General features: G+C 70.7%; 37 protein-coding genes and 8 pseudogenes (1 of these 45 running past the window's edge). 27 read left to right on the forward strand and 18 right to left on the reverse strand.

What is annotated here, in order from left to right:
- Nucleotides 1-93: the 5' portion of an alkaline phosphatase D family protein gene (locus tag ACIA79_RS19380; RefSeq protein ID WP_399429526.1), read on the reverse strand. Its footprint begins 1,524 nt before the window's first position; the window shows 93 of its 1,617 coding nt (coding positions 1-93); the start codon lies at nucleotides 91-93; the stop codon falls past the left edge of the window.
- Between the two features lie 149 nt (nucleotides 94-242).
- On the opposite strand from ACIA79_RS19380, the gene ACIA79_RS19385 reads away from it, so the two are divergent.
- From ACIA79_RS19385 to ACIA79_RS19410, 6 genes and pseudogenes are all read left to right on the forward strand, one after another.
- A complete protein-coding gene (locus tag ACIA79_RS19385) occupies nucleotides 243-1,208 on the forward strand; it encodes a pirin family protein (RefSeq protein WP_399429527.1) in 966 nt (321 codons plus the stop codon).
- 641 nt (nucleotides 1,209-1,849) lie between these two features.
- Complete coding sequence (locus tag ACIA79_RS19390) at nucleotides 1,850-2,608, forward strand: alpha/beta fold hydrolase (protein WP_399429528.1); 759 nt, start codon at nucleotides 1,850-1,852, stop codon at nucleotides 2,606-2,608.
- 152 nt (nucleotides 2,609-2,760) lie between these two features.
- On the forward strand, nucleotides 2,761-3,591 hold the full coding sequence (locus ACIA79_RS19395; RefSeq protein WP_399429529.1) for a hypothetical protein: 831 nt from the start codon (nucleotides 2,761-2,763) through the stop codon (nucleotides 3,589-3,591).
- Nucleotides 3,592-3,772: 181 nt separating this feature from the next.
- Nucleotides 3,773-3,958: pseudogene (locus tag ACIA79_RS19400) on the forward strand (sodium:proton antiporter); the annotation flags it as partial.
- A gap of 417 nt (nucleotides 3,959-4,375) precedes the next feature.
- Entirely contained in the window at nucleotides 4,376-4,756 is a 381-nt protein-coding gene (locus tag ACIA79_RS19405) for a hypothetical protein (RefSeq protein ID WP_399429530.1), read from the forward strand.
- 331 nt (nucleotides 4,757-5,087) lie between these two features.
- Complete coding sequence (locus ACIA79_RS19410; protein WP_399429531.1) at nucleotides 5,088-5,558, forward strand: hypothetical protein; 471 nt, start codon at nucleotides 5,088-5,090, stop codon at nucleotides 5,556-5,558.
- 88 nt (nucleotides 5,559-5,646) lie between these two features.
- Here the strand turns inward: ACIA79_RS19410 and nhaA (ACIA79_RS19415) are convergent, their stop codons facing one another.
- Both nhaA (ACIA79_RS19415) and ACIA79_RS19420 read right to left on the reverse strand, forming a co-directional pair.
- Nucleotides 5,647-6,945 (reverse strand): Na+/H+ antiporter NhaA, encoded by a 1,299-nt coding sequence (gene nhaA, locus ACIA79_RS19415; protein WP_399429532.1) that lies wholly within the window; start codon nucleotides 6,943-6,945, stop codon nucleotides 5,647-5,649.
- Nucleotides 6,946-7,203: 258 nt separating this feature from the next.
- Nucleotides 7,204-8,295: pseudogene (locus tag ACIA79_RS19420) on the reverse strand (alanine/glycine:cation symporter family protein); the annotation flags it as partial.
- On the opposite strand from ACIA79_RS19420, the pseudogene ACIA79_RS19425 reads away from it, so the two are divergent.
- The 4 genes and pseudogenes from ACIA79_RS19425 to ACIA79_RS19440 all read left to right on the forward strand — a co-directional run.
- Nucleotides 8,292-9,626 (forward strand): annotated as a pseudogene (locus ACIA79_RS19425) (potassium channel family protein); the annotation flags it as partial. The pseudogenes ACIA79_RS19420 and ACIA79_RS19425 sit on opposite strands and share 4 nt — an antisense overlap.
- A 149-nt stretch (nucleotides 9,627-9,775) precedes the next feature.
- Nucleotides 9,776-10,285, forward strand: coding sequence for a hypothetical protein (locus ACIA79_RS19430; protein WP_399429533.1), 510 nt, complete (start codon nucleotides 9,776-9,778; stop codon nucleotides 10,283-10,285).
- 72 nt (nucleotides 10,286-10,357) lie between these two features.
- A complete protein-coding gene (locus ACIA79_RS19435; protein ID WP_399429534.1) occupies nucleotides 10,358-11,791 on the forward strand; it encodes a flotillin family protein in 1,434 nt (477 codons plus the stop codon).
- A gap of 445 nt (nucleotides 11,792-12,236) precedes the next feature.
- The gene (locus ACIA79_RS19440; RefSeq protein ID WP_399429535.1) at nucleotides 12,237-12,779 is read left to right on the forward strand and encodes an alpha/beta fold hydrolase; all 543 of its coding nucleotides are present in this window, start codon (nucleotides 12,237-12,239) and stop codon (nucleotides 12,777-12,779) included.
- A gap of 233 nt (nucleotides 12,780-13,012) precedes the next feature.
- On the opposite strand, the gene ACIA79_RS19445 is transcribed toward ACIA79_RS19440, so the two are convergent.
- Nucleotides 13,013-14,074 carry a PucR family transcriptional regulator gene (locus ACIA79_RS19445; protein WP_399429647.1) on the reverse strand — a complete coding sequence of 354 codons (1,062 nt, stop codon included), beginning with the start codon at nucleotides 14,072-14,074 and terminating at the stop codon, nucleotides 13,013-13,015.
- Between the two features lie 244 nt (nucleotides 14,075-14,318).
- Between ACIA79_RS19445 and ACIA79_RS19450 the strand changes: the two genes are divergently transcribed.
- Nucleotides 14,319-14,924 carry a hypothetical protein gene (locus ACIA79_RS19450; protein ID WP_399429536.1) on the forward strand — a complete coding sequence of 202 codons (606 nt, stop codon included), beginning with the start codon at nucleotides 14,319-14,321 and terminating at the stop codon, nucleotides 14,922-14,924.
- A gap of 171 nt (nucleotides 14,925-15,095) precedes the next feature.
- Here the strand turns inward: ACIA79_RS19450 and ACIA79_RS19455 are convergent.
- Nucleotides 15,096-15,176, reverse strand: a pseudogene (locus ACIA79_RS19455) (DNA repair ATPase); the annotation flags it as partial.
- Between the two features lie 687 nt (nucleotides 15,177-15,863).
- Here ACIA79_RS19455 and ACIA79_RS19460 point away from each other — a divergent pair.
- The 6 genes and pseudogenes from ACIA79_RS19460 to ACIA79_RS19485 all read left to right on the forward strand — a co-directional run bounded on the left by ACIA79_RS19460 (nucleotide 15,864) and on the right by ACIA79_RS19485 (nucleotide 21,473).
- Entirely contained in the window at nucleotides 15,864-16,679 is an 816-nt protein-coding gene (locus tag ACIA79_RS19460) for a helix-turn-helix domain-containing protein (protein ID WP_399429537.1), read from the forward strand.
- An 850-nt stretch (nucleotides 16,680-17,529) separates the two neighbouring features.
- Complete coding sequence (locus tag ACIA79_RS19465; RefSeq protein ID WP_399429538.1) at nucleotides 17,530-17,967, forward strand: NfeD family protein; 438 nt, start codon at nucleotides 17,530-17,532, stop codon at nucleotides 17,965-17,967.
- 29 nt (nucleotides 17,968-17,996) lie between these two features.
- Nucleotides 17,997-19,109: an SPFH domain-containing protein gene (locus tag ACIA79_RS19470; protein ID WP_399429539.1), complete on the forward strand. Its 1,113-nt coding sequence runs from the start codon at nucleotides 17,997-17,999 to the stop codon at nucleotides 19,107-19,109.
- Between the two features lie 337 nt (nucleotides 19,110-19,446).
- Nucleotides 19,447-20,632, forward strand: a pseudogene (locus tag ACIA79_RS19475) (cation:proton antiporter).
- A 29-nt stretch (nucleotides 20,633-20,661) separates the two neighbouring features.
- Nucleotides 20,662-21,036, forward strand: a complete 375-nt coding sequence (locus ACIA79_RS19480; RefSeq protein WP_399429540.1) for a hypothetical protein — start codon at nucleotides 20,662-20,664, stop codon at nucleotides 21,034-21,036.
- Entirely contained in the window at nucleotides 21,033-21,473 is a 441-nt protein-coding gene (locus ACIA79_RS19485) for a hypothetical protein (protein WP_399429541.1), read from the forward strand. Before ACIA79_RS19480 ends, ACIA79_RS19485 begins: the two co-directional genes overlap by 4 nt.
- An 862-nt stretch (nucleotides 21,474-22,335) precedes the next feature.
- Here ACIA79_RS19485 and nhaA (ACIA79_RS19490) read toward each other — a convergent pair.
- The 5 genes from nhaA (ACIA79_RS19490) to ACIA79_RS19510 all read right to left on the reverse strand — a co-directional run bounded on the left by nhaA (ACIA79_RS19490) (nucleotide 22,336) and on the right by ACIA79_RS19510 (nucleotide 25,196).
- Entirely contained in the window at nucleotides 22,336-23,646 is a 1,311-nt protein-coding gene (gene nhaA, locus ACIA79_RS19490; RefSeq protein WP_399429542.1) for a Na+/H+ antiporter NhaA, read from the reverse strand.
- A gap of 95 nt (nucleotides 23,647-23,741) precedes the next feature.
- On the reverse strand, nucleotides 23,742-23,894 hold the full coding sequence (locus ACIA79_RS19495; protein ID WP_399429656.1) for a hypothetical protein: 153 nt from the start codon (nucleotides 23,892-23,894) through the stop codon (nucleotides 23,742-23,744).
- Nucleotides 23,855-24,061, reverse strand: a complete 207-nt coding sequence (locus ACIA79_RS19500) for a DUF3040 domain-containing protein (protein ID WP_399429543.1) — start codon at nucleotides 24,059-24,061, stop codon at nucleotides 23,855-23,857. The genes ACIA79_RS19495 and ACIA79_RS19500 overlap by 40 nt, the downstream gene beginning before the upstream one ends.
- Before the next feature lie 24 nt (nucleotides 24,062-24,085).
- Entirely contained in the window at nucleotides 24,086-24,265 is a 180-nt protein-coding gene (locus ACIA79_RS19505) for a hypothetical protein (protein WP_399429544.1), read from the reverse strand.
- A gap of 247 nt (nucleotides 24,266-24,512) precedes the next feature.
- The gene (locus ACIA79_RS19510) at nucleotides 24,513-25,196 is read right to left on the reverse strand and encodes a hypothetical protein (protein ID WP_399429545.1); all 684 of its coding nucleotides are present in this window, start codon (nucleotides 25,194-25,196) and stop codon (nucleotides 24,513-24,515) included.
- Nucleotides 25,197-25,463: 267 nt separating this feature from the next.
- Between ACIA79_RS19510 and ACIA79_RS19515 the strand changes: the two genes are divergently transcribed.
- The 3 genes from ACIA79_RS19515 (at nucleotide 25,464) to ACIA79_RS19525 (ending at nucleotide 29,091) form a co-directional block, all read left to right on the forward strand.
- Nucleotides 25,464-26,585, forward strand: a complete 1,122-nt coding sequence (locus ACIA79_RS19515) for a PucR family transcriptional regulator (RefSeq protein ID WP_399429546.1) — start codon at nucleotides 25,464-25,466, stop codon at nucleotides 26,583-26,585.
- Nucleotides 26,586-26,927: 342 nt separating this feature from the next.
- Entirely contained in the window at nucleotides 26,928-27,620 is a 693-nt protein-coding gene (locus tag ACIA79_RS19520; RefSeq protein WP_399429547.1) for a universal stress protein, read from the forward strand.
- A gap of 145 nt (nucleotides 27,621-27,765) precedes the next feature.
- Nucleotides 27,766-29,091: a cytochrome P450 gene (locus tag ACIA79_RS19525; protein WP_399429548.1), complete on the forward strand. Its 1,326-nt coding sequence runs from the start codon at nucleotides 27,766-27,768 to the stop codon at nucleotides 29,089-29,091.
- 282 nt (nucleotides 29,092-29,373) lie between these two features.
- Here the strand turns inward: ACIA79_RS19525 and ACIA79_RS19530 are convergent, their stop codons facing one another.
- Both ACIA79_RS19530 and ACIA79_RS19535 read right to left on the reverse strand, forming a co-directional pair.
- Entirely contained in the window at nucleotides 29,374-30,075 is a 702-nt protein-coding gene (locus ACIA79_RS19530; protein ID WP_399429549.1) for a response regulator, read from the reverse strand.
- On the reverse strand, nucleotides 30,072-31,367 hold the full coding sequence (locus ACIA79_RS19535) for a sensor histidine kinase (protein WP_399429550.1): 1,296 nt from the start codon (nucleotides 31,365-31,367) through the stop codon (nucleotides 30,072-30,074). The genes ACIA79_RS19530 and ACIA79_RS19535 overlap by 4 nt, the downstream gene beginning before the upstream one ends.
- A 220-nt stretch (nucleotides 31,368-31,587) precedes the next feature.
- On the opposite strand from ACIA79_RS19535, the gene ACIA79_RS19540 reads away from it, so the two are divergent.
- From ACIA79_RS19540 to ACIA79_RS19550, 3 genes and pseudogenes are all read left to right on the forward strand, one after another.
- On the forward strand, nucleotides 31,588-32,280 hold the full coding sequence (locus tag ACIA79_RS19540) for an ABC transporter ATP-binding protein (protein ID WP_399429551.1): 693 nt from the start codon (nucleotides 31,588-31,590) through the stop codon (nucleotides 32,278-32,280).
- On the forward strand, nucleotides 32,277-34,694 hold the full coding sequence (locus ACIA79_RS19545) for an FtsX-like permease family protein (protein WP_399429552.1): 2,418 nt from the start codon (nucleotides 32,277-32,279) through the stop codon (nucleotides 34,692-34,694). The genes ACIA79_RS19540 and ACIA79_RS19545 overlap by 4 nt, the downstream gene beginning before the upstream one ends.
- A 362-nt stretch (nucleotides 34,695-35,056) precedes the next feature.
- Nucleotides 35,057-35,362: pseudogene (locus tag ACIA79_RS19550) on the forward strand (MBL fold metallo-hydrolase); the annotation flags it as partial.
- 1 nt (nucleotide 35,363) lies between these two features.
- Here the strand turns inward: ACIA79_RS19550 and ACIA79_RS19555 are convergent.
- Nucleotides 35,364-35,790 (reverse strand): annotated as a pseudogene (locus tag ACIA79_RS19555) (MerR family transcriptional regulator); the annotation flags it as partial.
- 34 nt (nucleotides 35,791-35,824) lie between these two features.
- A complete protein-coding gene (locus ACIA79_RS19560; RefSeq protein ID WP_399429553.1) occupies nucleotides 35,825-36,502 on the reverse strand; it encodes an alpha/beta fold hydrolase in 678 nt (225 codons plus the stop codon).
- Between the two features lie 247 nt (nucleotides 36,503-36,749).
- On the opposite strand from ACIA79_RS19560, the gene ACIA79_RS19565 reads away from it, so the two are divergent.
- The 3 genes and pseudogenes from ACIA79_RS19565 to ACIA79_RS19575 form a co-directional block, all read left to right on the forward strand.
- The gene (locus ACIA79_RS19565; RefSeq protein WP_399429554.1) at nucleotides 36,750-36,989 is read left to right on the forward strand and encodes a hypothetical protein; all 240 of its coding nucleotides are present in this window, start codon (nucleotides 36,750-36,752) and stop codon (nucleotides 36,987-36,989) included.
- Nucleotides 36,989-37,363: a toxin Doc gene (locus tag ACIA79_RS19570; RefSeq protein WP_399429555.1), complete on the forward strand. Its 375-nt coding sequence runs from the start codon at nucleotides 36,989-36,991 to the stop codon at nucleotides 37,361-37,363. Before ACIA79_RS19565 ends, ACIA79_RS19570 begins: the two co-directional genes overlap by 1 nt.
- Before the next feature lie 65 nt (nucleotides 37,364-37,428).
- Nucleotides 37,429-38,286 (forward strand): annotated as a pseudogene (locus ACIA79_RS19575) (GNAT family N-acetyltransferase); the annotation flags it as partial.
- Nucleotides 38,287-38,387: 101 nt separating this feature from the next.
- Here the strand turns inward: ACIA79_RS19575 and ACIA79_RS19580 are convergent.
- Entirely contained in the window at nucleotides 38,388-38,987 is a 600-nt protein-coding gene (locus ACIA79_RS19580; RefSeq protein WP_399429648.1) for a CBS domain-containing protein, read from the reverse strand.
- 349 nt (nucleotides 38,988-39,336) lie between these two features.
- Here ACIA79_RS19580 and ACIA79_RS19585 point away from each other — a divergent pair, with 349 nt between their 5' ends.
- Nucleotides 39,337-40,065 (forward strand): class I SAM-dependent methyltransferase, encoded by a 729-nt coding sequence (locus tag ACIA79_RS19585; RefSeq protein WP_399429649.1) that lies wholly within the window; start codon nucleotides 39,337-39,339, stop codon nucleotides 40,063-40,065.
- A 37-nt stretch (nucleotides 40,066-40,102) separates the two neighbouring features.
- Here the strand turns inward: ACIA79_RS19585 and ACIA79_RS19590 are convergent, their stop codons facing one another.
- The 3 genes from ACIA79_RS19590 to ACIA79_RS19600 all read right to left on the reverse strand — a co-directional run.
- On the reverse strand, nucleotides 40,103-41,293 hold the full coding sequence (locus ACIA79_RS19590; protein ID WP_399429556.1) for a polyprenyl synthetase family protein: 1,191 nt from the start codon (nucleotides 41,291-41,293) through the stop codon (nucleotides 40,103-40,105).
- Between the two features lie 140 nt (nucleotides 41,294-41,433).
- Nucleotides 41,434-42,057 (reverse strand): class F sortase, encoded by a 624-nt coding sequence (locus ACIA79_RS19595; protein ID WP_399429557.1) that lies wholly within the window; start codon nucleotides 42,055-42,057, stop codon nucleotides 41,434-41,436.
- Nucleotides 42,058-42,250: 193 nt separating this feature from the next.
- Nucleotides 42,251-42,748, reverse strand: a 498-nt coding sequence (locus ACIA79_RS19600) for a hypothetical protein (RefSeq protein WP_399429559.1), incomplete at its 5' end; no start/stop codon positions are given.

A 42,748-nucleotide genomic window follows, 5' to 3' on the forward strand; every position in this document is an offset into this window, starting at 1 on the left:
GGCCAGTGCTGCTGCGGCGCCCGCGACGGTGAGGAACCGGCGGCGGCCGATGCGCTGGGCGGCGGCCCGGAGCTCGGGCAGGTGAGTTCTCATATGGGGCGTCATATGCCCGCTCCAGAGGTGTTCTTGGCCGCCCCATCCGGGTGGTGTCGGGGGACAGTGCCCCGGCCGCCCGACGCCCGGTCGTACCATCGCACCGGCGGCACCCTGTGCGGGTGGCGAAGTTCGCTAGGTTGGGCGCCATGAGCAATCTTGATCGTCAGGCCGTCCCCTCGGTCTGCGGTGGCCGCGGGTTCGTCGTCGCCGAGCCGGTACGGGAACTGCTGAGCCCCCGCCACGTCCGGCTCGGCGAGTCCACGGAGGTGCGCCGGCTGCTCCCGAACCTCGGACGCCGCATGGTGGGCGCGTGGGCCTTCGTCGACCACTACGGCCCCGACGACATCGCCGACGAGCCCGGCATGCAGGTGCCGCCGCACCCGCACATGGGGCTGCAGACGGTCAGCTGGCTGCACGACGGCGAGGTGCTGCACCGCGACAGCACCGGCAGCCTGCAGACGATCCGCCCCCGCGAGCTGGGCCTGATGACCTCCGGCCGGGCCATCTCCCATTCGGAGGAGAGCCCGCGTCCCCACGCCCGCTACCTGCACGGCGCCCAGCTGTGGGTGGCCCTGCCCGGCGCCCACCGCCACGTCGAACCGCACTTCCAGCACCACGCCGCACTGCCCTCGGTCACGGGGCCCGGCCTCACGGCCACGGTGATCCTCGGCGAACTCGACGGCGCCCGCTCGCCGGGCACCACGTACAGCCCCCTGATCGGGGCGGACCTGGCCCTGACACGCGGCGCGGAAACGCGCCTGCCGCTCGAACCCGACTTCGAGTACGCGGTCCTCTCCATGTCGGGCGAGGCCCACGTCGACGGCGTCCCCGTCCTCCCCGGCTCGATGCTCTACCTCGGCTGCGGCCGCACCGGACTCCCGCTGCGCGCGGAGTCCGACGCGGGGCTGATGCTGCTGGGCGGTGAGCCGTTCGAGGAGGAGATCGTCATGTGGTGGAACTTCGTGGGGCGGAGCCACGAGGAGATCGAGCAGGCGCGTGACGACTGGATGAACAGCACTCGCTTCGGTCAAGTGGAGGGGTATGCCGGAGGCCGGCTGCCCGCACCCGAACTCCCGCCGGTGGCGCTGAAACCGCGAGGAAGAATCCGTTGACCTGTGCTGGTAGGACGCAGTCGGGTGCCCTTTCGTGGAGGCGATGCGATCCCGCTGGCCGTGAAGCGGAAGCATGCGTCTCATGTCGCTAGCGGCCCCTGTCAGGGGCGGCCCCGCGGTCCAAGGTGTGGTCATGTGAGAGCGGCTTCGGTAGACCGAATGCTGACCCGATGCCGACTTTGCTGAAGGGGCGTCAGATTGGCTGCCGGACGTGTTCCGGGCGCAGGCCCCTGCGGTCAAGAGTCGGCAGTCCTTGGTGTCTCGCCGTCATCGCTGGCTGATGGCCCCGATGCCCGGTGGCCCGGTGATGAGGCGTCTGCCGGATTCAGTGCACCGGTGTGACGAGGGCAGCCCAACTGTGTGACCCCGACAGGATCGATTGCCGTCGGAGTAGCCACGAGAACGCACGATGACGACTCCTGTCGCCACGCTCAGCCCTCGGTGAAGGGCTCCCCTCGGGGCTCCCCTCGGGGCGACCAGGGCAGGCGGCTGCGGGGTTGGTCGGGGACGGCCTGTCCCTTCTGGTCCGGCACTGCTGTACCCGCCTTCTCGGAGGGCTCACGAGTCACCAGGTCCGACGAGTCACCCGCATTCCGACACGGCCCAGTGCCGTGTTTCACGTGCGCGGCTATGCTCGACTCGTGGGCAAGGCCGTGGTGGTGCGCGATGGTGCTGGGCCGGAGATCCTGCTTGTGCATGGCGGTGCCGGGCCGCGGACGACGTGGGGTGCACTGTCTCCGCTGGCCGATCGGTGGACGCTTGCCCACGTCCATCGGCGTGGTTATCCGCCGAGTCCACCACCACGGGAGGGCCAGGACTTCGAGGTGGACGCCTTGGACCTCGCGCCACTGCTCGTCGGTCGTCCGCACGTCGTCGCCCACTCGTACGGCGTCCTGGGAACGTTGATCGCGGCCGCTGCCGCGCCGGGCAGCGTGCGCTCGCTCACCCTGATCGAACCGCCGCTCACCTACCTGGTCCCTCACGATCCCGAGGTGGCGCGGCTCGAGCGCATCGGCGATGCGGTCCTCACCCACGGAATGGACACGGACCCGAGCGAGCTGCGCGAGTTCCTCCGTCTCGCGGGTGCGCCCGTCGGCGACGGCCCGCTCCCCGAGGACGTGGCCGCCGGCGTCCGGCGTGCGCACGGTGGCCGACTGCCCAGCCAGTCACGCCCACGGCTCGACGCGATCCGTGACGCCGGCGTCCCCGTGCTCGTTACGTCCGGAGGCCACGCGGCCGCGCTCGAGCGGATCTGCGACGCTCTCGCGGCTGCGCTCAGCGGCGAGCGCAGCGTACATCCGGGCGCCGGTCACTTCGTCGCCGCGGCACCGGGCTTCGCCGAACACCTTGAGACCTTCTTGCGCAAGAGCGCCATGTGGCGAGCTTCCTGCAACAGGTGAGCGCGGCGGCGACTGGCAGCCGTCGTGTCCGGCGCGAGCCGGCCTGCGACGCGGCATCTGTAGTGCGTCGTGATTCTGAAGCCGGTGGCGTAGCGCTGATGACCTGCGGTCGTGGGGCGTTACGGGCAATATTCTTCGCTGAAATGGTGCCTGTGACGCTCGTTCTGATGGAGCGCCAGGCACCCTTCGGCGGCGCCGAGCCGGAATTCGGTGGTCACACCGCGGAGTGGGTGGACCAAGAGACCGAATACTGTGCGGCATGGGCCCATGGCGAGGGGGCCGTGCAGCTCAAGCCGAACATCCGTCCGGCAGCGGCCCACCGTGCCAGCGGCGCGGCGGAGAATACCTCGGCGACACCGATGGGCTTAGGCTGGAACGGCTCCTTCGCCGTCACGGACCGGCCCGAAGCGGGAGTGCTCGTCGACGGTGCCTCCCTGCCCGGCAACGGCCTCCTCGTCCTGGCCGAAGCGCGCCAGGACATCGACGAACTCTCCGACGCCCAGGTGCTCCAAGTGGCCCGGTTCGCCACCGAGTCGGCCCGGCGCGCGGCCGAGCGACTCGGGTGCGAGGGGCCTTTGGGGCAGCGACCCGCGACCGTCGACCGCAGCAGGTGGCAGAGGCGTCCTGCGGCCCAGGCGGAGGGAACCTGTCGTGGCGTCCTCGGCCCGCAGGACGCCGCCCGGCTGCGGATAGCGACGGTGTCGGAGATGCCGGTCGGAGGCGCGCTCACCGAGGAGTGCTCCGTGAAGCTGCCGGCCAAGGGCCACCACGTCCGACTGACCGCCTACTCCGGGCCATCCGCGCAGCAGGAGACGTACCTCGACTACCGCTGTCCCGGCAGCGTGAAGGGTGCGTTCATGCGGTCGCACCCCAGCAGGGGCGCCCTGGGGACGGCGTACTTCAAGTTTGAGGAAATTCCAGGCCGGACACCGAAAAGGGGGTTCGAAGCAGTGTCGGCCGTGAGGACCCGCAACGGTTGCTGACGGCCTTCGCCACTGCTTCGGCGGCTCGCCACGGGTGTTCCGTGGCCTGACCACTCCACCCCCGACTACCGGCTCCCCGGGGGTGCGCTCACTGCGGTCATCCGCCCACGTCGTCAAGACGGGTGTGAGGTACAAGTGCCGCGTTTCGTAAGCCGCGCTCGTCGGACGGGTCGGTGCCGCACTGCTCATCGCGGTTCCGCTCTCCGGGCTCGCGGCCCGGACTGTGCTGTCCAGGTCCTTCCTGTTCCTGGTCGGTGGTGCGCTCGTCAGTGACGGGTTTCTCGAGGCTGATCCACATCACGCCGGAGAGCGAGATCGTGTGGCGGTCACCGCCGACTTGGCGTTGTCCGCTGTGCTGTTCACGGACCCGAGCGGCGCACACGCCGAGGCGTCCTTGGAGGGCCCGAACCAAGGCGCGACCAGCTTCTCGCGTCGGTCGAAAGAGCAGCACCGACGTACCTATTGCCCGACTGTTCGACGTCGGTGACCTCGCAGGGATTCCGGAGAGCCGGGACGGATCGCCGGCCGACCGCGCGGGCCAGGACCACGACGGTGCATCCGCTGCGCCGGGCCCGCGGTGATGACACCGTGCGAACGGTCGAGCCCCGAAGCGCAGGTACCAGCCTGTGCCGGGGTCTGGTGCGGCCCGGCAGGCGACGGCGGACAGGACTGCCGTGCACAGGCAATGACCTGTGACGGAATCGGTGTCACCATCGCCGCATCGCGTAGGCGCCGGCAGAGGCTCCCGCAGCCCCTTGGTTCCGCGCGCCCTCAAGGAGAGTGAATGTTCCATTGGCTGTGGATGGCCTTCTGGTCGGCCATCATGCTGCCTCTCGCCGCGGCCTTCCTGGCGGGGCGTGTGCCGGGGTGGATCCGGCGGCAGTCCACGTTCGGCGGGCTCAAGGTGCGAGGGATCGCAGCACTCGTTCTGTACCTCGGTCTGCTGGTTCCGCCCCTCACGGCTCTGTCCGGAATGCCGGCCGAGAGCACGAACCTCATGCGCATGGCCCTGGTACCCATGACCGTCGTCACGGCACAAGGGCTCATCGTGGGGGCGAACCTCTGCGAGCGTTTCAACCGCCGTGAGGCGGAGCGGGCGGCCTCAGCCGCTGTTCCCACGCCCTGGTCGGCCGTCACGTCCGGCCGCCAGGGGGGTGCGTCGTGACAGGGCGCCCGGGGCGCGCGGCCGGTCGGTGGTTGGCCATGACCGGCGCGATTCTCCTTGTTGCCGGGAGCGTGATGTACGTGCTTCCGGGGCCGGGCTCGCCCCTGCTGGGTGCTGGAGCGGTACTTCTGCTCATCGCCGCGGTTCTGCGCATGTGCGGCGAGAAACGGTGACGGCCGTGGACCGGCGCGGCGCACGGCGTCGATAGCGGCGGGAGCGGCGACTGCGCATCGAGGAACTGGCGGCCGGCATGGAAGCACCGTCCGGGCCGCTCGTCTGGCGCGCGGGAGGGACCGGCGGGGTCGCAGCCGCGGGGTGGTGTGCTGTGCTCGTGGCGTTCGCCGATCGTCCGGCCGGTGGGTTCCTGGCCGATCCGCAGCCCGGCCCGTTGTTCTTCGCGGTATGGACCTCGGTGGTCGCCGCGTGGGTGTGCTGCCGTTTGGGCATGTGGCGCGTCACCGCCGACCTGGACGGAGTGCACATCCGCAGGTTCTGGGCGGTGAGATGCGTGCCGTGGTCCGTGATGGATCGCGTCGAGCTTCGCCACGACGGATTCCTCGAGTTCTTCGGCCCCGGTACGGCGCCCATGGCCGGCCTCTTCCTGCCGCTGTGGGCAAGCCGTCCGCTCCGCCGCTCCAGCGCCGGCACGCAGGCGGCGGACACACTGACGGTGCTGTCCAGACGCCCCGACCTGCGCCCCAAGGGCCAAGCCGGCCGGGCTGTGACAGGCGGGGCGTTCGCCTGGTGGGCGGTGCCGCTGGCCGCCGCGCTCTTCACCGCGGCAGAACTTCTCCATCGGTGACGTCTTCGGCCTGCAGGAGGGCCGAGTCAGTCGGCAGGCTGCAGCGGGCGATCGTCAGCACGGACGGGCCCATGGGGCCCAATGCGTGTCAGTGTTCGGCGGCACTGCTGCGCTGGTAGATGTCGGGGATGCCGTCGTGGTCGTCGTCGCGCTCCTCCTCCTCGTACAGGCGCCGGTAGACGCCGTTGCGGCGCCTGATGAGGAGGGCCGCCAGGGCGGCGGCGATGAGGGAGCCGACGAGAACCGCGGCCTTGATGTGTTCGGCGGCTGCCGGGTCGGGGAAGGCCAGTTCGCCGATCAGTAGGGCCACGGTGAAGCCGATGCCGGCCAGTACGGCGAGGGCGAAGACGTCCGCCCAGGCCAGGTCCGGGTTGAGTCGGGCGCGGGTGAAGCGCGCGGCCAGGTACGTACCGGCGAAGATGCCCAGCGTCTTGCCCACGACGAGGCCGACGACCACCCCGAGGGGCTCGGGCCGGGTGAACACCTCGCCGAGGGACGCGGCCGAGACGCCGACGCCGGCGGCGAAGAGGGCGAACAGCGGCACCGCCACGCCCGCGGAGAAGGGGTGCAGCAGGTGGGAGGTGCGTTCGGCGGGGGACGCGGTCTCGCCCTCGTCGCGGGTGGTTCGGAGGATCAGGCCCATGGCGACGCCGGCGACGGTGGCGTGGACGCCGCCGTTGTACATCAGCGCCCAGGTGACCACGCCGAGGGGCACGTACCACCACCAGCCGCGCACGCGGAACCGCTGGAGGGCGTAGAAGACGGCCAGGCAGGCGAGGGCCCCGCCGAGCGCGGCGAAGTTCAGGTCACTGGGGAAGAAGACCGCGATGATCAGGATGGCGCCGAGGTCGTCGACGACGGCGAGGGTGAGGAGGAAGGCCCGGAGCGCGGCGGGCAGGTGGGTGCTGAGGACCGCCAGGACCGCGAGGGCGAAGGCGATGTCGGTGGCCATCGGTACGGCCCAGCCCTCCATGCTGCCTCCACCGGCCATGACCGTGGCGGAGTAGAGGGCGGCGGGCACGATCATGCCGCAGAGCGCGGCGACGACCGGCAGGGCCGCCGTGGCGGGTGTGCGCAGCTCGCCGACCACCAGTTCGCGCTTGAGCTCGATGCCGGCGACCAGGAAGAAGACGGCCAGCAATCCGTCGGCGGTCCAGTGCTCCACGGAGAGGTCGAGCCCGAGCGCCGGTATGCCGAAGTGGAAGTCGCGTATCCGCTCGTAGACGCCGCTCCACGGGGTGTTCGCCCACACGAGCGCGACCACGGCTGCCGAGAGCAGCACCAGCCCGCCGACCGTCTCGGTCCGCAGTGCCTGCACCACGGCGTTGCGTTCCGGCAGGGGCAGCAGGCCGAGGAAGGGCGAGCGCTCGCGCGGGTCAGCCGCCATTGGTGAACCTCCGGGGGGTCGGATCGAGGGCATACGAGCCCCTGGGACGCCGACCAGACTTCCCGGCACACCGCGCGTCTCGTGCTGCCGCCAACCGGCGGTTCTTGACGCGTTCTTCACACCCTAACTGCCTGTACGCGATCCCACCAGATGGCATTTCACCTGCTGAAACCGCCCGCAGGGCATGACGAGCGGGCCCGTCCACACCAAGGCGCGAGGTGTGTACGGGCCCGCTCAAGGAGCCGGGCCGCCGGGGGGTCAGACGGTGGTCTTCACCGACTCCTGGTCCTCGTCGTCCTCGGTGATCTCACCGGCATTGCGGGCGCGGACGTACTCCAGGAAGGAGTTCAGCTCGCGCTTGACGACCGGGGCGAGGATGTACAGGCCGATGATGTTGATGACGGCGAGCATGAAGAGCACCGCGTCGGCCATGTCGATCAGCGTCTGGAGCGTCAGCAGGGAGCCCGCGACCGCGAAGAGGGTGTAGAAGACCTTGAAGATCAGCTCACTGGTCCGGCTGCGGCCGAAGAGGTGCGTCCAGGCCTTCATGCAGTAGTAGCCCCAGGTCAGCACCGTGGAGATGGCGAACAGCATCACCGCGAGGGTGAGGATGTACGGGAACCAGGGCAGCACGGTGGCGAAGGCGTCCGAGGTGATGGTGACACCACCGATGGACTCACCGCCCTGACGGAGCTCGACATAGCTGGCCGGGTTGGCGATGACGATGGTCAGCGCGGTCATCGTGCAGATGACGACGGTGTCGATGAACGGCTCCAGCAGGGCGACCAGGCCCTCGCTGGCGGGGTGCTTGGTCTTGACCGCGGAGTGGGCGATCGGGGCGGAGCCGAGACCGGCCTCGTTGGAGAACGCGGCCCGCTTGAAGCCGATGATCAGCGCGCCGAGGACACCGCCGGCGACGCCCTGGGGGTTGAAGGCGCCCTCGATGATGGTGGCGACGGCGGCCGGGACGGCGCTGACGTGGACCAGGATGACGACCAGGCAGGCGGCGATGTAGATGCCGGCCATGGCGGGGACGAGCTTGCTGGTCACGTTGGCGATCGAGCGGATGCCGCCGAGCAGCACGATGCCGACGAGCGCGGCGATCAGGATGCCGAAGAACAGGGCGCCGGCGGAGGAGCCCATCAGGCCGTCCTCGCCGCCGGTGACGGAGACGAGCTGGGCGTAGGACTGGTTGACCTGGAACAGGTTGCCGCCGAAGAGGCCGAAGAACAGCACGAAGAAGGAGGCCAGGACGGCGAGGACCTTGCCGAAGGTCTTGCCGTTCTTGCCGAAGCGGTCGGCCAGGCCCTTGGGCAGGTAGTGCATCGGGCCGCCGGAGACGGTGCCGTCCCCCGCCCCGCCTCGGTGAGCTCGCCGATCCAAGTCTGTGCACTCTCGCCCTGCTCTCCGCCACCACGACCGACCCGGCGGGCGAAGAGGGCTCGGACAGCAGCGGTGCCGACGGGCCGCAGCTGCTGCCCGACCCGTGCATGGTGGCCTCCGCCACCGGGCGGGGCACCGTCGTCCTCGAAGCCGTCACCCACACAGGCCCCCCTGTCCCGGCCAGACGGCTGGCCCGCCGGGGCATCCGCTTCTCCGAGCTGTTCTCCCGCCGCCTGCGCTGGGCCGTCGCGGGCCTCGGCCTCGCGGTGGTCGCTCTGGCTGTGGCCTCCTGGCTGACGACCGGGGACCACCCACTCCATGCCGCCTACGTCACACTGCTGGACCTGTTCTCCATCAACGACCCGGCGGTCGACGAACCCCTCTCACGCCAGGTGCTCCAACTCCTGGCGGGTCTCGTGGGGCTCGCCCTGCTGCCCCTCCTCGTTGCCGGTGCACTGGAGGCGCTGGGCGCCTTCCGCAGCGCCTCCGCTCTGCGCCGACCGCCCCGCGGCCTGTCCGGACACCTCGTTCTGCTGGGCCTCGGTAAGGTCGGCACCCGCGTCCTGGCCCAGCTCCGTGACCTCGACATCCCGGTCGTCTGCGTCGAGGAGGACCCCGAAGCCCGGGGCGTCGCGCTGGCTCGCCGGCTCCGTGTGCCGATCGTGATCGGCGACGTCACACAGGAAGGGGTACTGGAGGCGGCCAAGATCCACCGGGCGCACGCCCTGCTCGCCCTGACCAGCTCCGACACCACGAACCTGGAGGCCGCGCTCTACGCCCGTACGGTCATGCCGGACCTGCGCGTGTCCCTGCGGCTGTACGACGACGACTTCGCCACCGCCGTCTACCGCACCCTGCGCGCCGCGCACCCGGACGCGGTCACCCGCAGTCGCAGCGTGTCCCACCTCGCGGCACCCGCCTTTGCCGGAGCGATGATGGGCCGCCAGATTCTCGGTGCCATACCGGTCGAGCGCAGGGTGCTCGTCTTCGCCGCGCTCGTGGTCGCCGGTCACCCGCAATTGGAGGGCCACACGATCGAGGAGGCGTTCCGGCCCGGTGCCTGGCGCGTCCTCGCCCTCGACACCACCGCACCTGCCGACCGGCGCCCCGACCTGGCGAGCCCGCACCCGGCGGATGGCGGACACCACGCCACCGGCCTCGTCTGGAACGTCCACCCCGGGTACGTCCTCAAGCCCGACGACCGCGTTGTACTTGCCGCCACCCGCCAGGGCCTGGCCGAACTGCTGGGCAGGCACCACGAGCCGGAAACCCGAGCGGTGAGTGACGGTGAACGCTGAGCCCGACCGCACAGCGACAAGCGGCCACGGCGCACGAGGTCGGCATCAAGGAGGCGTAAAGACTGCCGGTGGATGGCAATGAACGCGGGCGTGTGCGGGTGGGACCATCCGGTCACCTCGGGGATCACCCGCGGTAGGGAGGTGCGCGCATGGGCTTGTTTCTCGGTCTCGGCATAGCGGGGATCGTGCTGCTCGCTGCCTCGCTCGTCCTGGACGGGGTGCTGGAGGGTTTCTTCGGCGGGGCCTTGGACGGGCTCTTCGACGGCTGGCTGTCGCTGCCGGTCATCGCCGGGTTCGTCTCGATGCTCGGCTTCACGGGCGCGATCGTGCTCGGCAGCACCGGTCTGGGGGCGGGCCCGGCCACGGCGGCCGGAGCGCTCACCGGCATCGGCGCCGGATGGCTGACCTGGAGGCTGAGCCGCGCCCTCATGAGCGATCAGAGCGCGGACGCCCCGCGTGGTGACGACCTCATCGGCATCGCCGGGTCCGTGGTCACGGCCATCCCGGTGGACGGCTACGGCGAGGTGCTGCTCAGGGTGGCCGGTCAGCCGGTGAAGTTCGCCGCCAGGTCGGACGATCCCGTTCAGCGGGGCGCCGAGGTCTGGGTCGAGGAAGCGATGTCGCCCAGTTCGGTTCGCGTACGTCTCGTCGAGCGCTGACGGGCCTGTTCGCCCTTCCCATAGACCACCCCACTCGATCTGCCCTCCTCGGGAAGGCAGGAGGGATACGCCATGAGTCCAGTCGTCGTCGCAGTGGTGGGAGTCGTCGTACTCCTCGTACTGCTCGCCCTCGTCGTGATCACGCGGTACAAGGTCGCCGGTCCGAGCGAGGCGTTCATCATCACGGGCCGCCGGGGGAAGAAGTCCACCGACCCCGAGACGGGACGCGTCTTCACCGACAACAGCGGCCAGAAGGTCGTGGTCGGCGGCGGGGTCTTCGTCGTGCCGTTCGTCCAGCAGAAGTTCACCCTCGACCTCTCCTCCCGTCACATACCCGTCGCCGTCCGCGGCGCGGTCACTCTGCGCGGCGTGAAGGCCAACCTCGAAGGTGTCGCCATCGTCAAGGTCGGTGGTGGTGAGGACTCGATCCGGGCGGCCGCCCAGCGGTTCCTGATGCAGCAGGACGGCATCGTCGGCTTCACGCAGGAGGTGCTGTCCGGCGCCCTGCGGTCCATCGTCGGGCGGATGTCCGTCGAGGACATCATCCGGGACCGGGCCGCGTTCGCCGGGCAGGTCGCCGAGGAGGCCGAGGCCAGCCTCTCCGGCCAGGGCCTGGTCCTGGACGCCTTCCAGATCCAGGACATCACGACCGAGGGCTCCTACCTGGAGGACCTCGGCCGCCCTGAAGCGGCCCGCGCGAAGCAGGAGGCGGACATCGCGGAGGCGGTGGCCCGGCGGGCGTCGGAGCAGGCCCGGCTGAAGGCCGAGGAGGAGATCGCGATCGCCCAGCGGACGTTCGCGCTCAAGCAGGCCGAGATCAAGGCCGAGACCGATGAAGCCGCTGCGAAGGCCGCTGCCGCCGGCCCGCTCGCCGAGGCGGACCGGCAGCAGGAGATCCTGAGCCAGCAGGAGAAGGTCGCCGAGCGGCAGGCCGCGCTGACCGACCGCGAGCTCGACACCCGGGTCCGCAAGCCGGCCGACGCGGCCCGCTACCAGGCCGAGCAGGAGGCCGAGGCGCGTCGTATCGCTCAGGTCAAGGAGGCCGAGGCGGAAGCGCAGCGTGCTCGGCTGACCGGTGAGGGCGAGAAGGCCCACCGGGCCGCGCTCGCCGACGCCGTACGCATCGAGGGCGAGGCACAGGCCGCCGCGATCGCCGCCAAGGGGTCGGCGGAGGCCGAGGCCATGCGCAAGAAGGCCGACGCCTTCGCCCAGTACGGTGACGCGGCGGTGCTCCAGATGCTGGTCGAGGTCCTGCCGCAGGTCGTCGGCAAGGCAGCCGAACCACTGGCTGCGATCGACAGGATGACGGTCATCTCCACCGACGGCGCGAGCAAGCTGACGCGCACGGTCACCGACAACGTCGCCCAGGGGATGGAGCTGCTCGGCTCCGCCACGGGCGTAGACCTGGCCGAACTCCTCAAGGGCATCACCACGCGCACCGGCGGGGCGGCGCCTGCAGCCGAGCAGCACGCGAAGTCCGACGGGAAGATCGACATATCCGACTGACCCGACCGGGGTGTGGGCGGATGGCGGAGGGGAGCATGTACTCGGTGCCGCCGTCCGCCCCTGGCTCGCCCCTGCCGACGAAGCGGAAGGCTTGAAGGGTGGACTCGAAAGGGACTACCGATGCGGAGCGCGACAGCAGCGTCGATCTACAGGAGCGTCGAGGCCCGGGATCTGGTACGCAGGTGGTGCGTTGGTCAGCTCGACGCCTGGCCCGTCGAGCATGCACGCCAGGAGCTGACGACGTCAGCGGGCATCACCGGCGTGGTCACAGCCGGCCCTGCTCCCACCGGCATCTCGCCGAGCATCGTGTTGTTGCCCGGCACCAACATGAACGCGGCGGTGTCCCTCGCGACGATCGCCGCACTGTCCGGCGAGTGGCACACGGTCGTCCTGGATCTGCCGGGCCAGCCAGGGCTGAGCGGGGAGTTGAGGCCGCGCCAGACGCATGACCTGGTACAGGAACTGGCTGAGCGAGGCCCTGGAGTCTGCCGTGCCGGGTCCCGCCGTAGTCGTCGGTCACTCCCTCGGTGGGGCAATCGCCCTGGCCTGTTCGTCGTCGAGAATCACCGGCCGCATCCTGGTGTCGCCTGCCGGGCTGACTCGCCTCAGGGTCTCCCCATCGGTGATGAGGGCCACGGTCCCCTGGCTCGTACGCCCGTCCGTTCGGAGCGCGAGACGGTTGCTGGCCCACATGGTGGCTCCCAGTAGCCCTGTTCCCGAGAATCTCGCCACCTGGATGAGCATGGTCGCCGCCTCGTGCCGCAGCAGCCTGGTCCCCGCACCGCTGCCTGCGACGTTGCTGAGTGACAGGCGCTCGGCACCGTGCATGGTCAAGACCGGCCGCCATGACGTGTTCCTCCCTCCGGAGGCGCTGGGGCCGGCAACGCGCCACGGCCTCGGCGTCGATGTACAGGTCGTGGAAAGTGCGGGTCACCTGCTCATGGACGAGCGGCCGGACGCGGTAGCGGCTGCTGTACGAGCGTTCTGACCGCTGCCGTTTCGCCCGGGTGGCGCGTCATCGGAGGGGGCGCGCCAGCCACCGGGCGCGGCGCCTGCCCAAGCACCGGGAAGCGTCGCCGGCAGGAGGACCCGAGCGGGAGTCGGTCCGGCAGCGGCGTGACCGACGCCGCTCGCTTCCGCACCGGCACCGTCGATCAGCCGCACCGGTTGCTGCTGGGCCCAGCGCCGGGCCGCGGCCTTCGGTGCGTGAGCGGATGGTGGTCAGAGCTCTTGGTCGGGCCAGTCCAGCAGGCGGGCGCCGATGACGGCGGTCTGGAGTGTGTAGCGGTGGACGGGGTCGCCGGGGTCGGCGCCGGTCAGCTTGCGTATGCGCTCCAGCCGGTACGTCATGGCGCGCACACTCAGGGAGAGGCGCCGGGCGGCCTCGGCGGACACACAGCCGGTGTCGAAATACGCGGTGAGGGTGTCGATGAGCGGGCGTGCCCCACCGCGCGCCTGCTGCAACGGGCCGAGCACCGTGCGTACGAGGTCGGCCATGGCCTGCCGGTCGCGGGTGAGGACCGGATAGACGAGCAGGTCGGCGGCGTGCAGCACGGGCTCGTCGAGGTTCATCCGCTCGGCCAGGTCCAGGGCGTTGAGCGCCTCCTCGTAGGAGTGGACGACTCCGCCGACGCCCGGGTGGGCTCGGCCGATGGCCACTCGGCCGCCGTCGGTCGCGGCGTACGCCTGCTTGGCGAAGAAGGCCAGGAGGTCGGCCTGGTCGCCCGGCGCGATGCAGATGAGCTTCCCGTTCTTCGTGGTCAGCAGGATCCGGCGGTCGCCGAAGCGGGCCGCGAGAGACGACTCGATGCCACGCGTGACTGAATAGCCGTCGTCGTACGGCTCCGGGCCCTGCGCCACGGCGACCGCATGGGCGTGGGACAGCAACAGCCCGAAACGCTCAGCCCGTTCGGCGAGACGGCCGACATCGCTGCGGCCGTGCAACAGGTCGTCGATGAACTCCCGCCGGGCGGCCTCCTGCTGGCGGATCGCGAGCTGCTGTGCCCGCTCGTGGCCTTCGGCGAAGGCGTCCACGGCTTGCTCCACCGCCGCGAGCAGATGGTCAGCGGCAGTCCCACGCAGCTGTGTCCTCACGTCCTGAGCGGCAGACAGGTGGGCCCGCACCAGCAAACGGAGTCCGACGCCGGCCTCCGCCGCCCGCTCACCCTGGGCGCGTAGCGCTTCCAGCTCGTCGCGGCTCAACCGCCTACCCGTGGCACAGGCATCGGTAAGGATCCGGGCGTACCCCTCCACATACTTCTCGGTGGTGCCCCGCTCCGCCATGACCACTCCCCGTTCCTGACGCACGCGCCGATGACGCCTTCCTGACGCGTAAACGTCAAGAGTGCCATGCGTCGGGGGTGGGACGGCCACCGGCATCATGGAAGCGTGAAGGTTGCCGGTGAACGGCAATGCGAACACCTGCGCCACGCTGCCAAGATAAGCCCGCCGGGGTCGGGCGGTCGGGAATCGATGCCGGAGCCAGGAAGGCAGCACGTCACAGCACCGGATCGAGGGGGGAGAAGTCATGGCCGAATTTCTGCATGCCGTCGCCACCTTCCCCGCCGTGCTCTTCACCGCCGCTCTCGTGGTCGTCATGGGTTTCTGGCTGCTGGTGCTGCTCGGCGTCGCCAACCACGACAGCTTCGACGCGGACGTGGACACCAACGCCCTGAGCCTCGGCGGGGTGCCCGTCTCGGTGTCGGCCTCGTCGCTGGTGATCCTGTGCTGGTTCTTCAGCGTCTCCGGGTCGGTGCTGCTGGCCCGTACGGGCTGGTCCGACGCACTGGTCCACCTGCTCGACACCGTCCTGCTGATCGCCTCCGTGATCAGTTCCTGGTGTCTGACCCGTGCGCTCGTCCGCCTGCTGGCCAAGCTCTTCCCCGATGAACCCGGGCCGTCCCTGCACGACTTCGTCGGCTCCACCTGCACCATCCGCACCGGGCGGGTGGACGCGGACTTCGGCCAGGCGGAGGTCGCGGCGCGGGACGGCTCCACCGCCGTCGTGCAGGTCCGCCGGAACGATGGCAGTCCGCTGGCGCTCGGCAGCACGGGGCTGCTGTACGCGTACGACGACGCCGGCGCGTTCTTCTGGGTCGCGCCCTTCGACAAGGCGCTGGACCCCCGCGGCTGACCGCCGCCCTCTACTGCTTCAGCTCACACCCTTCGATCCGGGGATTCCTCATGGACGCCATCTCTTGGGGCATCGGCGTGCTCGTGGCCGTTGTCCTGCTCATCGCCATCGCCATGCTGTTCGTGATCAGCCGGCTGTTCCGCAAGGTGGAACAGGGCAAGGCGCTGATCAGCCACCGGGGAGGACGATGCCCTGGTCGTCCGGGAGGCGACGGCAGGACTGCCCGATGCCGTCCAGCCCCGGACACGTACGGCGTCCGCCACACTTGAACCGGGTGCACCCGCGCCGGCTCGCCGGTTGCCGCGGCGGGTGAGGCCACAGCCTTCGTGGGCAGCGTGACTCCTGCCAGGCCCGCGCCGACCGCCGTGGCGGCACCGGTGAGAAGCGTCTGTCGTCTCTTCAGAGGGGACAAGCGATTCCTCCCTGAAGGAACGTGAGTGTGACGCCAGGAGGCCCAGGCGTCCCGGCGTCCGGATGCCCCGAGCAACCCGGACGGTGAAAGCGCGCACGGCGTAGTTCGGGCTCCCGCAGCTCCATGCCCGCCCTGCAGCCCCTCCGCATTGACTGTCGGCGTGCAGTGAGGTCCCGCACGCGGGAGATCTGCTCCTACCGGTGGAAGTGGTTGGCGAGGTCGGTCTAGCCGTTGTGTCGTCGCCGCATCGTGGTCAGGGGCCGGGGGCCGGTCGCGACACAGCCGCACTCGGGACGCGTAGGTGAGCGGCCCACGTCGGGTGGCTCTCACGCGCAGGCCAACGAAGACCGGGGCACGATCCGCGGGCCGACCACCTGACGTAGGCTCCGGAGACATGCGCACCGTCGCGGTTCTGGCGCTTGAAGGCGTCTCGGCCCTGGATCTGGACATACCGTGCCAGGTGTTCGCGCTCGCCGTGGGTACGGACGGGACACCGCTGTACGAGGTGGGTCTGCGTCGACCGGGAGATGACGGCGACCGCCGGGCCGACGGAACCGTTCCGGCTCACCTCCTCGTGGTCCTGGGACGACGCGTTGGACGCGGACACCGTGGTCGTGCCCGGCATCCCCGCCCACCGGTCGCCGGACGAGCGGGGGGTTCGGATCCTGCGTACGGCAGCGGCTCGAGGAGCCCGGATCGCGTCCATCTGCACAGGAGCCTTCGCTCTCGCGCACGCCGGCCTGCTCGAAGGACGACGGGCGACGACGCACTGGCGCTTCGCCGACGCGCTCGCCGAGCGGTTCCCGGGGACGGACGTCGGCCCCTCCGTCCTCTACATCGACGAGGGACAAGTGCTCACATCGGCGGGCATCGCCGCGGGCCTGGACCTGTGCCTCCACCTGATGCGCCGCGACCACGGAGCGGCCGTGGAGGCGGCCGCCGCAGGTGTCCTCGTCACGCCCCCGCAACGCAGCGGCGGCCAGGCCCAGTTCATCGAGTACCCGACACCCGGCATCGACTCGGGTGACCACGGCGAGACCCTGCGCTGGATGCGCGGCAAGCTCGCCGAGCCGCTCCCCCTCGCCGACATCGCCACGCACGCGATGATGAGCCGGCGCAGCCTGGCACGGCACTTCCGCGCCCAGACGGGCACGACGCCTCTGCGCTGGCTGCTGGCCCAGCGGGTGCAACGCGCCCGCGAGTTGCTGGAGGCGACGGACCTTCCCCTGGGGAGAGTGGCCGAGGCGACCGGACTCGGATCGGTCGAGACGCTCCGGCACCACTTCGCCCGGCAGGTGGGTACGACGCCGTCGGCCTACCGGACCGCGTTCCGCCGCCGCTGACACACGCGCCCGTGGCCTCTGCGGCCCGGGTCAGCGGCAGAGCGGTTGTCCCAGCAGATCTGCGGTCCGCTGGATGCGCCGTGCGAGAAGCCCTGGCCTGTTGTCAGCGACGTACCGCGCCAAGAGCTTGTCATCACCCACAATCTCGACGTCGGCCGGCTCATTCGAGTCGCCCTCGACGCGCTGAAGTGGCGATGGTCGGGGAGCAACCATGCCAACGGAGTCATCGCAGTCATCCGCTGCACACTCGACGGTCTCCTGGTAGTCCGGCCGCCTGTGATCTTGTGTGCTTGAAGACCTGCGGGAACGTATCGCTCCATCGCTGCCGTCCCGGCCTCCACGACGCCATGGCCTCTCCGAGGAGGGAACGTGCCTGGTCGGCGGGGAGCACGTCGTCACACGCGTTCGTGCGCAGCGGGCTGGTGGACCACCGGTTGTAGCCGCCCGCGCGCAAAGCGCGAGCAGGATGAGGAGGAGGAGCTCCGGCTGAGGCGGAGCGGCACGAGCTGTGCGTGCTGCTACGCGAGTACGTAGCTGCGTTTGTGAAGAGCCAAGTCAGGACGAACACTGCTCCGGTTCGGAGCTGCACGCGAGTCCGTGAGGCGCCTTCTCGCACTCCCCGGTCATGCGCCGCGTCACGGTGGCCGGCCTTCGGCGGAGGAGTGATGAGCATGTGCACCCCTACGGAGGGTGAGCCTGGGCAGGCGTGACTGCCGCACCGGCACCGCCAACGCGGGTGGACCTCCTGCCCCATCCGGACGTCCTGACTTCAGACCGGCTGGGACGGGTCGGTTGTGTCCTGATTTCAATGGGTATGTGGTGAATAGGTCCCCTAAGGGAGGCTGATTCGATGCCGTGGTTCGCATGGCTGCTCGCCGCCGCAGCGCTCGGTGTCGCGGAGTTTCTCACCCTGACGCTGGTTTTCGGGTTGCTGGCGGGCGCTGCCCTGGTCGCTGCCGTGGTCGCCGGTATAGGCATCGGTCTCCTTGGCCAGCTTGTGGCGTTCGCAGCGGCAGCGGCAGCGGGTCTCGTCGTGGTCCGTCCTTTCGCGCTGCGGCAAATGGCGAGCGCACCCCTCATCCGCGAGGGGAGCGATGCGTTGGTCGGCAAGCGGGCCGAGGTCATGCAGGAGGTCACCGCGACTCATGGGCTGATCAAGATCTCTGGCGAGGCGTGGTCGGCTCGCGCTCTCGACGAAAGTCTGGTGATCCCTGTGGGGGCGCTGGTGGACGTCATGGAGATCGAAGGCGCCACCGCTGTCGTCTACCCCCGCGAACTGCTTCCGTGAACGGCTGAAAACACCCCAGCGGAGGAACTGTGGATCCGGTGGTCATCCTGATTCTCGTGGCGGCGATTGTTGTCGTCTTCCTCGTGGCTGCCACGGTGCGGATAGTCCCGCAGGCGCGCCGCTACAACATCGAGCGGTTCGGCCGGTACCGCCGGACGTTGCAACCCGGCTTGAACTTCGTCGTGCCGGTGGCGGACCGTGTCAACACCAAACTCGATGTGCGTGAGCAGGTGTATTCGTCCGACCCCAAGCCGGTGATCACCGAGGACAACCTCGTGGTGAACATCGACACGGTGCTCTACTACCAGATCACTGACCCGCGGGCGGCGGCCTACGAGGTCGCTGACTATCTGCAGGCGATCGATCAGCTCACCGTGACCACGCTGCGGAACGTCATCGGCTCCATGGACCTGGAGGAGACGCTCACCTCGCGGGAGGAGATCAACGCCCGACTCCGCGCCGTCCTTGACGATGCCACCGGCAAATGGGGGATCCGGGTCAACCGAGTCGAGATCAAGGCCATCGATCCACCGGCCACCATCAAGGAGGCGATGGAGAAACAGATGCGGGCCGAACGCGACAAGCGCGCGGCCATCCTGCACGCCGAAGGCGAGCGGCAGGCCAAGATCCTTACCGCAGAGGGGACGAAGCAGAAGGACATCCTGGAAGCGCAGGGCACGCAGCAGGCCATGATCTTGCGGTCGGACGGAGAGGCGAAGGCGGTGGAGCGCGTCTTCCAGGCCGTCCATCGCAATAATGCCGACCCAAAGATCTTGGCCTACAAGTACCTTGAGACGCTCCCGCATCTGGCGAAGAGCGACAACAACACGTTCTGGGTGATCCCGGGGGAGCTGACCGAGGCAGTTCGCGCTGTCACCAGTGCCTTCGGTGATCGGTCGACGATGGGTCCTCCCGGATCCGCGCAACCGGAGCAGGAAGCGACCACTACCGGTGCCGACGGCACGGCGGACGAAGGCGGGGCGCCGGAACTCGACGCAGGATCGTCGCTTTCGCTCGACGCTGCCGCGGCTGCTGATGAGGTCGCGAAGAGGGCCGCCGCCGTAGTGAGTGACGCGAAGGCCGAAGCCAAGGCGGCGGGGGCGCCCCAGGTGCCGGACCCAGGACAGAGGTCCGGCGATTGAGCGACGCCACCGAGGGCCGGGGGCGTTCGTGTGGTCGAGATCATGTCGGGCGCAGCAGCATGAGCGGTGATCTGTGGGATCGCGGCGACAGGACGGGCGCCTTCGCCTTCATGATCACTGCGCTGTCGTTCGCGAAACGAAGGACCGTGGTCTGCCCCCAGCGCTCTGGACTGCCTGGTTCTGGGGGTTGCGCAGCTGACCGCGGTGGTGTCGACCCCTGTGTGAGAGTTCAGGCCGTTCTCGGGGCCGGCCGTGGGCACGTGCGTCTCGTCGACCAGCACGGACGGGTCCACGTCGATGCCCGGTAACCGTTCGGCCAGCGCGTCGGTGAACCGCCGTGCGTCGTCGCCCTGCCGGCCTCGCGGCCCGGACAGTGCTGTCCACGTCCTTCCTCTTCCTCGTCGGTGGCGCGCTCGTCAGCGACGGCTTCCTTTGGGCTGATCCACATCACGCCGGACAGCGAGATCGTCGCCGTCACCGCCGACTTGGCGCTGTTCGCCGTGCTGTTCACCGACGGCATGCACGTGTCGTTCCCCAAGCTGCGTGCCAACTGGAAGAACCCGGCCCGGGCCCTGGGCCTCGGTATGCCGCTTGCTTTCATCGGCATGGCCCTGGTCACCCACTACCTCGTCGGCCTGGACTGGACGACATCCTTCCTGGTCGGCGCCGTCCTCGCGCCGACCGACCCGGTGTTCGCCTCCGCCATCGTCAGCCGCAAGGAAGTACCGGCGAAGCTACGGCAGTTGCTGAACGTGGAGAGCGGCATCAACGACGGGCTCGCCCTCCCAGTCGTACTGATCCTCATCGCCGCCGCCGGCCCCACCAGTGGCCACGCCGACGCGTCCCTGGGCACAATCGGCCTTGAGCTGGGGCTCGGCTTGGCCTTCGGCGTGCTGCTGCCACTGCTCGTCAACGGACTCGTACGCTTCCGGCTGCTGGGCGCCGAGCCGAAGCTGCAACCGCTGCTGCCGCTGGCCACCGGCATCATCCTGTACGCCGCGTGCCACCTCACCCACGCCAACCCCTACCTGGCGGCCTTTTCGGCCGGCGCTGTCATCGTCGCCGTATCACCAGAGGCCAAGACGGCGTTCGAGCCGCTCGGTGAGGCACTGGCGGAGCTGGCCAAGTTCGCTGCCCTGCTCGTCTTCGGCGCGCTGTTGACGCCGCAGCTCTTCGGGGACCTCTCGATCGGCGGGTACGTCGCGGTGTTCCTGGCGATCGTGCTCATCCGCCCGGCATCGCTCCTGCTCTCGTTCATCGGCACGCGGTTCGACCGCCGCGAGAAGCTGGTCGCCGCATGGTTCGGACCCAAGGGCTTCGCGTCGGTCGTCTACGGGCTCCTCGTCCTCCAGGCCGGCATCCCACAGGGTGAGCAGGCGTACACCCTGATCGCCGTATGCATCGCCTTCTCGATCATCGCCCACAGCAGTACTGACGTACCCATCGCCAGACTGTTCGATTTCGATGACCTCGCCGGGATCCCGGACAAGGACGACGACGCCAATGTGGCCCGGCAGCGCTGAGCGCAGTGCCGCAAGGAGGAGGTCTGCTCATGTTTCAGTGGCTGTGGATCGTCGGCTGGTCGGCTGTGATGCTGCCTCTCGGCGGGGTGCTGCTGGCCGGGCGGGCGCCACGGTGGCTACGGCGGGATTCCACGCTCGGCGTGCTCAGGGTGAAGGGGATTGCGGCGTTCGTTCTGTACCTCGGGCTGATGGTTCCGCCCACGACCGCTCTGGCCGGGATACAGCCTGAGGCTGCGGAGCTCCTGCGCATGGCGCTGGTCCCCACGGCCCTCTTCGCCGGACATGGACTCATCCTCGGGGCGACGCTTTGTGAGCGCTTCAACCGCCGTGAGGCAGAGCGTGCGCCGACCGTACCCGCGATCGGGTCGGCCGTCATGTCCGACGCTCGGGGAGGTGCGTCGTGAAGGCGGGTCCGCAGCCCGGTTCGTTGTTCTTCGCGGCGTGGACCTCGGTGGTCGCCGCCTGGGTGGGCTGCCGGCTGGGCATGTGGCGCGTCGCCGCGGACCGGCAGGGAGTGCACGTCAGCAGGTTCTGGGCGGTGCGCTGTGTGCCGTGGTCGGCGATGGGTCACGTCGAACTCCGCCGCGACGGGCTGCTCGAGTTCGCCGGGCCCTGCCTCGAACATCCTGGCCGGCTGTTTGCTGCCGCAATGGGCAAGCCGTCGGCTCGGTCGATTCAGCCACGCACCCGCATGGCGGATACCTTGACCGTGTTCTCCCTCTACCCCGGCCTGCGGTCTCAGAGCCGGGCCGACCGGGCTGCCAAGGGGACGGCGTTCGCCTGGTGGGGGTTGCCGCTGGCCGTCGTACTCTTTGCTGCGGCGGAGATTCGGCATCGGTGACTTTTCCCGGTGGTCGAGGTGGAGGGGGCGGCAGGCGGGCCGGGGGGACTGGAGTGCCAGCCGAGGGGGGACGGGCGCCCGAGTGCGACGATCTGGAGGACGAATCGCTGCTCGGGATCCGTGGGGCCGCGGCCGGTCAACTGACGCGGCCGAGTCGATAGCCGACGGCTGGGACTGCGAGGCCATGAGGTCGGCAGGGGACGGGGACGAGGACGGTGTCGGAGCCGTCTGCGCGGGCTTGGTGTCGTCGTCCTCACACCGGGCGGCCGGCCACGGACCTCCTGTCCGGGTATAGCGCCAAGGGCTGCGGCGCCTTTGGTGCAGGTAGAGCCGTAGATCATGCGCTCATGCCCCGCCAACCGCCCGCAATGCTCCCGGCTCCTCTGGAGAGCGGCGATGCCGGCGTGCGCCTGCTCACCGGCCCCGGGTGATCCGCCGCTTCTCGTGTTGGGCGAGCGCCTGGTGGATGCTCGACAGGCTCGGGTTCTGCCTGCGTTTGCCGCGGGGATGCTCAGATTTGATGGACCTGCTAGGCGGTCGTGCTGGCCGTGCGGCGCCGCAGCACGATGGGGAGCATGTCACCGGTGATGACTGAGCCGACCGCCGTGCTTGCCCTTGATGGCCGCAACGTCGAGTCTCTTTGGCGTGGCTCCCGGATGCTCTCCCGCTCGGTTGCAGTGGGCGCTCTGTACAGAATCCGGAGTCGGGGCGCGTGACGGGGCCTCTCCCGGGGGCGCCGGTTGCCGTCGGCGGCACAGGTGTCGGGTGGCGGAATCATCCATGTTCGGGTCCGGGCGGACCAATCTGCGGATTTGCCCGGACCTGCAGCACTTACCAAGGCCATGGCATCGGCTTGCGGTGCCTATGGAAACCTGTGCCGAGAGCTCCGCGGGGTCTGTTGGTAGATGTCGGGTACGGAATCCTCGTCATCATCCCGGTTTTCCTCTTCGTAGATGCGCCGGTAGATGGTGTTGCGGCGTTTGATGAGCATCGCGGCGAGGGCCGCGGCTATCAGCGAGCCGGTGACAACGGCGGCTTTGATGTGCTCGGCGTCGACCGGGTTGGTGAAGGCCAGTTCGCCGATGAGGAGGGCGACGGTGAAGCCGACGCCTGATACGGCGGCGAGTGCGAGCACGTCTGCCCAGGCCAGGTCGGGGTTGAGCTGGGCTCTGGTGAAGCGTGCGGCAAGGTACGTGCCGATGAAGATGCCTATGGTTTTACCGACCACGAGTCCCAGAACCACGCCCAGTGGTTCGGGCTCGCGGAAGACGGTGCCGAGTGCGCTGGGCGAGATGCTCACGCCTGCGGCGAAGAGGGCGAACAGGGGTACGGCGATTCCTGCGGAGATCGGGCGCAGGTGATGTTCGGTACGTTCGCCGCATGAGACGTGCTCGTCCGGGTCTCGTCTGGTCCGCAGGAGGAGCCCCATGGCGACGCCGGCAGCGGTGGCGTGGACGCCGCTGTTGTAGGTGAGGGCCCAGATAGTCAGGCCGAGTGGTACGTACCACCACCAGCCGCGCAGACGTTTGCGTTGCATGCGGTAGAAGATCGTGAGTCCCGCGATGGCGCCGGCCAGGGCAAGCAGATTGAGGCTGGAGGTGAAGAACAGGGCGATGACAAAGATGGCGCCCAGGTCGTCGACGACGGCGAGGGTGAGGAGAAAGGCGCGCAGGGCGGATGGCAGGTGCGTGCTCAGTATGGCGAGGACTGCAAGGGCGAAGGCGATGTCCGTGGCCATGGGCACCGCCCAGCCATCCGCCGCGCCGCCGCGGGGGAGGGAGACCGCCAGGTACACCCCGGCGGGTACCGCCATGCCGCATACGGCGGCGACCACGGGAAGTGCGGCTTTGGCCGGCGTGCGTAGTTCTCCGAGGGTCAGTTCTCGTTTGAGTTCAATGCCCGCCACGAGGAAGAAGAGGGTCAGCAGCCCCTCGGAGGCCCAGTGCTCCACGGACAGGTCGAGCCCGAGGGCCGGTATGCCGAAATGGAAGTCGCGTACAGCCTCATAGGCCGCGCTCCAAGGGGTGTTGGCCCAGACGAGCGCCACCACGGCCGCTACCAGGAGCGCCAGTCCGCCGACTGTCTCCGCGCGGAGTGCCCGCGCGACAGCTGTGCGTTCCGCCCATGGGAGCAGGCCCAGGAAGACCGACCGCTCGTGCTGAGGTGGACCCATAGTCGCTACCTCCTGGTCCTGAAGAGCGGTATTTACCCGGGGCGTCGAGGTACCGCCGGGGCGCAATGCGACGTCATCCTCGTACCGGGGGCCTGTCAGTCGCTGCCGCCGTAGGGGTACAGCAGTTGGGCGACTGCCTGGCCTGTGGGCGGGCGCTGCTGTTCTTCAGCAGCCGGTGGCGCGTCGAGTATCGCGGTGAGGAGGAGACCTATGACCGCGATGGCCGCCAGGATGAGGGAGGTCCGCATGGCCCATTGACGCTCGTTTTCGTCCGAGGCCGGCGGTGTCGTGGTGTCGGGGACTGTTCGTCCAAGGCGCTGATGCGTGCCGCGAGGTCGGGATCTTCCCGGGCCAGGTGTTGCTCGATTTCCGCAAGGAGGCGGTCCTCGTCCAATTCGGATGCCATTTCAATCATTCCTTCAGGTGGGCTCGACTGCGTTCACACCTTCTTGACCGGCACGGGTTGTGTGCCGTCCGGGGAGCAGAGCATGTCGACCAGGCGCAGGATCTCCATGGGAGCGGGAAGATCAGTGTCGAGATTCGCGGAGACGGTGCGCCATGCCAGCCGCCCGGCGAGTACCGAGCCGGCGCCCACGACCAGCGCTGTCGGCCAGAGCACGGTGAGACGCTCACCTCGCCCCGGAAGAGCAGGTTGCCCGCCATCAGCAGGGACGCTGTACCGTCGGCGGCGAAGATCCCGACACCGGGCGTGAGGACCTCCCCGACGAACAGCGCCGCAGGGAGACCGGGGAGAAGAAGACCGGCCGCATGGCACGGCAGCACGCTCAGGGCGACGAATCCGAGGACGAGCAGGATCACCCCGGTCACTCCGGCGAATCCCATGTCCGGAGTGGACAGCTCGTAGATCACGGCGAGCGTGCCGGTCGAGAGGAACAGATACGCCAGCTCGGGACCGGCGAGCATCTGACGCGGTTCACCGAAGAACCCCAGTTCGTGCTCGACGATGTGCGCCCCGGCGGTCTGCAGCGCCACTTCGTTGCCGCCCGCTCCCCCGACGTGGCGGCCGTCGACCGCGGCAAGAAGGCTTCCCTGAACACTGCCAGCAGGTCGACGGCCTCGGCCTCCGCGGCCTCCTGCGCCGACAGCGCGGTACCGTCGCGGACCATGGCCTCGGCGAAGGGTTTGCTACGTCCGCGCTGCTCGGCTATCGACACGGCGAACGCGGCCGCATCGTTGATCAGCTTCGCGCTCGCCTTTTCGCCCTCTCCCGTGAAGGGCGTGCCGGCACCGATATGGGTGCCGGGCGTCGTGGCGGCGATCTGGCCCGCCGGCGTGATGTACGCGCCGACCGACGCCGCGCGCGCCCCGGAAGGGGCCACATGCACGATGACGGGCCCGGAAAAGTCCAGGAAGACCTGGAGGATGTCCCGGGTCGACTGCAGGAAACCGCCCGGGGTGTCCAGCTCGATCAGCACAGCCATGTGATCCTTCCGTTCCGCCGTTCGCACCCCGTCCTCCACCTGCTCGGCGATCACGGGCGTGGTCGTGCCGTCGATGCGCATGGCCAGCACCGTGAGCCCCTGGGCCATCGAGCCAGTGGGAACTGCGAGCAGGCGAGGGCTACCGGGAGCGCCTGGGCGCCCCGGTGAAGCAGCGGTTCGGCGGCGGCATGGGTCCGGGACGACACGGCCACCTCCTCGCACCCGAAGTCGGAGGTGTTTCCTTTCGGGTCTTCTGCTTACCCCTGCGCTGGGCGCCGACGCACCGCCGACTGCATCACGGACGGCCGTCTGGGCAGCCGTTTATTGCTGAACCCCGGCAAACTGGACACACCCTGCGGGACGGAGAGAGCGGCCATGGCCAAGGGCACCGGCGGCGGAGTGAGACAGGCCGCCGACTTCGTGGACCGCTGCACATGCCTCGTGGCGGCGGCAGCAGCTGAGGGCCGTGCTCTCCAGCCCGGTGAGCTGGTCGCTCTTCGCGCGCTCGCAGCGTCGGCCGGGGAACGCGGCGTGGCGCTGGAAGACCTGATCAGCTCGTGGCTGACTGCGGCGTGGGAGCCGTGCCAGGAGTCGTTGGATGCGGCCTCCGGCCGTCATCTGACTGACAGGCGGCAGATGCCCCTGGCGTGGCAGATGGTGCGGGAAGCGACGGTCGCACTCGCTCGTGGGTACGAGGCCGGGCATCAGGAAGCCATTCGCCGGGAGGAGGCCATGCGGCGCGAATTCGTCGACGACCTCCTCGACGGGCGTACCGATCTAGGACAGCTGGCTGAGCGAGCCGATCGGTTTTCCCTCCGCCTGGTAGGGCCTTACACCGTCGCAGCAGCCCGGGCCACCGCCCCCTTCCGTGCCGGGGACGCGGCCACGCGGCATGTCGAGGAAGGCATGGCCGCCTCCTTCAGCGTGCGGGATGTCTTCATCACCAGTAAGGAGGGACTGCTGGTGTGTGTGTCACCCACGGCGGAAACCGGTGTGTCACGAGCCTTCGCCCGGCATGTAGGCATGTCCGGCGTCAAGGCGCACCAAGTGGCCGTCAGTCGCTCCCGCCCCGGACCGAGCGGGATTGTCCGCTCCTACCAGGAAGCGCGCGGCACTCTCGACCTCGCCGAGCGGCTGGAGCTCGGTGCCCCCCTGGTCGATGCGGCTGACCTGCTGGTCTTTCAGGTCCTCGGCCGGGACCGCGCGGCCATCACCGACCTCGTGGCGACCGTGCTCGGCCCTCTGGAGCAGGCCCGCGGCGGACCAACCCCTCTCCTCGGCACCCTGAGGGCCTACTGCGCCACCGGGTGCGTGAGCACCGCGACAGCACGCCGACTCGGCATCAGCGTCCGTACGGTCACCTATCGCCTCGGCCGTATCCGGCAACTGACCGGCTACGATCCGACCGACGCTGACCAGCGGTACACGCTCCAGACCGCAGCGCTGGGCGCCAGGCTCCTCGGATGGCCCGCTGAACCCCTCGAGCGCGCCGACTGATCGCCGCCCTCAGTCGGCGAGACTTGCGGCTGCTTACTGTGCTCGGCTCGATCACACGCCGGGCACGTGACGCGCCGGGTCGACGCTGTGAGAGTCGCTCCGGTGCCTACAGGGTCTGAGTTTCCTCCGTGCTCATGCGCACGTGCTCGCGGCAGACCGCTACGCCGCGCTGTTGACAGATCGCTACGGCGGCGGTCGGGTGCTCACACTCGTAGGGGTTCATTACACGAGGCCCTTCCGGGATGTGCTTGCTCGACCACGCAGGTCGGGCGGGGAAGCCTCGATGAGCCTGATCCGGGTACCCGTCGATGCCCTACCGCCCCCTGTGTACCGGGAGAAGTCATGACCGGTGCCGCGACGCCACAGGAGCGACCCGTGATCGTCGGTGTCGACCGTGGGCCCGGCCCAGATGATCTCGTACGCTTCGCGGCCCGCGAGGCCGTCCTCCGGAGGCGCCCGCTTCATATCGTTCACGCCATTGAGCTGCCGCTGCCGGGAGGCTCCTCCTCGGACCATGACGAAAGCGGCTCAGCCGCTGAGGCGGGGGCCCGGCTGGTGGATCACTACGAGCGGCTGGCGCGCGAGGAGTCCCCTTCCCTCTCCGTTGCAGGTGAGCTGCCCATGGGACACGCGGCGGCCGTCCTGATCGAACGTTCGGCGGACGCGGAGCTGATCGTGCTCGGCCACCGGGGCGGCGGAGGGGTTCCGCGGCTGCCGCTCGGCTCGGTGAGCTGGCAGGTGGCGACGCACGCCGAGTGCCCCGTCGTCGTGATGCGTCCTTCCCGCACCGCGGAGCGCCGGACTGATGCCGGCCGATCCTGTCCGTGGTCGGCGGTGGGCCGACTCCCCACACCTTTGAGGCCAATGCGTGGTCGTCCGGCACGGGTTCACCGTGGTGGGACGGGCCGTGTCCGGACGCCCGCGCCGGGTGAGCTGAACGGCGCGACCGGGAACGAAGTTCACGGGAGTCGCCTGGATCCGATCACAACGGCCGGCCCTGCGCCCCACTCCCGACGGACGGGCAGCAGGTCATGATGCGGACGCACCGCGGGGCACCTGAGGGGGACCGTGCATACTGACGTCGCAAGGCGCGCTGTGGGTGAACACCGCGCGTAACCGTCCCTCGAGAACGGCCCGGGTGCGGTGCGGCCGCGCGTCGCCGCCCTCGGCGGAGGAATTCATGGCAGGCGGGACCAGCCCGGTGATCGACGGCGATGTCCTCGGTGACCTCGACCTCTTCGGCGAAGGTTTCGTGGCGGATCCCTTCCCGGTGTTCGCCGGGCTGCAGGAGTCCGCACCGGTGCACCACGACGCCGCGACCGGCCTGTGGCTGATCAGTCGGTACGAAGACGTCGAGCGGATCCTTTTGGACCCCGCCGGTTTCCGGCCGGACAACGCCCAGCACGCCGTCACACGGCTCCCGATCCCCGCCCTGCGGGTCCTCGCCCGGGCCGGCTTCAGCCTGCCTCCCGCCCTCGCCAACAACGGCGGCCCGTCCCACACCGGTCTGCGCCGTCTCGTCACGCGCTTCTTCAGCGCCGCACGGGTGTCCGCCGCGGTCCCGCTCATCGAGGAGACCGCTCGTGAGCTGCTGACCGGTGCCGAGCGCGAGCTGGACGCCCGGGGCCGTTACGACCTCGCCGCCGACTACGCCAGGCTGCTCCCGTGCCGGGTGATGATGCGGATGCTGGGCATCGAAGGGGTCGCGCCGGACACCTTGGTGGAGTGGAGCGACGCCGCGCTGGAACTCTTCTACGGCAGACCGGCCACCGAACGCCAGATCGCGCTGGCGGGGCTGGTCGGCGAGTTCCACCAGTGGCTCACCGCGCAGGTCACCGACGGCGCGGGGCAGCACGGCCTGATCGGCGCGCTGCGAGGGCACCGGCTGCCGGACGGCACACCGCTCGACATACCGACGGCGGTGGCGGCCTGCTTCTTCGTCTTCATCGCCGGGCAGTCCACCACCGGGCAGCTGATCGCCACCGTGCTCCGCACCGGCTGCGCCGACCCGTCGACATGGGCCCGGGCGACCGACGACGTGTTCGCGCGGAACTGGGTGGACGAGGTGCTGCGCCGCGAGCCACCGGTGACCACGTGGCGCCGGGTGGCGGCACGGGACACCGAGCTGTCGGGCGTCCGGATTCCCGCCGGAGCCGAGCTGCTCCTGCTGTTGATGGGTACGGGGTCCGATCCGTCCGTGTTCGCCGAGCCGGAGCGGTTGTGTCCGCACCGGGAGAACGTACGCCGCCATCTGTCCTTCGGTGCCGGACGGCACCGCTGCCCAGGAGCGCTCCTGGCCCGTACGGAGGCGGCGACCGCTCTCCGTGCGGCGGCCACGGCCCTGCCCGGCGTCGGCCTCCTGGACGACGACCCCGACATGCTGGGGCTGCTGTCCTTCCGGGCACCGCGGCGGGTACGGGTGGCCCGGCGGCAGCCCGGCCCGGGCACCGAGGCGGCGCTCGGTCAGGCAGCCGGTGGGAGGCATTCGGCCTTCTCCCGGCCGTGAGCCGGCACCAGCGCGGGGCGCAGGGGCCCGGTAGAGCACCCCTTCCTGTTCCTGTGCGGCGTCGTCCCCAGCTCGCTCACGGGGACCTGAGGCCCGCCCACGGCAAGGGCCGGGGGCGACACGCGGCGCGGGCCGGGTCAGCTCGGGGGCGCGGAGGGCCCGTACCAGTCGAGACAGATCACCACGGCGCGCCGTTGCCGGCGCTCCGCTGCCCCGGTGCCTCTCCGTCCGGGACGATCCACCGGGTTCTGCCCCACCGTCCTGGGGCCCGCTGAATGCCTCCTACCCGGACTGGTCCGGGGCGCCCCCGCCCGGGGCGATCAGGCCCGTCTCGTAGGCGAAGACGACGGCCTGGACACGGTCGCGCAGGTCCAGCTTCGACAGGATGCGGCCGACGTGGCTCTTGACCGTGGTCGGGCTCAGGAAGAGCCGGGAGGCGAGCTCGGCGTTGCTGAGGCCCGTCGCGAGCAGGCGAAGCACCTCGAGTTCACGCGGGGTCAGGCTGGACAGGTCACGGTGCGGGGCGATGGTCTGCGGTTCTTCGCGCCGGGCGAAGCGCTCGATCAGCCGGCGGGTGATCGCGGGCGCGAGGAGAGCGTCGCCGGACTGCACCAGGCGCAGGGCGGCGACCAGGCGTTCGGGGGTGACGTCCTTGAGCAGGAAGCCGCTGGCGCCGGCCGTGAGCGCGGCGTAGACGTAGTGGTCGAGGTCGTAGGTGGTGAGGATGACGACGCGGGTCTCCTGCGGGCCGTCGCCGGCCAGGATGCGCCGGGTGGCCTCGATGCCGTCCATCTCCGGCATCCGGATGTCCATGAGGACGATGTCGGGCCGCGTGCGACGGACCGCTGCGACGGCCTCGGCCCCGTCGGCCGCCTCGGCTGTCACCTCGATGCCGTCCGCGGCCAGGATCATCCTGAAGCCGGTGCGCACGAGCGCCTGGTCGTCCGCGATGACGGCCCGCAGCGCCGGCCCGTCCGCCGTCATTCCGCGCTCCGCGGGATACGGGCCGTGACCCGGTAGCCGCCGGTGCGCGTCGGCCCGGCCGTCAACTCGCCCTCGTAGACGGCCAGCCGCTCCCGCAGTCCCATCAGGCCGCGGCCGCTGTTCTCCACCGGTGGGCAGCCCTTCGCGCCACCGGTGTCCGTGACCTCGATGAGCACACTGCTGCCGGTGCAGCCGATGGAGACGGACGCCTCCGCGCCACGTGCGTGTTTGATCGTGTTGGTCAGTGCTTCCTGCACGACGCGGTACGCGGCCAGGTCCACCCCCGGGGGCAGCGGTTCCGGCGGCAGCGACAGTGCGACGCTCACGGGCGTCCCGGCTGCGCGCACACGTGCGACCAGCGCGTCGAGCTGCGCGAGCCCGGGCTGCGGCTCCAGGCCGTCGGGCTTCTCGTGGTCGGGGGCTGCCAACAGGCCCATCACATGGCGCAGTTCGGCCATGGCGGCCCGGCCGGCCGCCTCGATGGCCAGCAAAGCCTCCTTGGACTGCTCGGGCAGCACGTCCATCACCGTGCGGGCCGCTCCTGCCTGGATCACCATCACGCTCACATTGTGCGTCACGACGTCGTGCAGTTCGGCGGCAATACGGGCACGCTCCTCCTCGACGGCCCGGCGCGTGGCCTGCTCCTGGGCCTCCTGCAGTGCGACGACCCGGTCCCGGCTGGACGCCAGCCGCAGTTGCAGGAAGCGGACGAGGCTCGCCAGCATCCCGGCCACCAGCAGCACGAATCCCGGGCTGGACCACCCCGGGACCACGGGGTCCGCGTTGCGGAAGGCGACACCGGACAGCACGGCGGCGATCACCAGGACAGCGATCGCCGTGATCCGGTGACGGCTGTACACCACAGCGCTGTAGGCGGCGACGACACACGCCAGGACGGTCATCCATGAGGCGGCACCGCCGATGACCAGGCTCGCGCCCAGCACCGTCGCGAACACTGCCAGCGGGTACCGGCGCCGGAGAGCCAGCGGCAGCGTCGACAGGACGACCAGGGCCCACGGCACGGGGGGAGGGTCGTCCTCCACGGGTGCCTGACCGGGGCCGGGCGGCGGCGGGGCCGGGATCCCGTCCCGGATGTCGACCGGCGGCGGGCTGCCGTGCACCGGCCCGTCACCGGGGTGGTGCACCGCGACGTACAGGGCGATGACGGCCAGTACGACCGCCAGCAGGACATCGGCGCGCACCGCCCGCCGGGTCGGCGCAGCGGCCTTCGCCTCGGGACGCAGCACGTCGATGAGCTGTCGCCGCCTGCTGCGCCGGTCTTCCGTTTCCATCCGCACATTGTGGTGCGCTGTGCGCCCGGCCCGCGTCCGCCTGTCCGACCAGGCCGTCGTCCCCAAGTCCTCCTCCTCGGGGAGGAGTCCGCGGCCGGATCGTCCGCGGGAAGGGGGTGATGTGGGTTCCGCGGACGACGTGCCCGCCACGTGGCGGTCCTAGGTTCGCAGTCCGGCAACGGCCCGTTGCCTCTCGCGACCGTAAGGACGGACAGCCCGCATGCATCAAGTGATCGAACTGGACGGTGTGGTGAAGCGCTACGACGGCGCCGACGCGCCGGCGCTGGGACCGCTCACGCTCAGCGTCGCCCAGGGTGAGGCCCTTGCCGTGACGGGGCCTTCCGGCAGCGGCAAGTCCACGCTGCTGAACCTCGTCGCCGGCCTGGACAGGCCGACCGACGGCGCCGTGACCGTGGCGGGGCGACGGATCGACCGGTTGAGCGAGCACCGGCTCGCCAGGTTCCGTCGCGAGCGCATCGGCATGGCCTTCCAGTTCTTCAATCTTCTCGACGACCTGACCGTCACCGACAACATCCAGCTCCCGGCCCTGCTGACCGGGACCGGCCGGCGGGAGGCGGCGGCCCGCGCGGGTGAGCTGATGGAGATGCTGGGAATCCACCAGCACGCCCGCGCCTACCCCGGCCGGCTGTCGGGAGGTGAACGCCAGCGGGTCGGTGTCGCCCGGGCGTTGATCAACCGGCCCGAGCTGTTGCTCGCCGACGAGCCCACCGGTGCGCTCGACACCGCCTCGGGCCACGGCGTGCGCGATCTGCTGAGGGATCTGCACCGAGGTGGCCAGACCATCGTGCTGGTGACGCATGACCTGGCGCTGGCGGAGGCGTGCGCGAGCCGCACGATTCACCTGGTCGACGGTCACCTCGCCCTCGACACGTACGCGCAGGCCGTCCGATGAGCCTGTTCGGTCACGGCGCGCTGGGCCGGGTGGTGCGCTCCGGGGTCGGCCGGCGGCGCGTGCAGACCGTGGTGATCGCCCTGGCCACGATGATGGCCGTCGCCTCGGCCGTGGTCGCCGGGGCGCTGATGGTCGCCGCGGCCGCGCCTTTCGACCACGCCTTCGCCGAGCAGCGGGGCGCGCACATCACGGCACAGTTCGATCCGGCCACGGCGAGTGCGGCGCGGCTGGCGGAGACCGGAAGGCTGGACGGCGTCACCGCGAGCGCGGGCCCGTACCCCTCCATGGCGTTCCGCCCGGTGGACCGGGCGGGCTTCCGGCTGCCGGCGCTGACCCTGGTCGGGCGGTCCGGTCCGCACGGTGACGTGGACCGGGTGGAGGTGACGTCCGGCCGGTGGGCGCAGAGGCCGGGCGAGATCGTGCTCAGCTCGTCGTTCGAGGGGCCGGGCATCGAGATCGGCTCCGCCCTCAGGACGTCGGACACCGCGGACGCCCCGGCCCTGTCGGTCGTCGGCTTCGCCGTGTCGAGCAGCAGGACAGCGGACTCCTGGGCCACCCCGGCGCAGGTCGCCGCGCTGGCGTCAGGCGGCCATCCCGTCATGAGTCAGATGCTCTACCGCTTCGACCGGGCGGGCACGAAGGAGCAGATCCTCGCCGCCCGGGCGAAGCTCGCCGCCGCGGTGGGGTCCGGGGCGCTGCTGGGTACGCAGTCGTGGCTGGACACCAAGCGCGCCGCGGATCAGGGCGCGGCGGCGACGGTCCCGTTCGTGACGGCCTTCGGCGTGCTCGGCATCGTGATGTCGGTGATCATCGTCAGCAGCGTGATCAGCGGTGCGGTCGGCACCGGCCTGCGCAGGATCGGCATCCTCAAGGCCATCGGCTTCACCCCGCGCGAGGTCGTCCGTGCCTACGTGGCCCAGGCTCTGGTTCCGGCCTCCGTCGGCATCGTCGTGGGAGTGGTGCTGGGCAACCTCCTGGCGGTGCCGATGCTGGCGGACACGGAGTCGATGTACGGCACCGTCGCGCTCTCGGTCGCCTGGTGGGTGGATGCCGCCGTGCCGGCCGCCGCACTGCTCGTCGTAGGGCTCGCGGCGCTGATCCCCGCACGGCGGGCCGGAAAGCTGCACACGGTCGAGGCCATCGCGGTCGGCCGGGCACCGCGCACGGGGCGCGGACAGTGGGCGCACCGGGCGTTGGGGCGGCTGCCGCTGCCCCGGCCCGTGACCTACGGCCTCGCCACCCCCTTCACGCATCCGGTCCGCGCCCTCGCGATGCTGCTCGCGGTGGCGTTCGGCACGATCGCGGCGACCTTCGCGGTGGGGCTGACCTCGTCCCTGAGCGCGGTCGGCTCCTCGCAGGATCCCGAGAGCCGCGCCGCGGTCACGGTCACGACGGTCAAGCCGCACACCATCGCACCCCCTCCGCCGCCTCCCGCCGGGGGCGGCGGCGAAAGCCCCTCTCCCGTGAGCGGCAGCGTGGCCGGCACGTCCACGCCCGGGGCCGCCGACCCGGCGGAGGTGCGGGCCGCCCTCACCTCGCAGGCCGGCCTGGGGTCGTACTACGGCAAGCTCCCGACGGAGGCCGCCGTGGCCGGGGTCTCCGGCACGGTGCAGATCAGCCTCTACGAGGGCGATGCGCGCGACGGCAGCTACGCGATGCTCTCCGGGCACTGGATCACCGGCAAGGGGCAGGTCGTGGTGCCCACGCGCTTCCTGGAGCGGACCAGCACCGAGGTCGGCGACACGGTGCGGGTGACCTACGAGAAGGAGAGCGCCGACCTGCGGATCGTGGGCGAGTCCTTCGACACTTCGGGCAACGAGCTGGAGATCCACGCGGACATGGCCGACTTCCCCTCGGCCAGGGCCAGTACGTTCCTCGTCACGGTGAAGTCCGGCGTCTCCGCAGAGGCGTTCGCCCGGAAGCTCGCCGCGGTGGTGCGGCCGCTGGGCGGCAACGCCACGACGGTCCCCCCGGCGGAGCAGAAGGGCGTCATCCTGCTCATGGAGGCGATGGCACTGCTGCTCACCCTCATGCTGGTCTGCGTGGCCGGCCTCGGCATCCTCAACTCCGTCGTCCTCGACACCCGGGAACGCGTCCACGACCTGGGGGTCTGCAAAGCGATCGGCATGACGCCGCGGCAAACCGTGAGCCTCGTGCTCGCCCCGGTGGCGGCGATCGGTGCGCTCGGCGCCGTCATGGGCGTGCCGACGGGGTACGTGCTGCACGGCCTCGTCATGCCGGTGATGGGGCGCGCCGTGGGTACCGGCATGCCGGCACCGGTCCTCGATGTGTACTCGCCGGTTCATATGCTCCTGCTCGGGCTGGGCGGCGTCGTGCTCGCCGTGCTGGGCGCGCTGGTCCCGGTCGGCTGGGCGGCCAGGGCCCGTGCGGCCACAGCGCTGCGCACCGAGTAGTGCCGGCCGGAGCAAGCGGGCCTGCTCCGGGTTGTGCCCGGTGAAGGCGGCGCACCAGGACCGCGAGGGCCCGCTCCGGGCGGGCTCGGCGAAGGCGGCGCACCGGGCGACCGCGGCCGGGCCCGCCGGCGGGCCCGGCACCGAGTCCGGATCGGCCGCGCCCGCACGGGCGAGTGCCCCGGCCGTCATTCCTCCCTCTCGTGCCCCCGGGCGGTCCGCCCGCTCCGCATGGAGTGGCCGGGAAAGGGCAGTCGGTCAATCCGGGATGCGGAGGGTGCCACGACCGGACGGGGCAGCCGGCTGACCCCGGCAGCGGAGGACCGTGGCACGCTCCGCCCGCCACGCCGGGAGCGGGAGGCGCAATGGACCGGCCGAGAACCGAGGGCACCGCGGAGATCCTGTTCGTGGGCAACGCGACCCTGCTGATCACCTACGGTGAGCTGACGCTGCTCACCGACCCCAACTTCCTCCACCGCGGGCAGTTCGCCCACCTGGGCTACGGCCTCGTGTCACGGCGCCGGACGGAACCCGCCCTCGACGCGGCCGGCCTTCCGGAGCGGGACTTCGACGCCGTGGTCCTCTCCCACCTGCACGGGGACCATTTCGACCGCCGGGCGCGCCGGCACCTGGACCGCGGCATGCCGTTCGTGACGACCCCGCACGCCTCCGGAAGGTGTCGTCGACGAAGTCGGCTATGAGCCGGCGCTGTTCCGCCTGGGAGAGCGTGGCCAGTCGGTGCATGAGGTGCGTCTCCATGGTCGTGGGGTCGTGTCCGGGGACTGCTCGTAGGACGGCGCGGCGCAGGCGGAGCGTCCGGATCTGCACGTCCAGGGCATCGGCGTGCGCCTCGGCGACGTCCGCCATGGATGCCTCACGGTCCAGCACCTTGCGCACGCTCTCCAGGCCGAGCCCGAGATCGCGCAGCGTGCGCGCCAGATCCAGGCGCGACGGCGTCGGCGCCGCAGAGCCGGTAGCCCGCCGGGCTCCGGACGGTGGGCGGGACGATGCCCTTGTCGGAGTAGTACCGGATGGTCTTCACCGTCAGGCCGGTCCGGCGGGCCAGTTCTCCGATGGAGTGGAGCGTGTCGCTGTCCATGCCCCCGGCTTGGTGTCTCCCCCCGCCGGGGGACTCAACCGTCCCGTGCTGTCGACAGCAGGACCTTCAGGAGTTCGTCGGGGGCGTCCCGCATCACGTTGTGCCCGGAGGCCAGGGCGTGCGTGCGCCAGGCGGGATCGTCGCGGAGGCGTTCGTGGAGTGCGGTGAAGGGGGACCGCCCCTCCCATCCGGTGGCGTAGACGTAGTCCCTGCTGCGGTAGCGGTCGAGTCCGCCCTGCAGCCGGATCGCCTGGAGCAGGGAGGCCAGTGGGTGCGGTGTCGCCCGGGGGTCGAAGAAGGGCAGCGGCGCACTGCTGTATCCGGTCTCGCCGACACCGGCCAGGTACCAGGCCCGTTCCTGGTCGGTGACCAGGGACCAGCACGAGTCGCCGTGCTCCGGAACCATGGCGTCGACGTAGACCAGACCGGCCACGCGCGCGGGGGCACGGTCGGCGGCGCCGGTGATCACCATGCCGCCGTAGCTGTGGCCGACCAGCACGGCGTCGGTGATCTCTTCGTCCTCCAGGAGGTTGACGACATCGTCGATGTGGGTGTCGAGGTTGACCGTGGCGGTGAGCAGGTGCCTGCGGTCTCCCACGCCGGTGAGGGTCAGGGGGTAGGCGTGATGGCCGTGTGCCCGCAGCCGGCGTGCCAGCGGCTCGAAGGTCCATGCGCCGTGCCACGCGCCGGGTATGAGGACGAAGGTGGTCATCACGGTTCTCCTTGTCTCCGTGTCGGTCGGCCGTCAGGCCGTGACGGTAGGCATGATCATGCCGGTCGTACGGCGGCTGTCGCCGTGTTCGTGTGTCGTGGCGGCCTGGTGAAGCTCCGGGTGCGTCGCATCCGTCCGGCCGGTCGCACGCAACGCCCCCTCGCCGCGTCGTTGCGGACCCGCGCTGCCCGCCGCGGGCAAGCGTCGCGCCCTGGCACCGCTGGTACCTAGTAGGTACCATGGCGGTATGCCGTCCTTGAACATCACCTTCACCGACGAGGAGCTCGAAGCGGTCCGCGCCGCGGCGGCCGCCGAGGGGAAGTCCCTCAAGCAGTTCGTCCACGACCTGCCCCTGCGCGAGCAGCAGCGCCTGCAGTTCGTCCGGTACGCCGTCTCCTGGGGCGAGACACATCACGCCGAGTTCGACGACGCCTTCCCCGACGAGGCTCCCCCCGCCCACCGCCGCCGGGGGGCGGACGCGGCCTGATGGTGTTCTTCATCGACGTTCCCTGGCTGCTGGACGTCCAGGAGCAGGCCGTGCCCGAGGACGTCAGCGTCGCCGACTACTCGGCCCTGGTCGCCGCCGTGGCCCGGCACAGGACCCGCATCCCGCGCCCCGCGACCGCCGAACCCGACCCCGCCTGGCGTGCCGCGGCCCTGCTGCACACGCTGGTGCGGCTGCAGCCGCTGCCGTACCGCAACAGCCTGTTCGCCTGCCAGGTCGCCGCCGCGTACATGCACGCCGCCGGCGAGGGCATCGACCCGCCGTACGGCGCCATGGTCGACCTGGTCCGCGACATCCAGGCCGGCAAGGTGAGCGTCTACCAAGCCGCCGACCACCTCCGCACCTGGCGCATCTGACCGGGACACGGACACCGGTCGTAAACCGGGTGCGGACCGCCGGTGCCGTGGTGTGTGATCGGCGCATGCCTATTGCACTGGACACACCGGGAGTCGACGGGCTGGGCGACGCTGTGCGCGTGCTGCGGGAGTGGCAGAGCGACGGGGCACCGATGCACCTGCACCCGGGGGACCTCGGCTGGTTCTGGCGGTCCGGTGCGGAAGCGACGGCCGCCGCGGTCAGGACGTGGAGCCGGGGCGGGCGGATCCTCGCCGTCGGGCTGCTCGACGGCCCCCGGCTGGTGCGGCTGACGATCGCGCCGGAAGCCCGGCGGGACGAGGCGCTGGCGCGGCGGCTGGCCGACGACGTGAGCGACACCGAGCGCGGCGTGCTCCCCGAGGGGAGGGCGAACATCGAGGCCCCGGTGGGCGCCCTGGTCCACGATCTGCTGTCCGAGCACGGCTGGAGCACCGACGAACCGTGGACGCCGCTGCGACGCGACCTCACCGAGCCGGTGCGTGACCCGGGCGTGCGGATCGAGGTGGTCGGGCCCCGGCAGGCGAACGTCTTCGCCGCCGTCCACCGGGCGGCGTTCGGCGGATCGAGGTTCACGGACGCGCACTGGCACGCGATGGCCGCCGGATCCCCCTACGCCGACGCCCGGTCCCTGGTCGCGTACGACGACCGGGGCGACGCGGTGGCGGCGGTGACGGTGTGGTCGGCCGGTCCGGGGAGGCCCGGGCTGCTCGAACCCATGGGTGTGCACCCGGAGCATCGCCGTCACGGCCACGGCACCGCGATCAGCGTCGCCGCGGCGGCCGCACTCCGCGAGCTGGGCTCGTCCAGCGCGATCGTGTGCACCCCGAGCTCCAACGCCGGAGCCGTCGCCACCTACCGGTCGGCCGGCTTCCAGCAGCTCCCGGAAGTCCGGGACCGGTACCGGGCCCAGGGGTGTCGTGCACGGCCGCGCTGCGTATCACCCGTTCCCGCACGTCCCCTCACCGCGAAGCCGGCGCGGAATCCGCGGCGCGAGGGCGCGGCGTTTCACGGCTCCGCGCGGCCCGGTGCGGTGAGGCGGTCGATCACCGTGACGACCCCGTCGACGCCTTGGCACAGCCGTACGATCACCGGGATCGCATCCGGGGTCGGTACCGTACCGCTGAGGGTGACGGCACCGTCCGACACCTCCACGGTGAGCGCGGCCGGCGACAGGCCCAGTGTGCGCGTGAGGATGTCCTCCAGGATCTCTTCGTGGATGGCCCGGTCGCGGCGCAGGAAGAGCTGCAGGAGGTCGCTGCGGCTGATGACACCGATGAGCCGGCCCGCGCCGTCGACCACCGGCAGACGTTTGACGCGCCTGCGCTCCATCACTCTCGCCGCCTCCACCGCGGTCCATTCGGGCCGGGCGCAGAGAGCGGGGGCCGACATCAGCCCTTCGGCGGTGGTGGGGCAGTTCTCCGACAGGCGCGAGTGGAGGAGATCGGCCTCCGACACGACGCCGACGGGCCGGCCATCCGCTTCGACGACCGGTACGGCCGTGATGCCGTACTCGTCCAGCAGCCGGGCGATCTCCTTGAACGGCGTCCCGCGCTGGACGGTGACCGCGTCCGGTGTCATGAGGTCGGCGACCGTGCGATGTCTCATCCGTGAGCACCCAGTCCTTCGATGGAAGCGTTGCTCCCATGATCCTCGCGATGGGCCGCGAGGCCCGGTCCCACGCGAGGCCGGCCCGTGCGTGCCCTCAAGCGGCGACCGGACCGCTCGGCCGCGCATGCGCCGGCGCGCCAGGGTGGCGACACCCAGGGAACGCATCCGTCCGGGCGCGCTCGCGCGGCGGGGACTCGCGGGGGGCCGGGACGGCACCGGCCGCCCGGGGAAGAGCTCGCATGGGCACGTGCCCGCATGTGACGTGCCCACATGTGCACGCCTGCGGAGTGCCGCGCATGCGAACGAGCCCCCCCCGCACCGGACCATGACCCCGGGAGAGCACCCGATGACACTGCTGCACGACCGCGACCTGGCACGCGCCTTCGACCACGCGTCCCACGGCTACGACCGTCTCACGGCCCTCAACCCCGGCTACCGCACCGACCTGCTCCGCTCGGCGCGCCGGCTCCGGCTGCCCCGGGACGGGGAAGGCATGCACGTCCTCGACCTCGGCTGCGGTACGGGCGCCTCCACCCGCGCCCTCCTGCACGCCGCACCGCGCGCCCGCATCACCGGCGTGGACGCCTCGTCCGGGATGCTGCGGCGCGCACTGGCCAAGCCGTGGCCCGAACGCGTGAGCTTCCTGCACCTGAGCGCGGAGGAGCTGGCGACCGCCGGGGAAGGCCCGTTCGACGCGGTCTTCGCCGCGTACCTGTTCCGCAACGTCACACGGCCGGACCAAGTCCTCCGGACCGTCCGTACCCTGCTGCGACCGGGCGGACGCCTGGCCGTCCACGAGTACAGCCTCAGCGGGTCGGCCGTCCATCGCGCCCTGTGGACGGCCGTGTGCCACGGGGTGATCATTCCGCTCGGCACGCTCAGCGGTGACCGTGCCCTGTACCGCCACCTCTGGCGCAGCGTCCTCGCCTTCGACACCGCCCCCGCCTTCACGGACCGGCTGACCCGGGCGGGGTTCTCCGGCGTGCGCGCGGCGCCGGTCGCTGGATGGCAGACGGGGATCGCGCACACCTTCCTCGCCCAGAACCCTCCCGCCACCGCCGCCCCCCGGCCCTGACACCCCGGCCGGCCGCGCCCTCAGCCGCCCGCCGTCCTCACCTTCCGCCCTCGGTACGGTCGTCCTCCTCGGTGCCCTCGGGACGGTCGGTGCGGTCGGGACGGTCCGGGAGAACGACGCCCGACGCCCGCTCGACCAGCAGGGCGAACTCCCGCCGTACGGTGACGTCGGCACGGGTCCGGTCGAAGTACCGCACACTGTCGGCCGCCAGGTCCGCCACCTTCGACTCCACCACGGACCGTGCCCCGGTGCGCTCCAGCGCCGCCCGCATCCGCTCCACGGTGTCGTCCGACCGGGGCCCCGCGCCGGCGGCCAGCGCGGCGGAGGCGTCCTCGTCCCCGCGGGCGCCGGCACGCCGGAGGCCGACGGCGAGCAGGTAGGTGAGCTTGCGCGTCCGCAGGTCGTCACCGACCGGCTTGCCCGTGAGGGCCGGGTCCCCGAACGCCCCGAGGAGGTCGTCCCGCATCTGGAAGGCGAGCCCCGCGCACCGGCCGGCGGAGCGCAGCGTGTCCAGCTCGTCCTCGCCGGCGCCGGCCAGTGACGCGCCCAGCGCGAGCGGTCGCTCGACCGTGTAGAGGGCGCTCTTGAGCGTGGCGATCGTCACCGCCTCGTCGATGCCGGAGGCGCCGGCCGCCTGCGCGTGGAGGTCGCGGTACTGGCCGGCGACCATCTCACTGCGCATCGCCCGCCATTCGGCGTACAGCCGCGGGCCGTGCGGTGAGCCGAGTGCGGTCTCCGTCAGCACGTCGTCCGCCCAGGCGAGGGCCAGGTCCCCGGCGAGCACCGCGGCGGCGATGGCGAAGGACTCGGGTGACCCGCTCATCCGGGCGGCGCGGTGCATGTGGGCGAGGTCGACGTGCAGCGCCGGCGCGCCCCGGCGCCGCAGGGAACCGTCCATCACGTCGTCGTGCATCAGGGCGCAGGCCTGCACCAGTTCGAGCGCGGCACCGACGCGCAGGACCTCCGTGGCGTCGCCCGAGCCGCCCGCGGCCCGCCATCCGCACCACGCGAAGGCCGTGCGCAGCCGCTTTCCGCCCCGCAGGAGGAACGCGCCGACCCGCCCGGCCATGTCACGGGCGAACACCGGGTCCACCGCGCCGGCCCGGCGCAGCTCCGCGTCGAGCACGTCCTCCAGAACCGTTTCCGCAGCCTTGACGGCGCCCACGGCCGTGAGCGGGCCGTCGGCGGGTCCGGCCGTCTCCGCCATGGCCGGCCGCATCTCGGACATGCACCACCCCTGCTTGCTCGCGGTCATCTCCACATCAGGACTTCCGTCCCCGAGCCGGGCCCGGATGCGCCCTTGAGCACCGTGCCGGGCACCCGCCACGACCGGCGGGCGGTCCGGGACGCCCCGCCCGCCGGTGAGGATCACCGCTTCTTGGGCGGCGACTTCAGGTGGGCGAAGACCACGGTGTTCTCCGTGTACCGCTTCTTGCTGCGGTCGTAGCTCCCGCCACAGGTGATCAGCCGCAGCTGGGCATCGGGCGTGTCGGCGTAGACGCGGTCGTCGGGAAAGTCGTCCTGGGGGAAGTTCTCGACATCGTCGACGACGAATTCCGCAGTGGTCCCGTCCTTGCGGACGACGCTGACGGTGTCGCCCTCGGACAGGGAGCTGAGACCGGCGAAGACCGCGGGCGAGGTGGTGGTGTCGAGATGACCGGCGACGATCGCGGTGCCGCGCTCTCCCGGGGACGCGCCACCGGCGAACCAGCCGACCAGGTTCGTGTCATCGGGAGGCGGGGCGTTCAGCCGCCCGGACGAGCCGATGGACAGCTCGGTGAACGGCGCATCGACGTCGATGCTGGGGATCAGCAGCCGTGTGGGCGCCGACCGCGGCAGTGAGAAGGTTTCCGCTTTGGCCGGGCCGGCAACCGTGGGCGCGGGCGCAACCGGGCGGCTCGCCACGGGCGCCGGCGCAGGCGCAGCAGCCGGGGGGCTCGAAGGGCCGGCCCAGCTGAGCGCGACCACGGCCAGCGCGAACACCGGGAGCATGACCGAAAGGAGGCGTCGCGATAGACGTTCCCGCGACGACGGAGGAGCAGGGTCGACCTGTGGACGGGCGTTCATGCCGCAGCGCACCCCAAGTGAGCGAAGTGGACACACCGTAGTTCGAACCGCAGCGTGCGGCCGCGACCCTTCCCCGAAAGGAGCCGCAGCCACACGCTGTGCATGTCAGCGCACCGGATCAGGCAGCGCCGCCGCGGACGGCACGGCGGCGGAGCATGTAACCGCCCGCGCCGAGGGCACCCAGGAGCGCCAGGCCTCCGGCGACCGGGGCCGTGGAGGAGTCCAGACCGCCGCCACCGGTGTGCACGCCGCCGCGCGGCTTGTCGTGGTTGTCCTTGCCGTACTTGTCTTCGTCCTTCTTGGACTCGTGGTCCTTGTTGTACTTGTCTTCGTCCTTCTTGGACTCGTGGTCCTTGTTGTACTTGTCCTCGTCCTTCTTGGACTCGTGGTCGTTCTTGTCGTAGTCGTCGCCGCCGACGGTGGCGAAGAGGCCGCCGCCGGTGTGCACGCCGCCGCGCGGCTTGTCGTGGTCGTTCTTGCCGTACTTGTCTTCGTCCTTCTTGGACTCGTGGTCCTTGCCGTACTTGTCTTCGTCCTTCTTGGACTCGTGGTCCTTGTTGTACTTGTCCTCGTCCTTCTTGGACTCGTGGTCGTTCTTGTCGTAGTCGTCGCCGCC

Origin of the sequence: Streptomyces sp. NPDC051310 (genome assembly GCF_044455245.1) — a bacterium.
In the GTDB taxonomy this organism is placed as follows: domain Bacteria; phylum Actinomycetota; class Actinomycetes; order Streptomycetales; family Streptomycetaceae; genus Streptomyces.

Bases quoted from the DNA above. Each gene is read 5' to 3' on its own strand.
- ACIA79_RS19500 (WP_399429543.1), bottom strand. From the start codon at position 24,061: ATGATTGAAATGGCATCCGAATTGGACGAGGACCGCCTCCTTGCGGAA.
- ACIA79_RS19465 (WP_399429538.1), top strand. From the start codon at position 17,530: ATGCCGTGGTTCGCATGGCTGCTCGCCGCCGCAGCGCTCGGTGTCGCG.
- ACIA79_RS19585 (WP_399429649.1), top strand. From the start codon at position 39,337: ATGACACTGCTGCACGACCGCGACCTGGCACGCGCCTTCGACCACGCG.
- ACIA79_RS19515 (WP_399429546.1), top strand. From the start codon at position 25,464: ATGGCCAAGGGCACCGGCGGCGGAGTGAGACAGGCCGCCGACTTCGTG.
- ACIA79_RS19535 (WP_399429550.1), bottom strand. From the start codon at position 31,367: ATGGAAACGGAAGACCGGCGCAGCAGGCGGCGACAGCTCATCGACGTG.
- ACIA79_RS19385 (WP_399429527.1), top strand. From the start codon at position 243: ATGAGCAATCTTGATCGTCAGGCCGTCCCCTCGGTCTGCGGTGGCCGC.
- ACIA79_RS19545 (WP_399429552.1), top strand. From the start codon at position 32,277: ATGAGCCTGTTCGGTCACGGCGCGCTGGGCCGGGTGGTGCGCTCCGGG.
- ACIA79_RS19450 (WP_399429536.1), top strand. From the start codon at position 14,319: ATGGCCGAATTTCTGCATGCCGTCGCCACCTTCCCCGCCGTGCTCTTC.
- ACIA79_RS19540 (WP_399429551.1), top strand. From the start codon at position 31,588: ATGCATCAAGTGATCGAACTGGACGGTGTGGTGAAGCGCTACGACGGC.
- ACIA79_RS19565 (WP_399429554.1), top strand. From the start codon at position 36,750: ATGCCGTCCTTGAACATCACCTTCACCGACGAGGAGCTCGAAGCGGTC.
- nhaA (WP_399429542.1), bottom strand. From the start codon at position 23,646: ATGGGTCCACCTCAGCACGAGCGGTCGGTCTTCCTGGGCCTGCTCCCA.
- ACIA79_RS19520 (WP_399429547.1), top strand. From the start codon at position 26,928: ATGACCGGTGCCGCGACGCCACAGGAGCGACCCGTGATCGTCGGTGTC.
- ACIA79_RS19460 (WP_399429537.1), top strand. From the start codon at position 15,864: ATGACGGCGACCGCCGGGCCGACGGAACCGTTCCGGCTCACCTCCTCG.
- ACIA79_RS19510 (WP_399429545.1), bottom strand. From the start codon at position 25,196: ATGGCCCAGGGGCTCACGGTGCTGGCCATGCGCATCGACGGCACGACC.
- ACIA79_RS19435 (WP_399429534.1), top strand. From the start codon at position 10,358: ATGAGTCCAGTCGTCGTCGCAGTGGTGGGAGTCGTCGTACTCCTCGTA.
- ACIA79_RS19405 (WP_399429530.1), top strand. From the start codon at position 4,376: ATGTTCCATTGGCTGTGGATGGCCTTCTGGTCGGCCATCATGCTGCCT.
- ACIA79_RS19570 (WP_399429555.1), top strand. From the start codon at position 36,989: ATGGTGTTCTTCATCGACGTTCCCTGGCTGCTGGACGTCCAGGAGCAG.
- ACIA79_RS19525 (WP_399429548.1), top strand. From the start codon at position 27,766: ATGGCAGGCGGGACCAGCCCGGTGATCGACGGCGATGTCCTCGGTGAC.
- ACIA79_RS19560 (WP_399429553.1), bottom strand. From the start codon at position 36,502: ATGACCACCTTCGTCCTCATACCCGGCGCGTGGCACGGCGCATGGACC.
- ACIA79_RS19430 (WP_399429533.1), top strand. From the start codon at position 9,776: ATGGGCTTGTTTCTCGGTCTCGGCATAGCGGGGATCGTGCTGCTCGCT.
- ACIA79_RS19595 (WP_399429557.1), bottom strand. From the start codon at position 42,057: ATGCTCCCGGTGTTCGCGCTGGCCGTGGTCGCGCTCAGCTGGGCCGGC.
- nhaA (WP_399429532.1), bottom strand. From the start codon at position 6,945: ATGGCGGCTGACCCGCGCGAGCGCTCGCCCTTCCTCGGCCTGCTGCCC.
- ACIA79_RS19580 (WP_399429648.1), bottom strand. From the start codon at position 38,987: ATGAGACATCGCACGGTCGCCGACCTCATGACACCGGACGCGGTCACC.
- ACIA79_RS19445 (WP_399429647.1), bottom strand. From the start codon at position 14,074: ATGGCGGAGCGGGGCACCACCGAGAAGTATGTGGAGGGGTACGCCCGG.
- ACIA79_RS19480 (WP_399429540.1), top strand. From the start codon at position 20,662: ATGTTTCAGTGGCTGTGGATCGTCGGCTGGTCGGCTGTGATGCTGCCT.
- ACIA79_RS19530 (WP_399429549.1), bottom strand. From the start codon at position 30,075: ATGACGGCGGACGGGCCGGCGCTGCGGGCCGTCATCGCGGACGACCAG.
- ACIA79_RS19495 (WP_399429656.1), bottom strand. From the start codon at position 23,894: ATGCGGACCTCCCTCATCCTGGCGGCCATCGCGGTCATAGGTCTCCTC.
- ACIA79_RS19590 (WP_399429556.1), bottom strand. From the start codon at position 41,293: ATGTCCGAGATGCGGCCGGCCATGGCGGAGACGGCCGGACCCGCCGAC.
- ACIA79_RS19440 (WP_399429535.1), top strand. From the start codon at position 12,237: ATGACCTGGTACAGGAACTGGCTGAGCGAGGCCCTGGAGTCTGCCGTG.